We start from the raw sequence: 57,671 nt of genomic DNA, 5'->3' as shown, positions 1-57,671 counted from the left end.
GCACAGAAGAAAATGCATCACAGGCATTTGACGTCTTTTCCTGGCGACATTTTCTTGTCGGCAGAGCTCTGCATTTCTACATAGAGCCGTCGGAAAACAGGGAAAATTCACTGTTTTCCGACGGTTTTTGTCATTGATCATGGTTGAAAAACAAAAAAGATGCTGATATAATGATATTATATTTATGTAAAGGAGTTAACTACTACATGAAAAAAAGAAATACAGCGATACGCGCATTGTCAGTTTTTCTGGCTTATGCAATGGTTTATACATCGGTACCAGCTGCGGGTCAGGAAATGTTTGGATCCGGAGTCAACAGGGAGACAGAAGAAAATACATCAGATCTGAAAGAATTTCAAAGTTCACAGGCAGATGAATTTGGAACAGATACGGGATCGGATGCAGAATTGTTCGGAAGCGATGATGCAAAACAGGAGTTTCAGGATGGAGAAAACTCAGAAGAGGGTACAGACGGAATCAGGTATATTAAGGGCCGTCCGTTGACAGAAGAGGAAAGAAAGGAAGAACTGGAACCCTTTAAAAATTTAAAACCTTTGGATCCGGGAATTGAAGTGGAGAGCAATCTGACATCAGTTTATGCTGCATATGGAAACAGGGAGGCTGCATTTCCATCTTCCTATGATGCCAGAAAGGAAGGATTAGTTACGCCCGTAAAGAATCAGAATCCATTTGGAACCTGCTGGGCTTTTGGTATGGCAGCAATCATGGAGACTTCGCTTCTGGCACAGAACAAAGGAACCTACGATCTGTCAGAAGAACATTTATCATATTTTTTCTCCAACAGACAGAATGATCCTCTTGGAAATACCCCTGATGATAAGAATTATGTACTGGGAAATTATCACGTGATAGGAGGTAATGATCACCTGGCGGCGATTTATCTCAGTACATGGTCGGGAATGACCACAGAGGCCGATGTACCATTTCCTACGGATTCTTCGCATCAGAATGATCTGACTGTACAGATTCCGGAAAGTAAGGCTTATAATTCTGCAGCATATCTGAAAAATGCATCTGTTTCCAAATACAGTGAGGAACGTATGAAAGAAATGCTGCTGAATGACCATGCAGTATCCATTATGCTTTATATGAAGGAAAGTTATGTAAATCCGGACACAGCTGCATATTGTTATCCTGTTGGAAAATCAAATTCGACTGTAATTAATCATATTGTGACAGTGGTCGGATGGGATGATACGTATTCAAAGGATAATTTCCTTCCTGTTTCCAATGTAACATCTGATGGTGCGTGGATCATCAAAAACAGTTGGGGGGAGAAGAAAGGAGACGGAGGATATTACTATCTTTCTTATCAGGATCCCAATATCAGTAAACTTGTAAGTGCAGAGGCAGTGGCTGCTTCGGATCAAAAGTACAGGAATAATTATTTTTATGATGGTTCTTCAGCACTTTCAGTGATTCCGATACAGGCGGGACAGTCAGTAGCAGCAGTTTATGAGACAACTGCAGGAAAGGGAAAAGCAGAAGTCCTGGGGGAGGTTAATCTTGTTACAAACAGTGACAATGCCTGTTACAAAATTCAGATATACACCGATCTGACAGATCCATATGACCCGGAAAGCGGGACCGCTGCATATGCTGCTCCATATGAGTTTGAACAGCCAATCGCAGGTGTACAGACTATCAGTGTACCAGAGGTGGTTTTGAAACAGGGAAGCAGATATTCTGTTGTGATCACAAACAGTGGGATTGAAAAAATCAGCTTTGGAGTGGAAGCAAAGTCCAGTTATGGGAACTGGTTTACCTGTACGGCGGGGATAGAAACAGGGCAGACATTCTATAAGGGTGCATCGGAAACGGCCAGGTGGACAGATGGAAAGACGAAAAACTGGACGGCAAGGATCAAGGCACATACAAGGACCCTGAATCAGTCATGGGTGCCGGATACACCGGTATTTCAGGTGAAGGCATATAATTCCGGATATAACCTTATTTCATGGGAAAAAGTTTCCGGAGCTACAGGATATTATGTGTACAGAAAACCTGCAGCAGGTGGGAAGTGGTCCCAAATTGCAGATGTCGGGACATCGGAATTAAAATATAAAGATAGTAAGGTTACGGCTAATGCATCATACCGTTATACAGTAAAAGCATATTATGAAGCATCCGGAAAAAGATATTCAGGTAAATATAAAACCGGCGATGTGATTAAAGCAGCACCTGCAGTGCAGAAGGTTACTTCTGTGAAATCTGAGAAAAATGGAATCCGCATCCGGTGGAAGCCTCAGAAAAAATGTGACGGCTATTATATTTACAGAAAGAAAAAAGGTGGTTCCTATCAATTGATAAAGAAAATTTCCAATGGAAATAGTTCTTCTTATCTGGACAAAAAAGCACAAAAAGGTGTATCATACTATTATGCGGTAAAAGCATATGTTAAAGAGCCATATGGAAATACATACAGCAAATATAAAAGTTCATCTGCTGTAAAAAGAAAATAGGAAATGAAGGAAAGAGATTATGAAGAGAAGGTTTGGAACAGTAATAGCAATGGTACTGTGCTTTATTCTGACAGTGGTTTCTGTTTATGCGGATGACGGAAAGGGTCAGAATCCGGATTATGTAACAGATTATTATATGATCGTACAGAGTACACAGGGCGGGGTAGATATTTATGATGAAGCAGACACTCAGAGTGTTAAACTGAATGACAGCAAGATCCCAAATGGAACTGCCATTCACGTTCTGGGTGAGAAGAATGGAGCAGACAAAAAAAAATGGGCATATACACATTACCATGGAATGAACGGATATGTTCCTATGGATGATCTGGATCCGGCTTCCAGAGAAGAAGCTGCCAATGAGGAATATCGTACTTTCGGAGGCAAAGATGTGGATTTCGAAGTAAAGGTTCATGGAAACGATGGAAACGTATCGGTTTATAACGGACCTGGAGAGAAATTTGATCAGGTTTCAGAAACAGAGGGAATCGCAGATGGGACAACTGTACATATTTTTCAGTATGTTCAGGGAGAAGACGGAACAAACTGGGGGAAAACAGACACAGATGGTGTGACACAGGGATGGCTGAATCTTGATCGTGATACAGATTACGTAAATGAAAATGTATCCGCAGATGCACCGGAGGCTACAGGCACATCAGGAAATGTTCCGGTGGCTGCTGTTACACCAACACCGGAAGCAACTCCAACTCCGAAAGCCACACCAACACCAGAGGTAACACCTACAGAAAAAGTGACACCGACACCGGAGGCAACACCTACAGAAGAAGCAACACCGACACCGGAGGCAACACCTACAGAAGACGCAACGCCAACACCGGAAGAAACAGAGACGCCTGCTTCGACAGAAGACAAGGAATCTGATGATAAGCAGAGTCAGAAAACATCAGGAAAGAATGTAAAAGCAGATTCAGGAATGAAGAATCCTGTAATCTGGATTAGTGGTATCGGGATTATTGTTATCATAATTTTACTTATTTATTTCCTGAAGAAGAAAAAGTAAGAGTTAAAATCATTAAAGAATGCCGTCGACGGCAGAGAACAGTTACAAAATAAACAGTGGAACTAAAAGAGCAGCGCATCGGATGATGCAGCTGCTCTTTTTAGAAAATGTGTGTGTATAATTGAGACGTTATGAGGAAACCTCAAATCAGTCTTAATTAACAAAAACTAATAATGTGTGTGCATATATAGTCTACAATTTTTTTGCAATTTAATCAAGATGGAATTTTATAGAACGTGATATATTTTGAGGAAAGAGGCTATTTAGACTTTTTACTTGCGTAACTCTGGCGGGAAACGTATAATAGGAAAAAGCAATACTCGAGGGTGAGGAAAAGAGGATGAAGATAACAGAAGAACTGTTAAATGAGATGAAAATTAAGGATGAGAACTTTTCTGACGGTCTGATCAAGCCGGACGGCGATTACGTAAGAATACCCAGAGGACATCTTCATGGAATGATGGAATTGCTTCCATGGACAGAGAACGAAATCTGGAAAATGATCCCGGATGATGATTCTCCGCTGTTCTGGCTGATTGAGAAAACAGGATGCGTTCTTACGGATTATAATAATTCTATTGGCATGAAGATGACACCTGCTCAGCAGACTGTGTTTGATATGATGCGAAAACATGGGGTTCTTACAGATGATTATTACGATCTGACGAAACAGAGGGAGAAAGTAAGAGAAGCCAGAGAACAAAAAGAGAACAGGAAACAATAGTTAAGTGTATATGAATATATGGGAGTGCAGCGATGGAAAAGCATGCTCATTAAAGTCATCCGATGCAGAAAAAACAATATACGATATTAAAAAGCAGCATATCAGAGTTATGGATCATAACCTGATATGCTGCTTTTAACGTGTCTGAAGAAAAATGAAATGTCAATCATAAAAACAAAACAAAAACAACCAGAACGGAAGAAAAAACAAATAAAAAACAACATAAAAGTTCAGGATATATGTGTTGATTTGTGTTGACTTCGCGATAGCCATAAGGTATAATGAATCTATATGAAAACATGGAGGATATTGCTGTCAGAATGATACCGGAATGTATTGGGGTCTGGTATGGGTGCAGCTTTTATTCATGAGAAAGGAGTAACATGGAAAAATTTCAAACATCAGATATTCCCAAGTCTCCCAGAATTCAGAAACTGGTAGATGCATTGTATGAACATATGCCGGTGATCGAATCAGCCAGAGCAAAGCTGATCACAGAATCTTATAAGGAAACAGAAGGAGAACCGATCATCACACGCAGAGCAAAGGCTTTTGCGCATATTCTTCATAATATTCCGATCATTATCCGTGACAATGAACTGATTGTCGGAAGCAGTACGATTGCGCCGAGGGGATGTCAGACATTTCCGGAGTTCTCTTATGAGTGGCTGGAAGCTGAACTGGATACAGTTGCGACCAGAACTGCGGATCCTTTTGAGATTGCTGAGGAGACCAAAGCCGAACTTAAGGAGGCAGATAAGTACTGGAAAGGGAAAACAACCAGTGAACTTGCAACTTCCTATATGGCACCGGAAGCAATCAAGGCAATTGAACACAATATTTTTACACCTGGAAATTATTTTTACAATGGTGTAGGACATGTAACAGTTAAATACTGGGAAGTACTGGAAATCGGTTTTGAGGGAATCATGGAGAAGGCTCAGAAAGAGCTGGATGGATGCAGTGTCGGTGACGGTAATTATGCAAGAAAGTCTCACTTCCTTGAGGCAGTGATTTTAAGCTGTAAGGCGGTGATCGATTATGCAGGCAGATATGCAAAACTTGCGCAGGAAATGGCGGCACAGACAAGTGATCCGGTAAGAAAACAGGAACTTTTTGTTATCGCAGAGAACTGCAGCAGGGTACCGGCAAAGGGTGCACAGAATTTCTATGAGGCATGTCAGTCATTCTGGTTTGTACAGCAGCTTCTTCAGATGGAATCCAGTGGACATTCTATTTCACCGGGGCGCTTTGATCAGTATATGTATCCATATTATAAGAAGGATATGGAAGCAGGAACTATTACCCGAGAGTTCGCACAGGAATTGATGGATTGCATCTGGGTTAAATTAAATGACCTGAATAAATGTCGTGATGCGGCTTCAGCGGAAGGATTTGCAGGATATAGCCTTTTCCAGAATCTGATCGCAGGTGGTCAGAATAAAGAGGGAGAGGATGTAACTAACGATCTTTCTGTTATGTGTATTCAGGCATCCATGCATGTGCATCTTCCGGCTCCATCACTTTCTGTGAGAGTATGGAATGGTTCTCCGCATGAATTCCTGATAAAGGCAGCCGAGCTTACGAGAACAGGAATCGGACTTCCTGCATATTACAATGATGAGGTGATTATTCCGGCACTGCAGAACAGAGGCTTATCTCTGGAGGATGCCAGAGAGTACAATATCATCGGATGTGTAGAACCGCAGAAAGCCGGTAAGACAGAAGGGTGGCATGATGCCGCATTCTTTAATATGTGCAGACCTCTGGAACTTGTTTTTTCGAATGGTATGGATAAAGGTGAGATGGTGGGAATCCCTACCGGCGATGTCACTCAGATGAAGACCTTTGATGAATTCTTTGACGCATATAAGAAACAGATGGAATACTGCATTTCCCTGCTGGTGAATGCAGATAATGCTATTGATGTAGCTCATGCGGAACGCTGTCCGTTACCATTCCTTTCCTGTATGATAGATGACTGTCTGAAAGAAGGCAAGTCTGTCCAGGAAGGTGGAGCTGTTTACAACTTTACAGGTCCTCAGGGATTTGGAATCGCCAATATGGCAGATGGACTTTTTGCAATCCGCAAACTGGTCTATGAGGATAAGAAAGTATCTATGAAAGAACTTAAGGAAGCTCTTGCATGGAACTATGATAAAGGACTGGATGCGCAGTCCGCCGGTGATATGACAGAGATGATCATGAAGGCAATGCAGAAAGCAGGCAGAAATGTGGATGCTTCCACTGCAGAAGGACTTCTGAAAACTTTCATGGGAATGAAACCGGGTGAACAGAAGACACAGAGATTCAAAGAAATCCACGATATGATCGATGAAGTTCCGAAATTTGGAAATGATATTCCGGAAGTTGATTATTTTGCAAGAGAAGTTGCCTATACATATTCCAAACCGCTTCAGAAGTATAACAATCCAAGAGGCGGAAAGTTCCAGGCAGGTCTGTATCCTGTATCTGCAAATGTACCGCTGGGCGGACAGACAGGAGCGACGCCGGATGGAAGATATGCACACACACCTGTTGCAGACGGCGTTTCGCCATCTGCGGGCAAGGATGTAAAGGGACCTACGGCAGCGGCAACTTCCGTATCCAGACTGGATCATTTTATTGTATCCAACGGAACACTCTTTAATCAGAAATTTCACCCATCCGCACTTTCAGGAAGAGAGGGACTGGAGAAATTCGTTGCACTGATCCGCGGATACTTTGACCAGAAGGGAATGCACATGCAGTTTAATGTAGTTGACAGGCAGACACTGCTGGATGCACAGGAACATCCTGAGAAATATAAACATCTGGTAGTACGCGTGGCAGGCTACAGTGCACTGTTTACGACACTTTCCCGTTCCCTTCAGGATGATATCATCCGTCGTACAGAACAGGGCTTCTGATTCAGACGTTTTTTGCAGGAAGTAAAAGTGACAGGCAGAGGATGTATGGATAACAGAATAAGAAAGGAAAAGCATGGACTATTTGGATACAAAGGGCAGAGTGTTTGATGTCCAGAAATATTCTATTCATGATGGACCGGGTATAAGGACGATCGTATTTCTGAAAGGTTGTGTCCTGCGGTGCAAATGGTGCTGCAATCCGGAATCTCAGGAATATAAAATCCAGACAATGAAAGTGCAGGGAGAAGACAAGGTCATCGGACGTGATGTGACAGTCAGGGAGATGATTGAAGAAGTTGAGAAAGACAGGGTATACTATTACCGCTCGGGCGGAGGTATGACTCTTTCCGGCGGAGAATGTCTCTGTCAGCCGGAATTTGCAGGAGCACTTCTGAGAGCTGCCAAAGAGAGAGGGATTTCTACTGCAATCGAGAGTATGGCATGTGCAAAATGGGAGACGATTGAGACAATCTTACCGTATCTGGATACTTATTTAATGGATATTAAACATACAAATCCTGCGAAACATAAAGAATTTACAGGACGTTCCAATGAACTGATGATGGAAAATGCCAGAAAAGTGGCGCTTTCCGGTAAAACCAGGCTGGTAATCCGTGTACCGGTGATACCCACATTTAATGATACAGTGGAGGAAATCCAGGGGATTGCAAGGTTTGCAGACACACTTCCCGGAGTGGACAAGATTCATCTTCTTCCGTATCACAGACTTGGACAGGATAAATATGAGGGACTTGGCAGACCATATCTGATGGGAAATGTGGAACCACCGTCCAAAGAACATATGGAAACATTAAAAAAGGCAGTACATGCGGTCTGCGGTCTGGACTGTCAGATCGGTGGATGAGGTATTTTTTGCATCTGATACGATTATTGGAATAAAAAAAGAAAAAAACAAACAAAAACAACACGATAAAACCCGTAAAAACAACATAAAACAACGGAAATGTATTGACTTTTTATGACCGATAGTGTAAAATCACAGGTAGAAACGTCAAAAACTATATCAATGCCTTAAGGAGGAAAATGAGCATGGTAAACGAATATGAAATCAAAAAACAGATCTGCGACATCGGAAGAAGAATCTACAGCCGCAACATGGTAGCTGCAAACGATGGTAACATCTCTGTAAAACTGAACGACAACGAATTTCTTTGCACACCTACAGGTGTATCCAAAGGTTTTATGACACCGGAGTATATCTGTAAAGTAGACAGAGAAGGAAATGTGATCCAGGCTAACCCGGGATTCAAACCATCCTCTGAAATCAAAATGCATATGAGAGTTTATGAGAAGAGACCGGACGTAGGTTCTGTTGTGCATGCTCATCCGATTTATGCAACATCTTTTGCAATTGCAGGTATTCCGCTGACACAGCCGATCATGCCTGAAGCAGTTATCTCACTTGGATGCGTTCCGATCGCTGAATACGGTACACCATCTACAATGGAGATTCCGGATAATCTTGAGAAATACCTTCCATATTTCGATGCAGTTCTTCTTGAGAACCATGGAGCATTGACATGGAGCACAGACTTAAACGCAGCTTACATGAAGATGGAATCTGTTGAGTTCTACGCACAGCTTCTGTATCAGTCAAAAGTTCTTGGCGGACCTAAGGAATTTGATGAGAAGAACATTGAGAAACTTTATGAAATTCGTCGTAAATTCGGTATGGCTGGTAAACATCCGGCAAACCTCTGCCTGAACAAAGACGGCAAGAACTGTCATAACTGCGGTGGAGCATGTCAAGACGGAGAATTCAAGAAATTCCCTGGATATCAGTATGATTTCGTAGGTGGAGATTCAAAACCGGCAGAGAATAATGCTGCATCTGATGCACAGTTAGTTGCTGAGATTACAAAACAAGTAATGGCTCAGTTAGGAATGAAATAAGAGCATAGATAATCAAGGAGGACAGTCTCATGCCAATTAATGAGAATATGGTACAGGAAATTGTACAGGAAGTTATGGCAAAAATGCAGATAGCAGACGCTCCGACTGGCAAACATGGCATTTTTAAAGAAATGAATGATGCAATTGAAGCTGCCAAGAAATCACAGCTTATTGTAAAGAAAATGTCCATGGATCAGAGAGAAAAAATTATTACCTGCATTCGTAAGAAAATAAAAGAAAATGCAGAAGTAATGGCACGCATGGGTGTGGAAGAGACCGGTATGGGAAATGTAGGAGATAAGATTCTCAAACATCATCTCGTAGCTGATAAGACACCGGGAACAGAAGTTATTACAACAACTGCATGGTCAGGAGACAGAGGATTAACTCTTATTGAAATGGGACCTTTCGGTGTGATCGGTGCTATTACTCCATGTACCAATCCAAGTGAAACAATTTTATGTAATACAATGGGAATGCTTGCAGGAGGAAATACAGTTGTATTTAATCCTCATCCGGCAGCAATCAAGACTTCCATTTATGCGATCAATCTTCTGAATGAAGCATCATTAGAGTCCGGCGGACCGGATAATATTGCGGTTACTGTAGAGAAACCTACTCTTGAAACCAGCAATGTAATGATGAAACATAAAGACATCCCGCTTATTGCAGCAACCGGGGGACCTGGAGTTGTAACTGCAGTTCTTTCTTCCGGCAAACGTGGCATTGGTGCAGGTGCAGGAAACCCTCCGGCACTTGTTGATGAAACAGCTGACATCCGTAAAGCGGCAACAGACATTGTAAACGGATGTACATTTGATAACAATCTTCCATGTATCGCAGAGAAAGAGATCGTAGCAGTTTCTTCTATCGTAGATGAGTTGATGCATTATCTTGTAACTGAGAATGATTGTTATCTTGCATCTAAAGAAGAACAGGATAAACTTACAGAAGTAGTTCTGGCAGGCGGAAAACTGAACCGTAAATGTGTCGGACGTGACGCAAGAACACTTCTTTCCATGATCGGTGTCAATGCACCGGCAAATATCCGCTGTATCGTATTTGAAGGACCGAAGGAACATCCGCTGATCACAACAGAGCTTATGATGCCGATCCTTGGTGTAGTAAGAGCAAGAGATTTTGATGATGCAGTGGAACAGGCAGTATGGTTAGAACACGGAAATCGCCATTCTGCACATATCCATTCAAAGAATATTGATAATATTACAAAATATGCGAAAGCAATTGATACAGCAATCCTTGTAAAGAATGCACCATCCTATGCTGCATTAGGATTTGGCGGTGAAGGCTATTGTACATTTACAATCGCAAGCCGTACAGGTGAAGGTCTTACCTGCGCAAGTACATTTACCAAGAGAAGACGCTGCGTAATGGCAGACAGCCTTTGCATTCGTTAAAGATGATGAGTTAAGGAGAGAAAGAACATGGACATGAATAATGTAAATATAGAAGAAATCGTGAAACAGGTTCTCTCCGGCATGACAGGAAATGCACCGGCAGCAGCAACAGTTTCTGCACCGGCAGCAACAACTGGAATCCCGAAGACAGCCAGAGTAGCTGTATTAACTGAAAAGGAACATTTCGAACTGAAAGAATATCCGATTCCTCCGATTGGAGATGACGATATCCTGGTTAAAGTTGAAGGATGCGGTGTGTGTGGTACAGATGCACATGAATTTAAAAGAGATCCATTTGGCCTGATCCCGGTAGCACTTGGACATGAAGGTACAGGTGAAATCGTGGCTATGGGTAAGAATGTTAAAGTAGATACTGCAGGAAAACCTGTAAAGGTTGGCGATAAAGTCGTTACCTGTATGATCTTTAAAGATGATCCGGAAATCACAATGTTCGACCTGAACAAGAAGAACGTAGGTGGAGCTGACGTATATGGACTTCTTCCGGATGATGATGTACATCTTAACGGATGGTTCTCCGATTACATCTTCTTAAGAGGTGGAAATTTCGGAACTACATTCTTTAATGTAAGTGATCTGGATCTAGATTCCCGAATCCTCATCGAGCCATGTGCAGTACTTGTACATGCAGTTGAGAGAGCAAAAACAACCGGAATCCTTCGTTTCAACAGCAGAGTTGTAGTTCAGGGCTGCGGACCAATCGGACTGATCTGCATTGCAGTACTCCGTACTATGGGGGTTGAACATATCTGCGCAGTAGACGGAAATGAGAAACGTCTTGAATTTGCCAAGAGAATGGGTGCAGACACAAGCGTTAACTTCATGAACTTTAAGGGAATCGAAGCACTGACAGAAGCTGTAAAAGAAGCTCAGGGCGGACATCTTGCAGATTTCGCATTCCAGTGCACAGGAAACCCGAAAGCTCATGCAAACATTTATAAATTTATCCGCAATGGTGGTGGTCTTTGTGAACTTGGCTTCTTCATCAATGGTGGAGATGCTACAATTAATCCGCACTTTGACCTCTGCTCCAAAGAGATCAACCTGGTTGGTTCCTGGGTATATACTCTGAGAGATTATGTAACAACCTTTGATTTCCTTAAGAGAGCAAAAGCAATTGGTCTTCCGATGTCTGAACTGATCACAGATAAGTTCCCGTTAGAGCAGATCAATGAAGCTCTTCAGACAAACCTGGCAATGACAGGACTTAAGATCGCAGTTGTAAACAAATAGTTACTGTTCACCGGTAATATCCCGCAAAGAGTATTGCTGTGAACAGTAGCAACAAATAATAAGCCTGGCAATAGAGGAGAAAAGAAATGGCAGAAGCTGTAGGAATTTTAGAGGTATTCGGGTTGGCGACAGCCTTTGTAGCAGGCGATGCCGGATGTAAGGCAGCAAATGTCCGCCTGGAGGTTTTTGATAAAAACAAACCAGCCAATGCTGACAGCCTGCCGGTACCGCTCCTTGTCTGCATTAAATTCAGAGGAAGTGTAACTGATGTTACAGCGGCTGTGGAAGCAGGCATGGAAGTTGCAAACAGAATGACTGGTGTGGTACAGCATTATGTGATCCCGAACCCGGAAGAGGGAACGGAAAAAATGCTGAAGATCAGCGCCCTGGATAAGGATTAGCAGTTGCATATCCATTGGGCATCAGTTAAAATATAATCAGATATTTATTTGTAGATTCAGGAGGAAGCAGAAATGGCACAGGAAGCATTAGGAATGGTAGAAACCAGAGGACTTACAGCAGCAATTGAAGCAGCTGATGCAATGACAAAAGCAGCTGAAGTAGCATTAGTAGGAACAGAGAAGATTGGATCCGGACTTGTAACAGTTATGGTACGCGGAGACGTAGGAGCTGTTAAGGCAGCAGTAGAAAGCGGAAGCGCAGCAGCATCCAGACTTGGCGAATTAGTTGCTACTCATGTAATTCCGAGACCTCATACAGACGTAGAGAAAATCCTTCCAAGCATCTGACCAGCAGATTGAGAAGTGTAAAAAAGGAGTTCGCTCATGAGTAAATCATATGGATTTATAGAAATCACTGGTGTCGTTGCAGCAATCGATGCACTGGACATCATGTGCAAAACTGCAGACGTTGAGCTGGCGTCATGGGAACGTAAGCTGGGCGGACGACTGGTTACTATTATAGTTGAAGGCGATGTATCTGCCGTTACAGAAGCAGTAAATGCAGCAGCGACAGGTGCGATCAAGAAACCGGTAAGTTATGCAGTAATTGCACGTCCCCATGAAGAAATCGTCAGAATGGTGGAATTAAGTGCAAGTCGCTGGAAGAACAATCAGGGGGATGAATAATGGCTGAAGAGAAGAAACCGGAAGCAGATAAAAATGCCCCTAAAAAGGCAGCCGCTCCAAGAAGAACGAAAGCAAAAATTTCTTCAAAACCGGAAGTAAAAGCTCAGACGGCAGATACGGCGGCAGAAACAGCAAATAAAACAGAATCCCAGAAAGAACAGATAAAGGAAACAGTATCTCATAAGGAGGAAAAAGTTATGACACAGGAAGCATTAGGAATGGTAGAAACCAGAGGACTTACAGCAGCAATCGAAGCAGCAGACCAGATGTGCAAGGCTGCTAACGTAGCATTAGTAGGAACAGAGAAGATCGGATCCGGACTTGTAACAGTTATGGTACGTGGAGATGTAGGAGCTGTTAAATCAGCAGTAGAAAGCGGAAGCGCAGCAGCATCCAGACTTGGTGAATTAGTTGCTACACACGTAATCCCAAGACCACATACAGATGTAGAGAAAATCCTGCCTGTATTAAAATAGTAATCCATCGTAACTGTCCGGTATCTGCACAGCAGACTGCCGGATGGTTATAATCCGTCATATTTGACAGAAAGCAGGTGTATTCTTGGAATCTAATAATATTGAACTGATTACCAGAATGGTCATTCAGGCAATCAATCAGAATGAAAAAAAAGGCGATGGATTCATGGTTCCCATCGGGGTTTCCGCAAGACACATTCACCTGACACAGGAACATGTAGAAGCATTGTTCGGACCCGGATATCAGCTTACGAAGAAGAAAGAGCTGATGGGAGGTCAGTTTGCTTCTAATGAAACAGTTACCATTGTGGGACTGAAACTTCGTGCCATTGAGAATGTAAGAATCCTTGGACCGGTGCGTAAAGCTTCACAGGTTGAGGTATCTGCGACAGATGCCATTAAGCTTGGAATGAATGTTCCGGTTCGCGAATCCGGAGACGTTGCAGGAAGTGCACCAATCGCAATCGTAGGTCCAAAAGGAGCAGTTTATCTGAAAGAGGGATGTATCGTGGCAATGCGCCATATACACATGTCTCCGAAAGATGCACAGGCTGCAGGTGTGAAGGACGGCGATATCGTATCAGTAAAGGCAGATAATGAGAGAGGAACCATCTTCAATCAGGTCAAGATCCGTGTAGACGACAGCTTTACACTGGAAATGCATATTGATACAGATGAAGCAAATGCAGCAAAGATTGCTACAGGCACTACCGTAACAATAATTAAATAATATCGGGGGCCAAAGGTCAAAAAGCCGTTCGTGCCTGCACGATAAGGTTTTTGAACAGAAACCCTTAAGCGTTAATTGGGGGCAGAAGTATTTGCCCCCAATATTATTATCAGAAACAATTTGGAGGCTCATATGATCGTAGGCAAAGTTGTAGGAAGTGTGGTATCCACACGAAAGAGTGAGAAGCTGATTGGAAGTAAATTTATGATTATCGAGCCTGTGCATCATATGAAAGGCGACCTGAGCCAGCTGGTTGCGATCGATATGATCGGAGCCGGAGTTGGTGAATATGTATTGGTGGCACAGGGAAGCGCAGCAAGAATAGGCTGCGGCGTAGAAACAGCACCAGTAGATGCCGCAATTGTCGGTATTATTGATGACGGTGCAGGATTGGAGTAACGCCATGGAAATCAAAGAATTACAGGATATTATACAGCAGAATGGTGTGGTAGGTGCCGGCGGAGCCGGATTCCCTACTTATATGAAGCTTACAGACAAGGCTAATACCATTCTTATGAACTGTGCAGAGTGTGAACCATTACTGAAATTACACAGACAGTTATTGGAAAAACACGCATATGAAATTATGAAAACATTCCATATGATCCAGGAGACGGTTGGTGCTTCTGAAGCAATTATTGGAATTAAGAAGTCTTATGTACAGACAATTCATGCATTAAATCAGCATATTGAAGAATTTCCTGGCATGAGGCTGCATCTTCTGGACGAAGTTTATCCGATGGGAGATGAGGTTGTACTTATTTATGAGGCAACCGGAAGAGTAGTACGGCCGGGAGGACTGCCGATCGAGCAGGGAGTAGCTGTATTTAACGTTGAAACTGTATACAATGTATATCGTGCTGTGGAAGAGAAGCAGCCGGTTACAGACAAATATGTATCTGTTGTTGCAGAAGTAAGTGATCCTGTTACAGTGAGAGTTCCCCTGGGATGTACTCTGGAGGAAGTGGTAGCACAGGCAGGCAGCACAACAGTAAAGGATCCTGTCTATTTCGTAGGCGGCCCGATGATGGGGCGTATCGGAAATGGTTCAGATCCGGTGACAAAGACAACAAATGCGATTTTGGTCCTTCCAAAAGACCATCTTATTGTAGCGAAGAAACAGCGGACTTCTTCTATAGATTTAAAACGTGCAGCATCTATCTGCTGCCAGTGCAATACCTGTACAGATTTATGTCCGAGACATAATCTGGGACATCCGATCGATCCGGCGAAATTTATGAGAGCTGCATCAAATAATGATTTCAGAGACCTGAATCCATATATAGATGCTTCCTTCTGCAGTTCCTGCGGTGTATGTGAGATGTACTCATGTCCGCAGAGTCTTGCACCGAGAAGTCTTCTCGCAGATATGAAGGGCGGTCTGAGAAAAGCAGGTATCCGTCCTCCGCAGGGTGTACAGCCGAAACCGGTACAGGAATCCAGAGAATACCGTAAGGTTCCGGAAGAACGTCTGATGGCGCGACTTGGTCTTACGAGATATGACAAGGATGCTCCTCTGAAAGAAGAACTTGTACAGGTTAAGAAAGTAAGGATATTATTGAGCCAGCACATCGGAGCACCTGCACAGGCAGTGGTCAAAGCCGGTGATGAGGTAACAAGAGGGCAGATGATCGCACAGCCGGCACAGGGCTTAAGCGTTGGTATTCATGCTTCTGTCAGCGGTAAAGTAACAGAAGTAACAGACCGTTACATTATTATTGCAGTAAAGTAGAAAGGACGTGCACAAAATGAGTAAAGCAATCGGAATGATTGAATTTAAAACCACATCTACAGGCGTTACTGCAGCAGATGCTATGGTAAAAACATCTGAGGTAGAGATCGTCGAGGCACAGACCGTATGTCCTGGTAAATATATTGCAATTATTACCGGTGACTTAAGTGCGGTAAAGGCCGCCGTTGATACGGCAGTAACTACATATGAGGATAAATGCATTGACAGCTTTGTGCTGGGCAATCCGCATGAATCCATTTTCCCGGCAATTTACGGAACTACTCAGGTAGAAGATATCAGTGCGCTGGGAATTCTTGAAACTTATGATGCAGCTTCCATTATCGAAGCAGCAGACCAGGCAGCTAAGACTGCGATCGTAGATTTGATAGAACTTCGTATTGCCAAAGGTATGTGCGGAAAATCATATATGATGATCACCGGTGAAGTTTCTGCGGTAGAGGCTTCCATTGACAGGGCAAAAGAACTTGTAGCTGCCAAGGGTATGTACCTGGATTCTTCCGTTATCGCACATCCTGACAGAAGAATGATCGACAGTATTTTATAATATCCGGGGTAAGAAGTTTCTGACCTTGACACTCATAAAAAATTTCTCAAAAAAAGGGGGCAAAGATATGCTTGCGCTGGAGAGAAGAAATCTGATTCTCGAAAAATTACAGGCAGAAAAGCGGGTGGTGGTCAGCGAGCTGAGCCAGCTTTATGACGTCTCTGAAGAGACCATACGCCGTGATCTGGATAAACTTGAAAAGGAAGGACTTGCGATAAAAAGTTATGGCGGTGCTGTGATCAATGAGGATGTAAGCATTGATTTGCCTTTCAATGTACGTAAGAACCAGAATGTTACAGGAAAGCAGAAAATGGCTGAACTTGCAGCTTCCCTTGTGAAAGACGGAGATCATATTTTCCTGGATGCGAGTACTACGGCAGTTTTTGTGGCGAAAGCATTAAAGGAAAAAGAACGTCTTACCGTAATTACCAATTCCATGGAAATACTTCTGGAGTTAGCTGATGTATCCGGGTGGAACATTATCTCCACCGGAGGCGTAATGAAAGAAGGATATCTGGCTTTTCTTGGATCAAAGACAGACGAATCCATACGTTCTTATTATGTAGATAAGGTTATCTTTTCGTGTAAGGCACTGGATCTGGAATGGGGGATTATGGAATCTCAGGAAGCTTTTGGCTCTACCAAGAGAGCGATGATCGGTTCCGGACGAAAGAGAATTCTGGTTGTTGACAGTTCTAAATTTGATCAGACAGCGTTTTCCGTAGCAGGAAGCATGAAAGAAGTAGATATTATAGTGACGGACAAAGAACCGACAGAACGTTGGAAGAAGCACTTTGAGAAATTTAATGTAAAATGCCTATATCCTGTCTGATAAAGAAAATAGGAGTATGATACAATGAATACTTTTGAGATGAAAACCGCGATCCATTTTGGGGATAACGCGTTAGACAGATTAAAAGAGATCCCGTATAAAAGGGTTCTCATTATAACAGATCCATTTGTGGTACAAAGTAAAATGATCAATCTGATCACTGCTCCTTTAAACAGTGCAGGTATTGAATACGATATTTTCCATGATGTTGTGCCGGATGCACCTGTGGACAAGATTGCAGAAGGGGTAAAGAAGTTCCTGGAATATCAGCCGGAAGCAGTTGTTGCAGTCGGTGGTGGTTCTGCGATTGATTCTTCCAAGGCAATCAGAGAATTTGCACTGAAGATCAACAATTACGGAAAAGTAGGTCTGATCGCAATTCCGACGACAAGTGGTACCGGATCAGAAGTTACTTCTTTTGCAGTAGTAAACGATACTGCAGCACATGTAAAATATCCGCTGATCTCAGAGAGCCTTACAGCAGATGAAGCAATTCTGGATGCAGAACTTGTAAGGAGTGTTCCGCCGGCCATCACAGCGGATACTGGTATGGACGTGTTTACACATGCGCTGGAATCATACGTAAGTACTGCACATAATGAATTCTCTTCTGCACTTGCGGAGAAAGCGATTGAAATTTGCGGAGTATTCCTGCTGAGAGCATATCTGGATGGCAGTGATATGCATGCGCGTAAGAAAATGCATGTAGCTTCCTGTCTGGCTGGTTTATCCTTTAATACAGCAGGTCTTGGAATCACTCACAGCATGGCTCATCAGCTGGGAGCAATGTTCCATATTCCGCATGGAAGGGCAAATGCTATGCTGCTTCCGCATATCGTAGAATTTAATTCTGATATTAATAAGCACAGTAAGAGCCAGAAAGAGTATCTTCCGGCTGTAAAGAGATACGCCAATGTTGCGCACATTCTCGGACTGAGCAATTATAATAAAGTAATGACGGTCCGTTCTCTGGTAAACTGGATTCAGTTTATGCAGAAAGAGATGAATATTCCGCTGACGATTCAGGAACTGGGAACAATTGCACCGGAAGAATATTTTGCAGCAATTGACAAGATGGCAGACGCAGCACTTGCAGATGCCTGCACAGTGAATAATCCGAGAGTTCCGACTAAGGAAGATATTATAAAGATTTATACGAAATTATGGTCATTCTGAAAATGAAGACAATAATTTCCGGCAGATGCTGACTGCCGCTGAAATCAGATACAGGAGATGGAGAAGAGATGAGTATTTATACAAAAAGAGGAGACAGAGGAATTACAGATATGGCTCATGTCGGTAATATTTCCAAGTCTGATGACCGTATCCGCCTTATGGGTGAGGCTGATGAACTGAATAGTCATATTGAACTTGTAAAAAGTATGCTCCGTCAGTCAGAAATACTTCAGTTTCTTGAACGTATTCAAAAGAATCTTGATCTGATCGCAGCGGGAGTCAGTAACCCATATGATCGTGACTGTAAAGTCAGTGAAAAGGAAACAGCAGTGTTGGAGGCGGAAACAGATAAACTGGAAGCACTGTGCGAAAAGCCTGTTCCGGAGAAGTTTACAGGAAAGAGCCGACTGGCTGCAGAGATAGATATTGCACGTACTGTTGCCAGAAGAACAGAGCGCTGCCTTGCACAGGTCAGCGTGAAGTTTGGCGCAGATACAGAGAGTAAGAGATTTCTTAACCGCCTTTCGGATTATCTGTATATTTTGGCGAGATATATAGAGTATTACTCTGATCTTTCAGTGGAACTGTCTGATGATCATGCGGGTGCATTGGCGAAAACGTCTGATAATAATACAGATGCATTGCCGGAACCGTCCGACAGTAATACAGATGTATTAAAAAAGACGGCAGATATCAATGAAGCCGTCATCCAGGAGGTTCTTAAACGAATGGGAATTCAGAGCAGGATAACATTGGATACAGCGAAGAAACTGATCGAGAGACTGGAGCAGGAAGCTGTGCGCAGAGGGCAGCGTGCGGTAATCGCGGTCTGCAATCCGGAAGGAAATCCGGTTGCGGTCCATGTGATGGATGGAGCATTCCTTGTAAGCTTCGATGTGGCAATGAAGAAAGCCTATACTGCAGTGGCAGTGAAGATGTCTACAATGGAACTTTCGAAGATCGCACAGCCCGGAGGAACCTTTTATGGCGTTGACAAGCTGGATGGTGGAAAAATCGTTATTTTCGGCGGCGGTATTCCGCTGAAGTCCGGAAATACAATTATCGGTGGACTTGGAATCAGCGGCGGTACAGGAGAAGAAGACCATAGTCTGGCAGAGTATGGTCAGTCTGTGTTAAATGAAATATTGTAAGATGGATGACAACTATTTGGCAGTCCGCTGTTGAAGGCACCAGACAGTTGCGAAGGAGTATTAAAAAGATCAGAACAGTTTTGAAGAGAGCTGTTCTGGTCTTTTTGCGATGTACTGATTTATCTTCGTTTATATTTCCCGGGAGTCATGCCCTTATATTTCTTAAAGGTACGTATAAAATAACTCAGATCATTAAATCCGTTTCTGTAAGCAATTTCTGTGATTGAATCATCAGTAGCCGCCAGTTGTAAACAGGCTTCTTCAATTCTCTGTCTGTTCAGATAATCCACAGGAGTCTGATGGGTCATTTCCGAAAAGAACCTGCAGAAATATTTCGGTGACATAGAGACAGAAGCAGACAGTTCCTGAAGTGTGATAGGATTGGCATAATTTTTTTCGATAAATTCCAGAACCTGCTTCAACTGTAAAATACGTTTATAGTCTCTGCGCGTTCGGGTAGGATTTTCGATAAAGTAATGATTACTGAAAACCAAACCAAAAAAGTGGTAAAATTGTCCAAATACAGTCAGCTCATATCCGGTATCTTTTTCATACATGGCATCAAACAGAACAGAAATACAGTTCAGAATCTGTGGATGCTCATCTGAAAAATGTGGAAAAAGCATTGTTTCCTGATGCAGGATTTTCTGGATATATTCTCCGCATACAGGATTGTTTTTCAAAAAAGTGTTCATATCAAAAACAATGCACTGATATACACAATCATGGGGAATTCCTGAATGAAGGATTCCACTATGTACAAAAATGACATCATTCTTAACTGCTGTAAAACTTTTTTCGTCTAAAGTGACAGTAAGAGAACCTTCCAGAATACGAATTATTTCATATTCCACATGCCAGTGATAAGACATGACATATCTGGGATGTGTATGATCGATGTGATGAAACTCAAATGGAAACTCATAAGTGCCTCTTGGACGGTCTTCATTATGGTCTAAATCATGCAAAAGAACTTTCCTCCTTACAAAATTTACAGAAATTTTATGATTAAAACAGAAAAAGTGAATATTGTACTGTTTTTTGCTATTATAACACAAGTAATTTTCTGAATGCAATTATATAATAGATATCAGTAACAAAGTTGAGCAGTCGGGTTACTGTGAACGGAGTGAACAGTGGTTATCGGGCTACTTGGAACAACAGGTGTAGAGGTTATTATTTTTGTTATATTTGCAGTCAGAAGATGCTGCGAAAAGTGAAAATGTAATCTTGGGGGTTAGAGCGTGTCTGAAAAATCATTCCCGCAATCTGCACGCCCCACTTTGCGGGATATTTCACCCGAATTCAGTTGCCGTAGCCCGCTACGGCGCCCTCATCCGGGCAAAATATCCCACAAATTGTGACGCACATCTTGCAGAAAGCTTTTTTTCAGACACGCTCTAGCAGGAAATGATCCTGCGGAAATATTACAATAATTTATCAGGAGGTATTTTATTATGGCAAAGAGCAGATTAATTGGCAGCTATCCGGTAATTGGTATCAGACCTACTATCGATGGTCGTAGAGGAGCACTGGATGTTCGTGGATCTCTGGAAGATCAGACAATGAATATGGCAAAATCAGCTGCTAAATTATTTGAAGAGAATTTAAGATATTCCAACGGCGAACCGGTTAAAGTTGTAATCGCTGATACAACCATCGGACGTGTTGGCGAGAGCGCTGCATGTGCAGATAAATTCCGTAAAGAAGGCGTAGATATCACTCTTACAGTTACACCATGCTGGTGCTACGGTGCTGAGACAATGGACATGGATCCACAGACGATCAAAGCTGTATGGGGATTCAACGGAACAGAAAGACCTGGTGCTGTATATCTTGCATCTGTACTTGCTACACATGCACAGAAAGGACTTCCGGCATTCGGTATCTATGGACATGATGTTCAGGAAGCTGATGACACATCTATTCCGGAAGACGTTAAAGAAAAACTGTTAAGATTCGGCCGTGCAGCAGTTGCTGCAGCATCTATGAGAGGAAAATCCTATCTGCAGATCGGTTCTGTAACAATGGGTATCGGCGGATCTATCATTGATTCCGATTTTATCGAATCTTATCTTGGAATGAGAGTTGAGTCTGTTGATGAGGTAGAGATCATCCGTCGTATGACAGAAGGTATCTATGATCACGCAGAATTTGAGAAAGCTCTGAAATGGGCAAAAGAAAACTGCAAGATTGGCTGGGACAAGAACCCTGAAGAACTTCAGTTCTCAGCTGAGAAGAAAGAAGAGCAGTTCGAGTTTGTTGTTAAGATGGCAGTTATCATCAAAGAACTGATGAACGGCTGTGACAACCTTGATCCTGCATTCTCAGAAGAAGCAATCGGACACAATGCTCTGGCAGCCGGTTTCCAGGGACAGAGACAGTGGACAGATTTCTATCCGAACGGTGACTTTGCAGAAGCTATGTTGAACACTTCCTTTGACTGGAACGGAGCACGTGAACCATACATCCTGGCTACAGAGAACGATGTCCTTAACGGACTTGGAATGCTGTTCATGAAACTTCTTACAAACAGAGCACAGATTTTCGCTGACGTTCGTACATACTGGAGCCCGGAGGCTGTTAAGAAAGCTACAGGATATGACCTTGAGGGCGTAGCAAAAGAAGCCGGCGGTTTCCTTCACCTGATCAACTCCGGTGCTGCCTGCCTTGATGCTAACGGAGAAGCAAAAGAAGCTGATGGAACAGCTGTTATGAAACAGTGGTGGGATATCACAGAAGAAGACCAGAAAGCAATCATGGAAAACACAGAATGGTGTATGGCTGACAACGGATATTTCCGTGGAGGCGGATACTCCAGCCGTTATGAAACACGTGCCCAGATGCCTGCAACAATGATCCGTCTGAACCTTGTAAAAGGACTTGGACCGGTTCTGCAGATCGCTGAAGGATGGACAGTAGCTCTTCCTGAAGAAGTATCTGACAAGCTGTGGAAACGTACAGACTATACATGGCCATGTACATGGTTTGCTCCAAGATGCGATGGCAAAGAAGGACCGTTCAAGACAGCTTATGATGTAATGAACAACTGGGGTGCAAACCATGGAGCAATCTCCTACGGACACATTGGTGCAGATCTTATCACAATGTGCTCTATGCTGAGAATTCCTGTATCCATGCACAATGTTCCTGAGAAAGATATCTATCGTCCGGCAGCATGGAATGCATTTGGAATGGATAAAGAAGGTGCAGATTTCAGAGCATGCAAGAATTATGGACCTCTTTACAAATAATAAATAAAACCGATATGTAAGAATGTATATCGGCCGCCCGGAGTTGGAGATGATCTGACTTTGGGCGGCTGTTTGTATCAGGGGGAATCAAAAAAAACAAACTGATATCTGTGTGTACAGATACCAGCCTGTTGTATATATATGTATGTGTGATGTGTGTATAATGTGTAAAAATGATATTTGGCATGAATATGCCAAAATCCCGAGACATACAAGTCAAAATTCCATTGCCACAGGCAATCTGGAATGAATTTTGGCTACGTTACTGTGAACAGTAACGAAAAGATAAAGCAAAATCAGTTGTTGATTACAACACCTTTCTGAAGCATTATATTTGCATACAGAGCTTTTTCGCTTGTGGAAATAATGCAATATGCAGTTTTAGCTTCTTCATAGAAAGCGAAACGTTCGATGTTTCCAACCGCTTTATCGCCGCGCTCGTCATATTTGGCAACGATTTCTTTATATGTATCCCATATTGGTGTTTCTACATTATCGCCAGGCATAACTTCCATGAGATTTACAGGATGCTCTACGTAAGTATCCAGTGGAAACAGTTTGAGGATCGCATCCAGGATTTCCGGTACACCATGTCCGTCACAGCGGATAGTGATGGCATTCTTTCCCATAGATTCAACAGGGAAGTTACCGTCTGCGATAACAAGACGATCGCTGTGTCCCATTTCACATAAAACTTTTAATAATTCCGGTGATAAAATTTCAGGAATTCCCTTTAACATAATTTGTATTCTCCTTTCAAAATTCTAAAAATCATTGTAAACAGTTTAATGAAAAAAATCAGATTATTCAAGGCAATATTTTACGCAAAAAGAGTAAATTTTTATAGTTTACAGCGGAGGAAACAGTAACACACAGAGCTGTATGAAATGCACAAAAATATATTGAAAAAATTGAAAAAATAGTATAAATATGCTATTATCATTATAGTGAATCACGCAGATATTCGAAACCTGCTTTACTGTTCGCTTATAACCGAATAGCTGCTTTGCGGAGGTTTTACCTGATTCGGTTAAATAAGTAAAAGGAAGTAGTAATTTTTATTGGGTTATCAGGCAGAGGGATGATGCCTGATCTTATGGGGGATAAAATTTAATATGTACAAAATATTATTGGTAGACGACGAAATTCTGGTCAGGGATGCAATCAGGGAGAACATTGACTGGAAAAGCCTGGACTGTGAGCTTGTGGGGGATTGTGAGAATGGCAGACAGGCAGTGGAATTTGTGCAGAGCCACAAGGTGGATGTTGTATTGACAGATATCTGTATGCCTTATATGGATGGTATGGAACTGAGTGAGTTTCTTCATGATAATTATCCGGATATTCTTATTGTTATATTCAGCGGTTTTGGGGAATTTGAATATGCGAAGAAAGCAATCCGTTATAATGTAAGTGAATATATGCTCAAACCTGTCACAGCAATGGAACTGACAAAAGTGCTCCGGAATATGAAAGAAAAGCTGGATTCCAGAAAAAAAGAACAGAAAAAAATGGAATCCCTGTCGCAGACTTCAAAGGATTATCACAAGAATGTGGATGTCATCCGGTCGAAAGCACTGGAGACTCTTGTAAATTGTACCAGAGATGTACAGGTAAGTCTTCTGGAACTGAAAAAACTGGGGATCTGTTTTGAATGTTCGAGCTACAGAGTAGCTGTTTTTGATATGGACACTTACTCAGAAATGTATCAGGTAGATATGCATAAACAGCAGGAAAGCGCACTGATGTCCTTTGTACTTTTTAACATAGGCAATGAAATTGTGACCAGAGAGAACGCAGGTGTTGCTTATCAGGAAGGCAGTAACCGGGTATGCATTATATTTACAGGATGCAGATCCAGAGAATTCGGAGACAAAATACATAGTATCTGTCAGGAAATCCAGCAGAAAGTAAAAGAAGTGATCGGGATTGAAACTTCTATAGGAATCGGAAGCTGGGTGAGATCACCTCAGGAACTGGTCTATTCCTATAAGCTTGCTGAGAAAGCCATTGGCTATCGGTATCTGCTGGGAGGCAGCCTCCTTTTGGATATGGAAGAAAAGAAAACGGACAACAGTATTAATCTTATAAAATCTCTGGAAACACTGACAGAAGAGATAAAGGTCGGAAACAGGCAGAAAGTGACAGAAATCCTGGAGCAGATCGAGCATGAGATCAAAGGGGCACTGGTGGAGAAAAGTTATGCCTGCATTTATCTTCAGCAGGTGATACGTGCCATCGGAAATACCTGCCAGTCCCTGAGTGATGATCCGGAAAAGATCATTGCTCAGAGAGAGAAGCTTCTGAAAGAAGTTTCTCAGGCAAAAACCTTTGATAAAGCAGTGACATTGGTGAAGGAGTATGCTGAAGGAGTATTTGAATCACTTCAGGATCTGAACAGTTCCAGCGGCCAGAGGCAGGGAATGATGGCTATGGATTATATCCGAAAAAATTATATGGATCCGGATCTGAGTCTGAACAGTATCTGTTCTTATCTGAATATCAGTACCAGCTATTTCAGCACTATTTTTAAGGAGATGACAGGGGAAACATTTATCGAATCACTTACCAGGATCAGAATGGAGAAGGCGAAGGAACTCCTGGAGAATACAACTCTGAAGAATTATGAGATTGCGGAAAAAGTAGGATTTTCAGATCCACACTATTTCGGAATTTCATTTAAGAAGATGACAGGAAAAACACCTACCGAATATGCAAGGGAGAAACGCCGATGAAGATTTCTTCAAAATTTAAGAGTATTCAGAGTTCTATTTTCTGTGCGGTGTCGATCCTGGTATTAAGTGCTGTGCTGGTTGTGACAGTGGTATCTCTGAGATATACGAATTCATCTATTTATGAAAATTCTGTCATGTATACACAGACGATCATCAAACAGCTGAATCAGAATATAGATTCGTATATCAGTTATATGGATAATATTGCGTCAGTGATCGCGCAAAGCGGTGATGCTTATAAATATCTGTACAGTGAAAAAGGATATGGAGCCACAAAGGATGAAAATTACAGTGAATACAGACAGCGCCTTGTGGAACAGTTTAAAACGATCCTGAAGGGCAGGGCGGATATCAGAAATATCGGGATTGTCAGAGAGGATAAGAACTCTCCATCTCTGTTTGACAATGGATTATCTGTGAGAAATACATATGTAGATCTTAATACACAGCCATGGTATGCAGATGCAGTCGGAAAATATGACCGGTATAATCTGACATCTTCTCATGTGCAGAATGTGATAAAGGGAGAAAGACCATGGGTCATCACACTCAGCAGAGGAATCTGCAATTATACAGGAACAGAAGCAGAGGATGGAGTAGTTTTTCTGGATCTGAATTACAGTGCGATCAGTGAACTCTGTGCACAGAGCAGCATGGGAGATAAAGGATATGTTTTTATTCTTGATCAGAATGGAAATATCGTTTATCATCCACAACAGCAGCAGTTATATAATGAACTGCAGACAGAGAACATTTCACTTGTTATGAATGCAAAATCAGATATTGTTACTGTCGGAAAGGGAGATGACGAGAAAATTTATGCACTGTCCCATTCTGATATCACAGGATGGACTATTGTGGGATGCATGAATATGTCTGAACTTTTACGAAACAGCAGACAGACAAGAAGTATTTATGTGCTGGTAGCAGTGGGGCTGATCATAGTTGCTCTTCTGATTTCCAGCCTGATTGCCAGAAATATTACGCTGCCGATCCAGAAGCTTCGCGATTCCATGAAAAGTGTGCAGAAAGGAAATTTTGATATTGAAGATATAGAGGTGATTTCCGACAATGAAATAGGAAGTCTTACCAGATCTTTTAATGTGATGACGCACAGGATACGGGAATTAATGGAGCAGAATGTAAAGGAGCAGGAGCAGAAGAGAAAAATAGAACTGAAAGCCCTGCAGTCGCAGATCAATCCACATTTTCTGTATAATACGCTGGATTCTATTATCTGGATGGCTGAAGGAAAGAAGAATGAGGAAGTGGTGATAATGACGGCTTCTCTGGCGCGACTGCTCAGACAGAGTATCAGCAATGAGGATGAGCTTGTAACAGTCGGACAGGAGATTGAATATGTCAGAAGTTACCTCACGATCCAGAAGATGCGCTACAAGGATAAGCTGGAATTTGAGATAAAGGCAGATCCATCCATTACACAGGTACCTATCATTCGTCTGGTATTGCAGCCGCTCGTGGAGAATGCAATTTATCATGGCTTAAAATATAAAGACAGTAAAGGACTGTTGACAGTACATGGATATATGAAAGGTGAGAATGCAGTAATCGATATTACGGACGATGGTGTGGGAATGGATGAGGAAACTCTGAAACATATTTATGATAAGCATAAGGTGAATTACCGTTCCAATGGAGTTGGGGTGTACAATGTGCAGCAGCGTCTGGTTTTATATTACGGAAAAGATTATGGCATTATCTATCACAGTGAAAAAGGAAAGGGAACCACAGCATCTGTTGTAATTCCCGGAATACAGGAGGAATCCCATGAAAAGTCATAAAAAAGAGATTATAACAGTTGCAATCCTTATGGCGGCAGCAGTGGTGATTTTTGCCGGAATCCTGAAACCGGAGGCGACACAGACGAAAAAATGCTCCCTCATTTATATTCCAAAGATCAGGGATAACACCAATGATTTCTGGACTTCGGTAATATCCGGCTGTAAGATGGCGGCAGAGGAATATGAATCTGACCTTGAAATCCTGGCTCCGGATAAAGAAGAGAATATAGAAGAACAGAATAAACTTCTGAAAAAGGCCATTGAGCAGAAACCGGATGCGATTCTGTTTTCTCCTTCCAGCATGGATGCATCAGATGAACTTCTGAAGGAAGCAAAAGAAAAAGGAATCCGTATTACCTATATTGATTCCTATACAAAAGAAGAATTGCAGGATCTTACAGTTGCCACAGATAATGTGAATGCGGGCAGGATGTTAGGAGAGTATGCCAGAAAATTAATCGATAAAGATTCAAAGATAGCCATTGTCAGCCATGTAAAAGGTGTTTCCACGGCTGTGGAGAGAGAACAGGGATTCAGGGAAGGTCTTGGTGACTATGCTGATAACATAGTAGATATTGTCTACTGTAACTCACTCTATGAGAAATCCTATGAACTGGCGCAGGAACTGATGAGGAAATATCCGGATCTGGAACTGATTGCAGGAATGAACGAATATTCTGCAGTTGGTGTGGGAAGAGCAGTCAGTGATGCAGGAGCGAAAGATAAGATCGCAGTAGTTGGTGTGGACTGTTCTCAGGAGGCCATCAATCTTATGGAAATGGGCGTTTATAAGGGAATTATTGTGCAGAAAGCATTCCGGATGGGGTATATCGGAGTGGAAGAAACCATTCATATGCTTAACGGGGATGCAGTAGAGAAGAATATTGATTCAGGATGCGAGCTGGTTACGCCGGAGAATATGTATAACAGTGATATTGAACGGCTGATCTTCCCGTTTAGCTGACTGACGCGTTGAAACGACTGCGTAATATAAGGATAAAAGAAGCAAAAAGGTTAAATATTTCCGGATGAAAAAAAGGAAATATTTAACCTTTTTTTGGAAGATATTTCATTACAATTATCCGACAGGTAAGGTAAGATATAGAAAACAAAGAGATACGAAATAACGTAAGGAGGGTGAAAAACTTGGAAAAGTTGAAACAAAATCCAATTGTGAAGAAACTCGGTCTGAACAGAATCCTGTTAGCATGTATTCTGGTTCTTATGTTCGTAGTCTTCAAAGTAGTTCTGGGAAGTAAGTTCCCTGTAGGTGACAGTATCAAATCTACTTTGAACTATGTATACTTCCTGGGCTTTCTGTCACTTGGAGTAACATTTGTAATTGCCACTGGAGGAATCGATTTCTCCATTGGACCTGTAATGTTCTGCTGTGCCCTGATCTCAGGTTACTGCATGACATCTTATCATGTACCTTGTGCAGCAGCAATGGTGATCTGTATCCTGATCGGATTTGCATTTGGCGTGTTTAATGGCTGGATGGTATCTTATATGTCAGTTCCGCCATTTATCATTTCCATGGCATCTATGAACATTGCAAAAGGTATTGCATCTGTATTTACAAAGACACAGTCCGTCAGCTGGCCACTGGGAAGTGATCCTGTAAACGGATGGTTCAGAAATCTTATCTCCTATAAGGGATTCCCTGTAGGACTTGTGATTTTCCTGGCAGCAGCAGTGATCTGTGGAATTATTCTTTATAACACAAAACCGGGACGTTATATCCTTTGTCTTGGTTCTAACAGCGAAGCAGTAAGACTCAGCGGTGTTAATACAAAAAAATGGAGAATGCTTGCTTATGTGATCTGCGGTGTTCTTGTAGGAATCGGAGCAATTTTCTTTGTTGGTGCTTATACAACTGTTCAGCCTGGATACGGCGATCAGTACAACAATGAAGCGATTGCAGGCTGTGTAATGGGTGGTACATCCATGGTTGGCGGACTTGCTTCTATCGGCGGTACAGTCATCGGTGTATTTATCATTTCTCTTCTTCAGCAGGGTATCATGGCATTTGGTCTTGGTAAAGGTCAGCAGATGATCATCACAGGACTTATCGTAATTGTAGCAGTTTATGTCGACGTTTCTGCAAGACGCAGAAAGAACTGATCGGAAGGGAGGATGTAACAATGGGTGAAGTTATTTTGACTATGAAGGACATTGATAAGTCCTTTCCTGGAGTTCATGCTCTGGATCACGTTAATTTTGAAGTGAAACGCGGCGAAGTACATGCTCTTATGGGAGAAAACGGTGCCGGAAAGTCTACATTGATGAAAGTTCTTACCGGTATTTATCAGAAAGATTCAGGATCCATTACCTATAAAGGAAAGGAAACTGAATTCCATAACACAAGAGAAGCGCAGGATGCAGGTGTTGTAATCGTGCATCAGGAGCTGAACATGGTAGGTGATCTTACCGTAGCTCAGAATATTTTTATCGGACGTGAACCAAAGAAAGGGTTCAGCATTGATGATAAGAAAATGATCGAAGATTCCAAAAAACTCTTTCAGGAACTGAACATTGAAATCAATCCAAAAGAAAAGATGAACAATCTTACCGTCGGAAAACAGCAGATGTGTGAGATCGCAAAGGCTATTTCCCACAAAGCAGAGGTTATTATCTTTGATGAGCCGTCAGCAGCACTGACAGAGAAAGAAATTGCAGACTTATTCGAGATTATCCGTGATCTTCGTAAGAAAGGTCTTGGAATCGTTTATATTTCCCACCGTATGGATGAGATCAAAACGATCACTGACAGAGTAACAGTCATGCGAGATGGTGGTTATGTAGGAACGCTGATCACAGCAGACAGTACAAAAGAAGACATCATCAACATGATGGTTGGACGTGTCATTTATGAAGATCCTAAGGAACACAGCATGGTTGCACCGGATGCACCTGTTGTTCTTAAGGTAGAGAACCTGAATGCAGGTAAGATGGTTCAGAATGTAAGCTTTGAACTTCGCAAAGGTGAGATTCTTGGTTTCTCAGGACTGATGGGAGCCGGACGTACTGAGACAGCAAGAGCACTGTTTGGTGCTGACCCGAAACAGAGTGGAAAGATCTCTATAAGGGGAAAAGACGGACAGCTTCGCGAGGTAACTATCAACAGTCCTCAGGATGCAGTTAAATATGGTATTGGTTATCTGTCAGAGGACAGAAGAAGATATGGTTGTGTCGTACAGAAATCTGTAACAGAGAATACTACGCTGGCAACCATGGAAGAATTTACCAGTGGTATCTTCATTAATAAATCAAAAGAAAAAGAAGTTTCAGAGAAATACGTTAAAGAGCTGGCAACCAAAACTCCAAACTGCGAGCAGCTGGTAGTCAATCTTTCCGGTGGTAACCAGCAGAAGGTCGTTATCGCAAAATGGCTGACACGAGACAGTGAGATTCTTATTTTTGATGAGCCGACCAGAGGTATTGATGTTGGTGCCAAGAATGAAATTTACAAGTTAATGAACAGACTGGCTGCAGAAGGTAAATCTATTATCATGATTTCTTCTGAAATGACAGAAGTTCTCCGTATGAGTGACCGTATTATCGTTATGTGTGAAGGTAAGATTACAGGAAATATTGATATTTCCGAAGCTACACAGGAACACATTATGAATCATGCAACACGGAACATCAATTAAGGAGGAAAGTCATGACTAAGAAGAAAAAAAGTATTTTAAGTGATCAGAGATTTATTGTATTACTGGTTATTATTGTACTGTTTGCAATTTTCTCCTTTAAGAGCAGGGAGTTCAGACAGTATACCACAATCCTGAGTATGCTGGATTTCTCATATTATGATCTTCTGATGGCAATCGGTGTTACATTCCCTCTTATTACAGGAGGTGTAGACCTGTCAATCGGAACAGGTATGGTATGTTACGCATTGATCGCAGGATCTCTGGTAAGAAATAATAATCTTCCGGTTGTACTTGCAATGTTACTTTGCATTGTACTTGGAATTATTGTAGGAGCAGCAAATGGTGTGCTGATCGGTATTATGAACCTGCCGCCATTCCTTGCAACACTTTGTACATGTATGATTACCCGAGGTGCAGGATCCCTGTGCAGTGCCACTCCCTGGCCGGGACTTACACAGGAGGGCGGATGGTTCCATTCAATCTTTAAGATTACAGTTGGAACAGGAAGAAGTGCTTCCCGTTATCCTATCGGTTTCTTATGGATGATTATTCTGGTCCTTGTAATGGAATATGTTCTGAATCATACAAAATTCGGTCGTTATACGATCGCGATCGGTTCCAATAAAGAAGCAGCAGCTCTTTCGGGAATCAACGTTAAATTCTATCATGTTATGGTATATGTAGTATGCGGACTCTTCACAGGTCTTGCAGCTATCGCATATGCGGCAGTTACACCAACTGTACAGCCTGGTACCGGTGCAGGACTTGAAATGGATGCCATCGGTGGAGTATTCGTAGGTGGTGTTGCAGCAACAGGTGGTTATGGATCAGTAATCGGTACTTTAGCCGGTATCTTCGTTATCATGCTTCTGAAAACCGGTCTTCCATATATCGGACTTCAGGCAAACTGGCAGCAGATCATTACAGGTGCAGTTCTTATCATTGCAGTACTGATCGATATCATGAAAGAAAAGAAAGCAGCAGCAAAATAATTTTCAAAACTGAATAAAGAAAAATGCATCTTACGACAGATGCAAAACAGCAGGATATGAAACAACGGAGGGCTTCCAGGGGATGTTCGGCGACAGTATTGTCATATGTGTATTTTGGGGAAGGCGGAACGAGAGAGGAAGCCTCCGGGGTATCATTTATAAAAAAACTATATTAAAAATGTATATTTAAAAGGAGGAAATTTTAAATGAAAGCAAAAAAAGTGATCGCATTAGTTATGTGTGCAGCAATGGTAGCAGGAATGTCCGCATCAAGCGTTATGGCAGCCGATATGCCGGAACAGTTCAAAGATCTGAAAGCTAATGAAGCTTATGATTTCCCGATGATGGTTAAATCTTTCCAGTCTACATACTGGGATGCAGCTCAGGAAGGTATGAAGAAAGCTGCTGATGAACTTGGTGTTACATACAAGGCACAGGGACCAAACAGTGAATCTGATATCGCTGACCAGGTTAACATGATCAACACAGCAATCGCTGCAAATCCGGCAGGTTTAGGTCTTGCTGCATGCGATACTTCTTCCGTTCTTGCTGCACTTCAGGAATGCGTTGACAAAGGAATCCCGGTAGTAACATTTGATACAGGTATCGCTGACGCTCCGGAAGGCTCTGTAGTATGTGAAGTTTGTACAGACAACACACAGGCTGGTTCTGTTGCAGCTGAAAACATGTATAATTCAATCAAAGATGTTATAGCTAATGCAGATGGACAGGTTATCATCGGTGAAGTTAACCAAGATGCCACAGGTCAGAACATCCAGCAGCGTGGTGGCGGATTCATTGACAAAATGATCGAACTTATTCAGGCTGACGGAAAAACAGTTGCAGTTAAAGGTAACGAGTTCTATGTAAACGCAGCTAAAGGTGCAGATGCAAAAGAAGCAGACGCAGACGTTGTTATCCAGGTCGCTGTTCCTGCACAGACAACTGTAGAGCTTTGCTCAACAGAGGCTCAGGCAATCCTTTCTCAGGAAAACTGCATCGCTATCTTCGGTTCCAACCAGACAGCAGCAGAAGGTGTTCTTGCAGCTAATGCTAACCTGAACGTTCTTGGTTCTGACGCAGGAGCAGGCGATGTTATCGGTGTTGGTTTCGATGCTGGTTCTATCATTAAAGCCGCTGTACAGGATGGAACATTCATCGGTGCTGTTACACAGTCTCCTCTGATGATGGGTTACTATGCAATCTACGCTCTGACAGCAGCAGCTAACGGACAGGAACTTGAAGATGTTCCTACAGATGGATACTGGTATGATTCCACAAACATGGACAGCGAAGAAATCGCTCCTAACCTTTATGACTAATCGATAAGTAAATATCGAGAGGAAATGAATCCTTAGAATTAAGTATTAATTATTAATACAAATACAGACGCCGCACTGCCGTATGGCAAGTGCGGCGTTGTTGTTCAAACAATAAAACAATGATTGGAAATGATGATTTTATTAAGTTGTAAAGATACTTATTTCGACGATAGATTTCAAAATAGCAAATAAGGACACTTTTTCAGACAAACAAGGTTCTTATTTTGGGGAGTAAGTTGAGATAAAATAAAATCATCAGATATGAAGAGCGTATAAATTCATATATTGAGGAGGTTTTGCAATGGCAGCATATTATTTAGCAGTAGATATCGGAGCATCCAGCGGACGTCATATCCTTGGACATATGGAAAACGGAAAAATGGTTCTGGAAGAAATTTATCGTTTTGAGAATGGAATGGTAAAGAAAGACGGAGAACTCTGCTGGGAATTTGACCGTCTTTTCAAAGAGGTAGTAAATGGTCTGAAGAAATGTAAAGAAATCGGCAAGATTCCGGTAAGTATGGGCGTGGACACATGGGGCGTTGACTTCGTACTTCTGGACAAAAATGACAATGTTCTTGGAAATACAGTAGGATATCGTGACCACCGTACAGAGGGAATGGATAAAGAAGTTTATAAGGCAATTTCCCTGAAAGATCTCTATGCAAGAACAGGTATCCAGAAAGCTGATTATAATACGATCTATCAGCTGATGGCAGTGAAAAAGAAACATCCGGAATATCTGGAACAGGCGGAGACACTTCTTCATGTGCCGGATTATTTCCATTTCCTTCTTACAGGACAGAAAACCTGTGAGTACACAGAAGCTACGACAGGACAGCTTGTAAGCCCGATCACTAAGGACTGGGATTATGAACTGATCGATATGCTCGGTTATCCGAGAAAAATGTTTCAGAAGCTGATCATGCCCGGAACAGGCATCGGACATTTGTCAGATAAGATCAGAGAAGAAGTGGGCTTTGATCTGGAAGTGGTTGCACCTGCAACACATGATACAGGATCCGCTGTACTGGCAGTTCCTGCAAATGACGATGACTTTATCTACATCAGCTCCGGAACATGGTCACTGATGGGAATTGAGAGAAAAGAAGCTGACTGCTCTGAGAAGAGCTGTGAGATGAACTTCACAAATGAAGGCGGTTATGCAGGCCGTTTCCGTTACCTGAAGAATATCATGGGACTCTGGATGATCCAGTCTGTGCGTCATGAAGTAAATGATGCATACAGCTTTGCAGAAATCTGCGCAATGGCAGAGGAAGCAAAGGATTTCCCGTCAAGAGTAGACGCAAATGATGAGTGTTTCCTTTCTCCTGACAATATGACAGAGGAAGTTAAGGATTACTGCCGCAGAACAGGACAGAAGGTTCCGGAAACTCTGGGAGAGATTGCAACAGTTATCTACACAAGTCTTGCGGAATGCTATGCAAAGACAGCAAAAGAGCTGGAAGAGATGACAGGCAGGACTTACAGCCGTATTCATATCGTGGGCGGCGGTTCCAACGCAGGATATCTCAATGAGCTGACTGCAAAGGCAACAAAGAAAGAAATCCATGCAGGTCCAGGAGAGGCAACTGCAATCGGAAATATCACAGCACAGATGCTGAAAGCAGAAGAGTTTAAAACCATTGAAGAGGCTCGTACTATCATTCATGAATCCTTTGGTGTAAAAGTTTATAAATAATAAAAAGGGAACAGGGCATTGGCTCTGTTCCTTTTGTGTTACTGTTCACTCCGTTCACACAGTAACGAAACAGGGACTGTTACGAGTCAATGGCGAGGGAATATGTTGACTATCATGGGGTTTCAAAGTATAATGATGGCTGGTGAATTGGGCGGAAATACAGGGTGATTCATCAGATGTAGGCGATTGATTTTTAAGAGATAAAGGCAGGTTATATATGAATACAATTAGTGTGGAAGAGTTGGAGAAGATTGATGCTTCTGAGATTACGATCGTGGATGTGCGGCCGGCGGATCAGTATAGTAGGGGGTCTTTTCCTGGGGCGGTGAATATTCCGCTGGATGAGTTTGATGAGAAGATGGAGGCTGTTGATAAAGATAAAACAGTATATGTTCTCTGCCATACGGGGGACAGAAGCCGGGATTGTGTGGAGAAGCTGAGTGATGCAGGGTATGAGGCTGTGAATATAGAAGGTGGATATCGCGCGTATCTGAGACTTTCTCTGAGTCGTTTTATGGAGAATGATGCTAAGGAGCAGAAGGAACTGAAGACGAAAGAGATTGAGCACAGTATTATCAAGACTTTCAGAAAGACTGTCTGGAGACCGTTTACCAAGGCTTTGAATGAGTATCAGCTGATCCAGGAGGGGGATAAGATTGCTGTCTGTATTTCAGGTGGTAAGGACTCTATGCTGATGGCGAAGCTGCTTCAGGAGCTGAAGCGTCATGGGAAGATCCATTTTGAACTGGTGTTTCTGGTAATGAATCCGGGCTATAATGCGGATAACTGGAAGATTATTCAGGATAATGCAGAGCTTCTGGGAATTCCTCTTACGGTTTTTGAAAGTGATATTTTTGATACAGTGGCAGAAATTGAGAATAATCCCTGTTATCTTTGTGCGAGAATGAGACGTGGTTATCTGTATTCTCATGCCAAGGAGCTGGGATGTAATAAGATTGCGCTGGGACATCATTTTGATGATGTGATCGAGACGATCCTCATGGGTATGCTGTACAGCGGTAAGGTGGAGACTATGATGCCGAAGTTGCATAGTCAGAACTTTGAGGGGATGGAATTGATCCGCCCTATGTATCTGATCAAGGAATCTGCAATCAAGGCATGGAGAGATACCAATGGACTGCATTTCATTCAGTGTGCATGTCGTTTTACTGAGAACTGTGTAAGCTGTGGGGGCGGACGTGGTTCCAAGCGTGATGAGATGAAAGAGCTGGTTGCGCAGTTTAGAAATACAAGCAGTGTGATCGAGACGAATATCTTTAACAGTGTGCGGGATATTAATCTTCGTACTGTTATGGGATATCATAAAGATGGAGAATACTACAATTTCCTGGATGACTACGATCAGCGTGGAAATAAGGGCGCTGATAAGGAAAAAGAATGATAACAGCAAAATCTTCATTTGTGGAAGAGAAATACACTGCTCAGTATTATAGTGGGAACGGTTGTCTGTATGTTTCTGGTGCAGGTGGTGTTCTAAAAGGAGGGGTCCATGACCTTACAGGAGATTCTTGAAAGTGTAAAAAGTGGTTCTGTATCTGTGGAAGAGGCAGAGAGAATCCTTAAGAAAGAAAGTTATGAAGAAATGGGATATGCGAAGCTGGATACAAGCCGCAAGGCAAGAACCGGTTTCGCAGAAGTAATCTACTGCAGTAATAAGGCAGATGAACATCTTCTGAATATTTTTGAAAGATTATACAGAGAAGACGGTGAGGTATTCGGAACCAGAGCTTCCCAACATCAGTATGAACTGGTGAAGGAGAAGTTTCCGGAAACAGAATATGATCCGATCTCGCGCATCTTAAAAGTTGAGAAGAAAGATAAGAAGCGTATTGGTAAGATTGCGGTGTGTTCAGCAGGAACTGCAGATATTCCGGTTGCTGAGGAAGCTGCACAGACAGCGGAATATTTTGGCACAAATGTTGAACGTATTTATGATGTGGGAGTCAGCGGAATGCATCGTTTATTCTCCAGACTGGAGACGATCCAGAGTGCGAACTGTGTAATTGCAGTTGCGGGAATGGAGGGAGCTCTTGCCAGTGTGATGGGCGGTCTGGTGAGCAGACCTGTGATCGCAGTACCGACTTCTGTGGGTTATGGTGCAAGTATGCATGGTCTTTCGGCACTTCTTACTATGATCAATTCCTGTGCGAACGGGATTGCTGTGGTGAATATCGATAATGGTTACGGGGCCGGCTATCTGGCAACGCAGATCAACCGTCTGGCAGCAGGTACAGATGAGAAAGGAAATTGATTATGGGAAAAACATTATATCTGGAATGTTATTCAGGGATAAGTGGTGATATGACGGTTGCGGCTCTTCTTGATCTGGAAGCTGACCGCTCAGTGCTGGACAGGGTGCTGAAGAGTCTTAAGGTATCAGGATTTGAGACAAAGATCAGCAGAGTTGTGAAGTCCGGAATAGATGCATGTGATTTTGATGTTGTGCTGGATAAAGAGCATGAAAATCATGACCATGATATGGAATATCTGCATGGACATCATCATGAAGGCCATGAGAGCAATCACGCCCATGGCACAGGAACAGCGCAAGACCATCACCATCACGAACACCGTGGAATAAAAGAAATTACCTATATTATAGAGCATAGTGCAATGACTGAGAATGCAAAGAAGATTGCATTGCGTATATTTGAAATTCTTGCAGAGGCAGAGAGTAAAGCACACAATGTGCCTGTGAATCAGGTGCATTTTCATGAAGTGGGAGCAGTGGACTCTATTGTGGATATTGTGTCTGTGGCAGTCTGCCTGGATAATCTGGATGTTACAGAGGTGATCGTTCCTGTTCTCTGTGAGGGACGGGGAACTGTCCGTTGTCAGCATGGTATCCTGCCAATCCCGGTTCCGGCAGTTGCAAATATAGTAAGTGCCAACCATTTACATCTGAAAATGACAGAGGTAGAGGGTGAGCTTGTAACGCCTACAGGTGCAGCGATAGTGGCAGCAGTGAAAACAAAAGATAAACTTCCGGAAACATTTGAAATCCAGAAGATTGGAATCGGCGCAGGTAAACGCCAGTATGAGTGTCCGGGAATCCTAAGGGCAATGATTATCTCACAGAGCGCAGAAACAGATGAAGCAAAGGCTCAGACAGAAGAATTCAAACACCCGGAAATCGGAAATAATCCGAAAGCTGAAAATCAGGAAACCAAAGATACGATTATCAAGATGGAGACAAACATTGATGACTGCAGTGGAGAAGTTCTGGGATTTGTCATGGAACGTCTGATGAAAGCCGGTGCCAGAGATGTACATTATGTGCCTGTTTTTATGAAAAAGAACAGACCTGCATGGGTTCTGAATGTGATCTGTAAGGAAGAAGATATGGAAATGCTTCAGAATATTATTTTTGAAGAAACTACTACGATTGGAATTCGTTATAGCAGAATGGAACGTACGATTCTTCCCAGAGAAACGAGAACTCTTCCGACTCCATGGGGAGAAGTTCTGGCAAAGGTATGCACTTTGAATGGAAAAGAGCAGCTTTATCCGGAATATGAGAGCGTTGCACAGCTGAGCAGAGAAAAAGAGATCCCGTTTACAGAAATTTACCGTTATATTGTTTTGGCAAATAAAGAAAAATAATAACTTTCATATGTGAACCCTTTGGTTTCCCTGAGAGTACTCCACGCGAAATCAAAGGGTACTTTTGTCTTGAAGTAGAGTTGTAAGAGCTGTATACTGCATGTAGTATGAAAGGAGAAAAGAAATGTTTTGTATTGGCATTTGCGATGATGATGAAGGACTCTGCGGGGAACTGGAAAAAATGCTTTATGATTATGGAAAAGAGAATAAACTTCAGATGAATATTGATATCTGGTATCAGGGAGAAAGCCTGTGCCGGTTCTTGAGAGAAAACAAGAAGATTCTTGATGTGTTATTTCTGGATATAGAATTACTGACAACAAATGGAATTGAGGTGGGACGTTTTATAAGAGAAGAACAGGAAAACATGGAAACTGCAATTGTTTACATTTCAGCGAACAGCAGTTATGCGATGGATTTATTCCGTGTACAGCCTACAGATTTTCTGATCAAACCTTTAGACAAAATAAAAGTTGGGAATGTCATGAACAGGATTCAGAAAATTTCGGAAGTCAGAAAAGGTATTTTCGAGTACTTTGGCAGTGGATATTATTTCAAGGTGCTGTATAAAGATATTCTGTATTTCAGCAGTCAGAATAAAAAAGTGCATCTGGTTTTAAAAGACGGACAGAAAGAATTTAATGGCAAACTGAAAGAAATAGCAAAGAAAATTCCGGGAAATTTCATTCAGATTCATCAGTCGTATCTGATCAATTTTGATTATATCGAAGAATGTTCTTATGAATCTGTGAAAATGAAAAACGGAGATACAATTCCACTCAGCCAGCCATATCGGAAATCAGTACGAAAGCAACTGGCAGAGCGTGTGTGGAGGGAAAGAGAGTAAATGTTTGCGTTGATAACTACATTAAGCACGAATCTTTTGCGTACATATATAATCTATCGCTTTATGAGGTTGTTCTTTTGGACAGATATTGAGGAAAAGAAAAAAGAAAGAGCCTGTTATGTATTGTTTTTTATTTTGACAGCAGGAGTGCATCTGATATTTTGTTCGCCAGGTATGAGTGTGATAACAAATATAGTGCTGATTTTTTTGATTACAGTGTGTTATGAAGGAGCATTGAAAAAGAAAATATTTGTGACACTACTTGTATATGGAACTAATATGGGATGTGATTTAGTATCTGTTCATTTACTGACAGATTATTCAATAACAGGGAAAGTCGGTGAATGTGCTGCGTATATAACTGTACTATTATTGCTGATTTGCGATGTTATTTCAGAAAAAATCTTGATTAAGAATAAAGGAGAAGATAAAACTCCGCATGGGATGATACTGGCGGTTATTTCAGCACTTTGTCTGGCAGAATTGCTTATTGTTGAACAGGAACTAAAAAATCGTATCCTGCTGGTGTTATTTGGATGTTGTGTTTTGGCAGTTGTATTATTGATTTTCTATTTATATGATGTTCTGATAAGTGCGTATAAGAAACTGGAAGAACAATCTCTTATGGAAAAACAAATGCTCATTTATTCTCACCAGTTGGATGTGTTGATGCAATCGGAAGAGAAAGTAAAAGCTCTACGCCATGATATGAAAAATCATCTGGGAGAACTTGCACTTATGGCTGGAAATCAGAATAATGAAGAAATTCGGAAATATATACAGGACATGGGGGAGTATATGCAGAACCAGTCTGAACTGGTCAGCTGTGGGAATAAGAATCTTGACAGTCTGCTGAATTATCTTCTGGGACAGGCAAAAAAGAAACTGAATCATGTAGAGTATGAGGTACGGGTACCATCTGATTTGTGTATATCAGCATTTGATCTGAATGTGATTTTGGGAAACCTGACAGAGAACGCAATAGAAGCAGCAGAACAGACGAAAGATAAATGGATGTCAGTGGATATATACTATGAAAAGGGCATGCTTTCCATGGAAATAAAAAACAGCTTTCAACATGAATTGGCTGTAGAGAAAAATAAATTATTGTCAACGAAGGAAGAAAAAGGACATGGCATTGGTCTTGCAAATGTCAGGAAGATGGTAGAGAAATATCAGGGATTTATGGATGTTTCGAATACAAATCAGATTTTTATTGTAAAGGTAATGCTGTACTTATAAATTATGTAGAATCTATGAAAGATAGTGTAGTGGTAGGACTGCGCTGTCTTTTATTTTGCAGAAAATTAGTCAAGAGGGAAAATATTGTGACAGAAAACCTTATAAAAAACCACAATATATTCTGAAAAAACGAATTTCGCCAATTTATATATGAATTTCGCCGTTTCAGAAAATTTTGCAATAAATATGCTATTATTTAAATACAAACTATAAATGAGCAAGTTCGTGATTTTGCATAAAAAAAAAGACACCTTAAATCCAGTGTTGATTTTGAAGCGTTTATGAAATTAGCAGGATAGTTTTGTACATTTTTTCAAATTTGCTCATTTATAGCTATAATAACACTTGTCGTTGGTTTACTGCAAATTACGCGCGTGGTTAAAATGACAAAAAATAAACAGGAGGTCAAATGTATGCTAAGCAAGAAATTAAAAAAGGTTATTTTGGGATTTGTAACTGCATTATGCCTGACTGGGTCTGCAATGCCCGTAATGGCTGATACTGTCCGGTTTAATGTGACAGTTCCGGGAGATCCTAAATCAAAGAGAATACCAAAGTCAGATGATGAACAAAAATTTTATGTGACTGGTACATATTTCAGCAGTTATGGAACATTGTCGTGTCGATCATATCAGTTGGAGAATCAGCATGTCTTTTCCGAGACGAAGGATATTAGCCGTACTGCACCAAGCAATAAGGGAAAATATAAAAGCTGGGCAAAACCTCATGTATATTATTTCATGTCATCACATTCGAGTTTGAATGGCATGAATGTTGAAGGAAGATACACACCGTAATATTCATATTAAAAAGAAAAAGGCAGGATGGAAATCTTGCCTTTTTCGCTAAGGGAGAGAAAAACAATGAAGATTAAAGCGATGGCAGTTATAAAAATCACAATTAGTTGTTTGATATTTTTCAATAGTATTAACACTTGCTTTGCAGCGGATTTTCCTTCTACCTATGAAAAAAGCAGTGAAAAAGTGAAGTTTGATTGTGAGTTAGAAATTCCAAAGGATTTTTCAGAAACTGAGATGTACTCAGAAAAAACAAAAGGCCGAATTTATCCGGATATGGACAAAACGATTTCAATCTACACGCAGGGAAAAGAAGTAAAAGAAAATGGGACAATACCGGCAGCGTCTTCAGAAGATCCTGAAGGAGTTTATTATGTCTTTACAGATGGCTCTACATTATCCGTTGACAGCTCTTTTACATATGGTTCAGATACCGCAAAGTATTATGGATATATTGGAGTACGTGATCCTCAATATAAAGAACGGTTTGAACAACAGACAGTTTCTTTTATGGATAAGAATACAGTAATTGAAAAAGTATCTTCAGATTTGGAAAACATTGGCATTGATACGACTGATATATCCTGGGATGCTTATCCTTTAAATCATGAAGCTATGAGTCAATTGGAAAATGAACAGATTTCTGATGGGCTGGATATGGAAGAACACCGAAAGGAGTCATGGACAGAAGAAGATGATGCATATTTTGTCTATGGCGTACAAATGAGCCAAAAATTGCCAGTATTTCATGAATTGATGAACACTAGCAGACAGTTGGCTTATGATACACCAGACAGTTCTGTTATTCAAGCGATTTATTCAAAGAGAGGCGTAGAAATTCTTTCTTACTCAGGATATATGTATAAATTTGATGTATCAGACCAAAAAATAAATTTTCTCGCATTTGACGATATTGCTTCAGTCGTTTTTGATAAGTTTAATAACCTGTTAAATGAATCAACCTACAAAATAACCAGAGCAAAATTGTATGAGAGAGTTTTTCTGAATGAAGCGCAGCAGATGGAAGTTAGCCCTGTTTGGTATTTTGAGATTCTTCAGGATGATGATACGACATCCATTACCTTAGTAGATGCTGTTTCGGGGGAAGAAATATATCTCGAATAGGAAAGGCTGGAGAAAAAGTTGAACTACAAAAGCAAAGGTTTACTCATAAAATCTGATTTAAGCAGACTTTTAAAATGCTATAAGATATATGCGGCAATTATCGGAGTAAGTATTGCAATATTATTTTCTACAGAACAGATAGGATTGATCAATGGAAATATTTTGGATACATATATTCAGGGATCAGAGCTTTCGGGAATCATGATTGCATATGTGTTTTGTGCATTTCCATTTGCTACTGTATTTTGTGAAGATCTTGATAATAAATATATACGATATGAATTGATCAGGAGTAATTTAAAAAGATATGTAGTTACCAAAATTGCTTTCATCTATTTAACTGCAATTTTGGTTATGGTTTTAGGAACGATACTTTTTTTATTATCGGGACGTATAGCTGGTGGAGATTGGGTAAATGAGTCTGTGGGATGTATGAATGTTTTGCTGAATGGAAGTTATTCCATATTACTGAAAAAAGAGCATTATTTTTTATATTGCGTAATGTACTCTTTGCAGCTTGGATTGTTATCCGGATTACTATCTGTATTAGCTGGTTATTTTTCTTTATATATTCATAATCGTGTCACTGTATTAGCATTACCGATTATAATATATCAAATTCTGATAGAATGCTCTGGAAATACTATTTATACTGTATTTATTTTCAGAGCCTATAATAGACCAATGAATAAAGACTGGGAAAGCTTTAGTTTGATTCTTTTAATAAGTATTATCCCAACAATTCTATTAGGCTGTTTGATATACAAGAAGATTCAAAAGAGGTTATAAAATATGTTTAAGATTATGAAATATATTTTGAAAAATACTTTACTGAAAATAAGAAATATAAAGACTATCACATTTGCAATTATTATCGCCGTAACGATATGGAGTTACAATCATCCTCTGCGAGAATTGACTTACTCGATCAAATATCCGGTAACATGGTGCGTATTTCCTTTTATGATTTCAAATTTGTCTTTTTTGATACTTTTTTGGTTCGGAATAATCTATATAAATTCAGATATTCCATATATGCAGCACAGTAATATGTACCAGATTATCAGAACAGGACGTATAAGTTGGGCTCTGGGACAATTAGGTGGAACGTTTTTTCGGTCCTTTATTCTTGTAGTTTTTACAGCATTTTGCTCAATTGTTTCATTACTTCCACAGATAGAATGGAGCCTTCAATGGGGGAAGCTTATCCATACGATTGCTATGACAAATGCAGCAATACAGTATAATCTGAAGTATGTGTTTTATTATCAGATTTTAGGAAAATATTCACCATTACAATTAATGATCATTACAATAGTCATATGCACATTTATTTCCATGTTTTTAAGTTCCTTAATGTTTATGATAAGCTTATATTTCAACCACATTTTGGCAGTCTCAATTACAGCAGCATTAACGATAATGCTATTTTTTGTGGTAAATATCCATCCTAAAATACGATATATTCTTGCGAAATTTATCCCTACTGTATGGGCAAAGGTAGTGCAGGTTAACTCTCCTGTGCTTGGATACTATTGGGTACCATCTATAAAGTATATGTTTGCATTTTTGTTAATAGGAAACATTATTTTAATAATTTTGATTCTTATAAAAGTAAAGAAGTGTGAGTTCAACTGGGAAAACGAGGATATATAGGAGGAATAACTGCTGTGAATGAAAAAAAGTATATCATAGAGGTATCACATGTCAATAAGAGTTTTAAGAACAATAAAGTCTTAAAGGATGTCACGCTCAGATGTGAAAGTGGCCGGATATATGGGCTGGTCGGACATAATGGCTCTGGGAAAACGGTTTTGTTTAAAACAATTTGTGGCTTTCTGGCCTGTGATGAAGGAACGGTTTCTGTAAATGGAAAAGTAATGGGGAAAGATAAGGACATGCTTACAGAGGCAGGGATCATTATCGAAGATCCTGGGTTCTTACGAAACTGGAGTGCTTACCATAACCTTGAATTTCTGTACACGATACGAAATAGACCAGATAAATCATATCTGCATTCAGTGTTAAACACAGTTGGACTTGATCCGAAATTGAAACGCCCGGTTGGAAAATTCTCGCTTGGTATGCGGCAGAGGCTGGCACTTGCCCAGGCTATTATGGAAGATCCACCAATCCTGATCTTGGATGAGCCAATGAATGGTCTTGATAAAAATGGTGTAGCAGAAATCCGGGAGCTTTTGCTGAAGATGAAGAATGAAAATAAGCTGATTATACTGGCAAGTCATAATCGGGAGGATATAGAGATTCTATGTGATGAAGTATATGAGATGGAAGATGGAATACTTCGAAAAATAGTCAAAGAGTAAGAAAAAATATTTCGTATAGTTTATATTTCATTTTATCTATAGCACAACAAGTTAAATTATATTGACAGAAAAATTCTCACCACTCTGACGCGGGATTTCACACTCTGATGGGCTGGATTAAGATGCATTATTTACGAGGATTGCTATAGTTTCCAGAGCTTTGGGAGTGTGATTATTTTTATATTGAAAAAGAATGCCAATGGTTATATACTTCTGGTAGTATGAAAGGAGTAGAAAATGTTATATATTGGCATTTGTGATGACGATGAGGGCGTTTGTGCTGAATTGGAAAGAATGCTTTATGATTATGCGGAACAAAATAAAATTCAGATGGATATTGATATTTGGCACAGAGGAGAGAGTCTGTGCAGATTTCTGAGAGAGAAAGAGCAGATTTCGGATGTGTTGTTTCTGGATATAGAATTACTGACAACAAATGGAATTGAAGTGGGACGGTTTATAAGAGAAGAGCAGGAAAACATGGAAACTGCAATTGTTTACATTTCAGCGAACAGCAGTTATGCGATGGATTTATTTCGTGTACAGCCGACAGATTTTCTGATCAAACCTTTAGACAAAATAAAAGTTGGGAATGTCATGGACAGGATTCAGAAAATTTCAGAAGTCAGAAAAGGTATTTTCGAGTACTTTGTCAGTGGATATTATTTCAAGGTGCTGTATAAAGATATTCTGTATTTCAGCAGTCAGAATAAAAAAGTGCATCTGGTTTTAAAAGACGGACAGAAAGAATTTAATGGCAAACTGAAAGAAATAGCAAAGAAAATTCCGGGAAATTTCATTCAGATTCATCAGTCGTACCTGATCAATTTTGATTATATCGAAGAATGTTCTTATGAATCTGTGAAAATGAAAAACGGAGATACAATTCCGATCAGCCAGCCATATCGGAAATCAGTGAGAAAGCAACTGGCGGAACGTGTGTGGAGGGACAGAGAGTAAATGTTTGCGTTGATAACTAGATTTTCTATTTATATGATGTTCTGATAAGTGCGTATAAGAAACTGGAAGAACAATCTCTTATGGAAAAACAAATGCTCATTTATTCTCACCAGTTGGATGTGTTGATGCAATCGGAAGAGAAAGTAAAAGCTCTACGCCATGACCTGGAAAATCATCTGGGAGAACTTGCATTTATGGCTGGAAATCAGAATAATGAAGAAATTCAGAAATATATACAGGACATGGGGGAGTATATGCAGAACCAGTCTGAACTGGTCAGTTGTGGGAACAAGAATCTTGACAGTCTGCTAAATTATCTTCTGGGACAGGCAAAAAAGAAACTGAATCATGTAGAGTATGAGGTGCAGGTACCATCTGATTTGTGCATATCAGCATTTGATCTGAATGTGATTTTGGGAAACTGAATAGAGAACGCAATAGAAGCAGCAAAACAGACGAAAGATAAATGGATGTCAGTGGATATATACTATGAAAAGGGTATGCTTTCCATGGAAATTAAAAACAGTTTTCAACATGAATTGGATGTAGAGAAAAATAAATTATTGTCAACGAAGGAAGAAAAAGGACATGGCATTGGTCTTGCAAATGTCAGGAAGATGGTAGAGAAATATCAGGGATTTATGGATGTTTCGAATACAAATCAGATTTTTACTGTAAAGGTAATGCTGTACTTATAAATTATGTAGAATCTATGAAAGATAGTGTAGTGGTAGGACTGCGCTGTCTTTTATTTTGCAGAAAATTAGTCAAGAGGGAAAATATTGTGACAGAAAACCTTATAAAAAACCACAATATGTTTTCGAAAAACGAATTTCGCCAATTTATATATGAATTTCGCCATTTTAGAAAATTTTGCAATAAATATGATATTATTCAAATACAAAGTAAGAAGAAATGAAATATATGTGAAAGGAGAATAAGAAAATGAGAAAAGAATTAAAAAAAGTCATTGAAAAAATTGCGATTAAAGCTGCTTCTTCGAATGTAAATGAAACATGTTCATGGATTACATATCAACCCAAAGTACCAGAATCGGTAAAAAAATTAAAAAAACATTGATATGGAAATACAGACCTTTTCAGAAGAAGAAAAAGAAGAAATCATTCGATATGGACTTGATAAAATAAAAAATTCCTGCATGATGAGTGCTGTTACACTGCTGATGGGATATGCCTTTCATGTGTTTTTACAAAGTATAGTTTTTCTTATATGTTTTATTGCTTTAAGAAAATACGCAGGGGGTTATCATGCTGATACACAAAAGCGGTGTTATGTAATTTCTGTATTGATTATTGCGGTTGCATTATGGGCAACCAGATATAAGTCTGATAATAGTGTGTGTTTTGTTTTTATACAAAGTTTAAATTTTATAATTCTGTGTTTTCTTGTTCCTGTGGATAGTAAGAATCGACGTCTGGAACAGTGGGAAAAAGAAAGATATGGAAAAAAAGCAAAAGTACAAATATTTTGTATGTATATGTTGTGTTTGATTTTGTATTTGGATAAGAAACAAAGTATAGCTGTTGCTATTGGCGTGGCAAACCTGACAGTTGGAGGATGCGTATGTGCAGGAAAAATGAAAAATATTTTACTGAAACATAAAGAATAATTTAGAAAGGGGGAAGTAAACTGGATAAAAAAACGAGATATTATCAATGTAGTAGATGCACTGCTATAAAAAAAGCTTGAAAGAATTGACACTGTTTGTGTGTATATATGTTTCCGGGTCATGAGATTTCAAGAGATGAAGATATCAAAATTTTGAAAAATACTGTGAGGATTTATGTAATTGATATAAATTTTATATCTTAAAAAGCAGTTTGAGAATATCATGGACGGTTATATACAATTAAAAGATGATATAGTACACAAAAAAGTCTGGTAAAAACAGACTTTTTTGTGTACTATAAAATAAGCAGTTTTATTGATGCAAAAAAAGACATAGAGATATTGTAGCTTATATGATGAAGTGACTGGTATATTTTTTGCTTAATTATATAAAAAAATCATGGAGAAATATATTATTATGAAAAAAGTAAATAAATTTAAGTTGCTGGCAGCAGGGCTATTGATAGGAGTTGCTTTTTGGCTGTTAGGATCCGATTTCTTTACATTCATGATATGGTGGGAAATTTTATGGATTCTTGGATTGGTATTTATGCCGATAACGGCTCAGATATTCAAAGGTTTTGATGATAATGGATGGATGAATTCAAAGGTTATAGCAATAGTGATATGCGGATATGGAGTATGGATTTTGACTTCTATAAAAGTGGTTCACTTTACCACATTGAGTTCTGTCGTAATTACTACCTTATGTGGGGGGAGCAGTATTGCTTATGGAATATATGGAAAACAAAGAAAGGTTTTTCCGTGGAAACATATGGAACTTGTTTATTGGGAAGAAGTGATTTTCTTTGTTGTATTTCTTTTGTGGACATATATGGCAGGATTTCATCCGGCAGCTCATGGAACTGAAAAATATATGGATTTTGGTTTTATGAAGTCTATGATGCATAGCACAACACTTCCGTCAGAAGATATGTGGTATGCTGGCAAAGCTTTTAACTACTATTATGGTGGTCAATATTTTGCGGTGTTTCTTACGAAACTTACAGGAACAAAGGTAGAGATTACATACAATCTTATGCGTACCATGATAGCTGCATTTGCGTTTGTATTGCCATTTAGTCTTGTGCGCCAGATGCTTAAGGATAAATTAGGTAAAAGGGGAAGAGCATGGATAACAGATTTTGGAGGTATTTTAGCAGGTTTATCTGTATCCATGAGTGGAAACCTTCATTATATTATATATGGAAAAATTTTTACATTACTGGGGATAAGAGAAGATTACTGGTTTCCAAGCACAACACGATTTATAGGATTTGATCCACCTGTGACAGGGGACGAGACAATTCATGAATTTCCTTCATATTCTTTTGTTCTTGGGGATTTACATGCGCATGTGATTAATGTGTTTTTTGTTTTGGCAGTATTGGGGATTTTATATGCATGGATAAAAAGAAATTCCGGTAAAAGCTGGAAACAGAAAGAGATATTTCTGCTGGGACTGTTCCTTGGAATTTTCCTGTTTTCAAATACATGGGATTTTATGATTTATTATGTTGTAATATGTGGAACACTGTTTTTTGGAAATTTGAAGAGATATCTTAATTCTACAGATATGAAACCTTCAGATATGAGAACCGGTATAAAATGGAGCGTTGTGCAATGGATAGAACTTCTGCTGACTGCTGTGTTGATTTCGTTACCATTCCATTTACAGTTTAAAAGTGTTATGGTACAGGGAATCGGAATAGTGAAAATTCATACGGCGTTTTATCAGTTTTGTGTATTATGGGCTTTTCCATTGCTTATATGTGGATTATTTGTCGTATCTACGCTGATAAAAAATAGAAATTTTACAAATAAAAAAACCAGGAATTTATTTTACAAAATTAATGTTTCTGATTTATACGGAGTTGTACTTTCTCTTTGTGCAATGGGACTAATATTGATTCCGGAAATCGTTTATGTAAGAGATATCTATGAAAAAACAGCACCAAGAGCAAATACTATGTTTAAGCTGACTTATCAGGCATATATACTTTTTGCACTTATGATGTCGTATATTTTGGTATTTTTTGTGGCAGACAGAATAAAAATTTTGCAAGAAACTAAATTGGATAATAGATATGAGAAAAAGGTAAGATTATCAAAAGTGCAGATAACCGTTGGGGGAATGGCAATAATACTTCTTATATCTACCTGTGGATATTTCATAAATGCTACAACAAATTGGTTTACAGGTTTTCCTCTGAAAAATAAATACCAAACTCTCAATGCAACTGCTTATCTAGAAAATGCCATTCCTGAAGATGCGGCAGCAATACGATGGCTGAATAAAAATATAACAGGTCAGCCAACTGTTCTTGAAGCTTGCGGCGACAGTTATAAAGACTATGACAACCGGGTTTCTGCTATGACAGGATTGCCGACGGTATTAGGATGGTATGTTCATGAATGGTTATGGCGAAATAATCTTGATGAAGAAAACAAAAGAAGAACAGACGTGGAAACTATTTATACTTCAACAGATAAAAAAGAAGTACAGGAACTGCTTGATAAATATGAGGTGAATTATATTTTTATTGGAAGCTGTGAATATCAAAAATATGAAGGGGTTAATGTAGCACTTTTAAGTTCATTGGGAGAAATAGTTTTTAAAGAGGAAAATACAATGATTGTGAAGCTGTAATAAAACAGATTTCCCAAAGAAAACAGCCACATAACCGAGAGAATATATTGATATTCATTGGATATATGTGACTGTTTCTTTTTATTTTTTATGAGGTGACTTCTCGTTCAATTCTAACTGCTGTCTGGTAATTCCTGTAATTGAGGCAGATAAATCTGATTGATTTGGTTAAATTACAGAGCACTTACTCCGTCATCATCATAACGGTCATATTCAGCTCCCTCATATCCGATCATGCGGATCGTAGCCGGATTGATATCCTTTACTGTCTGCGCAACATCAGCAACCGGGATTGCTTTTCCTTTGCGAATAAACAGTGGAACTTCATTCAGGGCAACTTCTACATAGTGATGTCCTTTTTCAAGAATCTCCTGAGAAATTGTTCCATCCGGCAGGAATTTTACGAACATCATTTCTTCCGGCAGATATACATAGCGGCCTTTTGCATTCTGTGTGTAAACAGGTGCGATCATGATTTCGTTTCCGAGGAGAAGCTGATCTTCTACCTGAGTTGCGAATGCATCGTCTGTGTAGTCAAATGCCAGCGGACGGAACATCATGTCGTCGTTTAATGCTGCTTTCATGTATTCACTGTACAGATATGGAACAAGGCGATATCTGACACCGATCACATGACGGAAGTCTTCGATATTTTCAAACTGGTAAGCTTCCTGTTCTCTGGTTCCCAGAGCGGAGTGGTTTCTCATAAGAGGTGTGAATACACCAAGTGCCAGCCAGCGCAGTACCAGGTCACGTGTGGTATCTGCACCGAAACCGCCCAGATCTGCACCTGTGTAAAGGAAACCGCACATATTCAGGGATGGAAGCATCTTTAAGTTCAGAAGGATGTGTGACCACCAGGATTTGTTGTCTCCCATCCAGATTCCGCCGTATCTGTGCATTCCCACATAGGAGGAACGGGAGAACATCAGAAAACGTTTGCCAGGTGCGATTTTTTCAAATGCTTCACCTGCTGCACGGGTCATGTTATAGCCAAACAGGTTATGTACTTTGTCGTGGCGGATTTTCTGACCGTTTACATTGTGATAGAAGCGTTTGTAATCTTCCGGATTGTTTGCAAGGGCGTTTACTTTATCACCGAGTGTAAATCCAGGTGCTTCTTCCTTGTCCATGAAGTTGTCTTTGATGTATTCTTTTAATTCAGCAACGCCTTCCGGTGTGCAGAACATTGCAGGCTCGTTCATGTCATTCCAGAAACCGTCGATTCCTTTGGAAATGAGACGTTCGTATTTCTGTCCGAACCATGCTCTGGCATCTGCATTCAGGACATCAGGGAAATGAGTCCAGCCCGGCCATACAGCGGAAACGAAATCACTTCCGTCTTCACGTTTGCAGAAGTAGTTCTTCTCAACGCCTTCTTCATAAACATCATAGCCAGCCGCTACCTTAACACCTGCATCGATGATCGGGACAAGGTGGATGCCTTTTTCTTTCATTTCATTGACATAGGCCTCAAAGTCAGGAAAGTTTTCCTGATTGACTGTGAAATCTTTGTAGTCTTCCATATAATCGATATCCATGTATACCATATCGATCGGAATATTGTTTTCACGATATCCGTCAGCGGCTTTTCTGAAGTCGTCAGCAGTTGTATATCCCCAGCGGCTCTGACCGAAACCAAATGCGAATTTAGGCGGGATATAGCTTCTTCCGATGATTTTGCGGAACTGTTTTACGATATCGTAAGGGGTTTCACCCTCGATCACATACAGATAAAGATTTGCATCCTCACAGGTGATCTTTAACTGGGAAGAGAGTGTGTAACCGATATCAAACTTCAGTTTTCCGGGATAATCAACGAAGAGACCGAAAGTCTGTTTTCCGGAGATTACGATGAAGTTATGTGCTCCGTAGAGGGAGATTTTATCTTCTGTATGGTTTGGCTGGTCGGAACAGTTGCTTTCATAAACGTATCCACGTTTGTTGATTCCGCGGTTTGATTCGCCCAGACCATAGACAACATCGTTGTCATCCATGTCATAAGTAAAAGAGAAGCCGTTCTCTGTGGAGATAGTTCCGTATGCAGGAGTTCCCTCAGAAGCCGGGATGGAAGTTACGATGGCATCGGTTTCAAATGGGGTTCCGTAAGTATATTTCTGAATCATTTTGTCATGTCCTCCTTAGGTTGAAAATGGTCAAGCGGATAAAATCATCCGCTTTGCTACGCGGCGCTACACCGAATAACTGAAACGCTTAAGTACTGTTAGAAAATACACAGGTGTGTTCCTTGATTTCATATTTACAATAATAGAGGTTTGGGTGAGGAAATGCTACTGAAATTATGACAAATTTATACGTTATTTTGACTTTTGCTCAAACTGTGAAGCAGTGATATGGGTATGGCAAGCAGTGGAGCGGCTGATCGTATCTGTTTGCGCTGTTAACTTATTGTGCTTTAATGCTTTATCTTAATAGAATTTTTCTGTACATACGGTGAAAAAAGTGCTAAACTGTTATTATTACACGAAAGAAAGGTTTATTTAACATGCTTCAGACAATTGAATCCATCAATAACGTCGTAAATAATTTTATCTGGGGTGTCCCGGCTATGATCTGTATTATCGGCGTAGGGCTTTACCTGAGCCTGCGGACCGGTTTTGTCCAGATCCGCAAATTCCCGTATGCGCTTAAAACCACACTGGGAAGAATTTTTAAGAAGAAAGAGGCCTCTGACGGTTCCATGACACCTTTTCAGGCAGTCTGTACTGCGTTGGCAGGTACGGTAGGTACCGGAAATATTGCCGGTGTTGCCGGAGCTATCGCCATCGGCGGACCGGGAGCTGTATTCTGGATGTGGGTTTCCGCACTCCTTGGAATGTGCACGAAATTTACAGAGGTTACTCTGGCAGTACATTTCCGTGAGAGAAACAGACATGGGGATTATGTAGGCGGACCTATGTATTATATTAAGAATGGTCTGGGAAAGAACTGGAGATTTCTTGCAGTTCTTTATTCTGCATTTGGTGTACTGACTGTATTTGGAACAGGTAATGCTACTCAGGTAAATACCATTACAACAGCAATTGATACAGCTCTTATTAACTTTAATGTGATCTCAGAGTCTTCCACAGGCAGACTGAATCTGATCCTTGGAATTGTGATCACGCTGCTGGTTGGTATGGTACTGCTGGGCGGTATCAAGCGAATCGGAAGTGTTTCCGAGAAGCTGGTGCCGTTTATGGCATTGTTTTATATTGCACTTGCATTGGGCGTTGTGATCTTAAATATCGGAAGAGTTCCGGCAGTTTTCCATGATATTGTTTATGGAGCCTTTAATCCGTCAGCAGTGACAGGTGGTGTGATCGGAAGCTTTTTCCTCAGTATGAAAAAGGGTGTTTCCAGAGGTATTTTCTCCAATGAAGCCGGACTTGGTACAGGGTCTATCGCTCATGCCTGTGCGGATACAAGCAAACCTGTAAAACAGGGTATGTTTGGTATTTTTGAGGTATTTGCAGATACGATCGTGATCTGTACTCTGACAGCACTTGTAATCCTTGTAAGCGGCGTGCCGGTAAATTACGGTGCAGCGGCAGGTGCAGAACTTACAATTTCCGGATTTACTGCTACATACGGAGGCTGGGTTTCCATCTTTACGGCAGTTGCCATGTGCTGTTTTGCATTCTCAACGATTATCGGATGGGGACTTTACGGAGCACGCTGCATTGAATTCTTATTCTCTGCAAAAGTTATCCGCCCATTTATGATTGCCTATTCATTAGTGGCAATCCTTGGCGCAACTGTAGATCTGGGGCTTCTCTGGAGCATTGCTGAGACATTCAACGGTCTCATGGCAATCCCCAACTTAATTGGTGTATTCCTGCTTTCAGGAACCGCCATTACACTTACAAAAGAGTATTTCGCACAGAAATGATAAAAACAGTCTGGAGAGTTTTCTTCAGGCTGTTTATTAGTTTACCTGATGCTTGATGTTAGGTTATTGTTCAGACCCTTGCATAGGGCATTAGTAAAAATGACGAATTTTAAATTTTTTTATTGATGTTATGTACTGTTTTTTATCCGTCATTTTTACTTTATCCACAACCACCCGGATTCGCTTTTTTGCGGCTTTTCCCTTATAATGTGTATATAGATTTCAACGATTTCAGGAGGGAAGTGAGTGGACATTGAACTTATTCTATTCACTTCCCTTTTGTATTTCATCAGGAGAAAGCAGGCATAGAATATTTTTACCATAAAAATGTGATGATCCAACTATGATCTGACAGAAAAATAACAGATTAAAATATAAATCAGCTGTTCTTTAAGTGAAAATGTTTTCAGTACTTCGTTCTTCCATACATCTTCAGGATAAACATCGCCCAGATAAGTATCCCGTCCACAGTACAGTCCATAAAGAAGCAGCCTTTTTCCCTCTCGGACAGCCTCCGGTTCCATGATTAGTCCCCAGCGAAGCTGATCCATCAGATGAAGATAAAGAGACACACATAAAACCAGATTGCTGTTTCTGTTTCGCGATAGAAGTATTCCTTCCAGCTCAGAAGCTTTCTTAAAACTAATATTGTATGCATGAAAAAGAATCTCATGCTCTGTATAAAAATCCCACAGAGTTCCCGGGGTGATTCCATATCTGCCAGTACGAACAAGAACCTGAAACTGTCTCGGACCACAGGCAGCTGTCTGTTTCATCAGGGCATGTTTTACTGCCATACGGACTGCCCTGCCAATCAGCTCTCCAAGCTTGGAATGTCCGGAGGCATCGGTAAGTGTCAGCTCTCCCTCCATAGCCGAGGCAATCACCATTCCGTCAGTACCAGAACCTGTCGCGATTTCTTCTGAATAACAGCTTCCAAGTAAGAGATGTGAAACGGCCGCTGCTTTTGCCTCCGAAGCAATCATCATTGAGCGGACCATGGCTGCCTCTGTAACATTCTGATTGATATAGATAAAAACATTGATCGTACCGGGTGGCAGCATCTCGTAAGCGCCGTTTCTTTCATAGTAAGAAGAAGGATCTCCCGGACACATTCCGTTTGAATCAATTCCCCCTGTAACAGCAGCAGTCACGGATAACTCCTGATAACAGATTTTCTCAACAGCACACAGTTCAGTCCATGCCGCTGTGCTGAGTGCGGTTGCTGTCTGCGGATCAATTCCCAGCTCTTTTGTATGAATGTTCAGGTCTTCCTCATAGGTGTTTCCAAGCATTTCACATTCATAGGCACCATTCATGCAGTTGATATTTAAAGCATGCGTGAGATGAGCAGTGATCCCGCCATTAAGAGGACTGGTGCTAAGAACCCTTGTTTTTCCCGGAAAAGAAAAAACAGTACATCCCTTCTTTTGAAAATAAGTAAAAGTATCATTCATAAACATTCCTCTTTTTTGTCTGTTCAATACAGATTTTGTTGTTATTAGGAAAAGTATTCTACTTTGAATCCTGACTGCTGGCAGTATCTGTCTACTTTAGAACCTTTATAACAGCGGATCGTAGCCGCTTTGTTGATGATCCATTCCCCGATAAATTCAGGATCATGGCGAATCTCCAGATACTGCAGGCGGTTACATCCATGAAAGATCCATTTTCCAAGGTATCTGACATTGGGCGGAATCACCACAGAGGTCAGATTACAGCACTTAAAAAAAGCACTCTCATCAAGGACTTCCAGCGAATCAGGCAGCTGCAGCGAATCCATTCCGCAGAAATAGAAAGCCTGCTTTCCGATAACCCTTAAATCCCCCCCCGGAAAAGAAATACAACTCAGTTTCTTACATTTATAAAAAGCCCTGTCATCGATTTCTTCCAGAGAGGCAGGGAAAACAACTTCCGTAAGAGTAGCGCATTCTGAAAAGGCATTCGGACCGATAAATGTCAGTTTGCTGTTCGGGGCGAACTCCAGACTGTTCAGTTTTCGGCCATTGTTAAATGCATTTTTTGGAATACTGGTAAGGCTGGCGGGAATTTTGACTTTTTTCAGAGAAATGCAGTCTGAAAATACCCCTATGCCAAGTTTTTGCAGATGTTCAGGAAGCTCTATTCTGCTTAACCGGGAACATCCCTGAAAGGCTTTGTTTCCAATCTGTTCCATTTCATAGGGAAATACCACAGAACGAATATCAGGTCTGTTAAAAAAGGTTTCTGCTGAGATAGAGCGGCAGTTTTGTGGAAGTTCCATATTCTTCTCAATATACTGTCCGCAGTTACGACGCGTAAGTGTCAGAGAATTTGACATAAAAAAATACTCCTTTGCTGATAGACAATGTTGTTTTCTCTGCATGGGAGTAGTATGGACTATGATAAAAATAACAAGGTACCAATAACTGCCGGTGTTCTATATTCCTTAAAAGGAACAGAGAAAACATATGTAAGGATGATACTTCTGTAAAAAAGAGAACACTAAAGAAGATCACCCTTCCATTTCCTATTGCGTGTAGTTAATGGCGGCAGTTTATAGCAGGTATTCTGACTCACGCAGTAACGCCATGTCTCTCCTTCTCGCATAACGATGCAATGGATATGAGATATGGCTGCACGTATACAGCAGCACGACTGTTCAGGATTCTGACCTGATTCCCTCTTAGCTGAAAGTCCGACATTTCTATACCGTGACTGACAGAACTAAAAACCGGTAATTGTCAATGAATGTTCGATTAAATTGTATTATACGTATTATACACTTTTTTGGAGAAAAGACAACAAATTTTTTGAGGGGGAGACAAAATCAGGGAGGGGACGCGCAGGGAAAGTGTTTCTTTTCTGTGCGGTTTCGGCATCTAAGAGCTTCTAAGGCGAAAAAAATCTGCTAAAAGCATGAGCCGTCTTGTCAAACTCGCTCCGCTGCAGGCTTCGCTCAGACACGTGAAGCAGCCGGCTCATAACGCAGATTTTTTTCGCCTAAGAATCTCTAAGATGCCTGCAAATGCACAGAAAAGAAACACTTTCCCTGCGCTGGTTATTGGATGTGTGGGGATTTGATTTTACAGGTAATGTTTTTTGTTTTGGAACAGTAATTGAACAGTAACGTGTGAAATAGTACTTGTTTTTTTGAACAGCATATTTTAAACTATAGACTATAGTGAAAATCTTATATCACCCGTGCCAGGTCTGGCGGTTCATAACGGGTTTCTCTGGCGTTCGCCGACATTTTCACAAAGATAATTTAAATTTTATAATGGTAAAGCAAACATTCCTGAATATTATAACATTCTGCCCGTTGGCTTTGCCTGAACGGGAGGTGGGAATAAAACAGTTCATGGTTGATTAAGGGTTGTTTTGGAGGTTCTCAAAGCTCTGGGAAAATGTTATAATAAGGAGGAATTAAATGAACAATACGATTTTTGATGATGTGTTCCGCACAATGGTTGAATAACTGCGCGTCGCATTCTCGTTACTTTCAGTGATGAGTTAGACGCGCAAATTTTTTTACTAAACAACAGAACAAATGTTTACATAAACCAATACATATGGTATAATATTTATATGGAAAAAGATATATTTAATATAGATAAAAACAAACTTTCATATGGTAGGGGATATGTCTATTCCTTGCAGTAT

The 57,671-nt window shown here is 40.7% G+C and carries 50 protein-coding genes, 3 pseudogenes and 1 riboswitch; of the genes and pseudogenes, 47 read left to right on the top strand and 6 right to left on the bottom strand.

The genetic code is table 11. The annotated features are described in order from the left end of the window. Nucleotides 1-206: 206 nt before the first annotated feature. The 19 genes from LI074_RS07200 (at nt 207) to LI074_RS07110 (ending at nt 19,473) form a co-directional block, all read left to right on the top strand. A complete protein-coding gene (locus tag LI074_RS07200) occupies nt 207-2,483 on the top strand; it encodes a C1 family peptidase (RefSeq protein ID WP_243097768.1) in 2,277 nt (758 codons plus the stop codon). 19 nt (nt 2,484-2,502) lie between these two features. Continuing rightward, on the top strand, nt 2,503-3,507 hold the full coding sequence (locus LI074_RS07195) for a hypothetical protein (RefSeq protein WP_173698056.1): 1,005 nt from the start codon (nt 2,503-2,505) through the stop codon (nt 3,505-3,507). A 340-nt stretch (nt 3,508-3,847) separates the two neighbouring features. Further along, nucleotides 3,848-4,231 (top strand): hypothetical protein, encoded by a 384-nt coding sequence (locus LI074_RS07190; protein ID WP_008705589.1) that lies wholly within the window; start codon nt 3,848-3,850, stop codon nt 4,229-4,231. A gap of 383 nt (nt 4,232-4,614) precedes the next feature. Further along, nucleotides 4,615-7,140 carry a glycyl radical protein gene (locus LI074_RS07185; RefSeq protein ID WP_055053733.1) on the top strand — a complete coding sequence of 842 codons (2,526 nt, stop codon included), beginning with the start codon at nt 4,615-4,617 and terminating at the stop codon, nt 7,138-7,140. Nucleotides 7,141-7,213: 73 nt separating this feature from the next. Further along, nucleotides 7,214-8,005, top strand: coding sequence for a glycyl-radical enzyme activating protein (locus LI074_RS07180; protein WP_008705586.1), 792 nt, complete (start codon nt 7,214-7,216; stop codon nt 8,003-8,005). A gap of 185 nt (nt 8,006-8,190) precedes the next feature. Then, nucleotides 8,191-9,054 (top strand): class II aldolase/adducin family protein, encoded by an 864-nt coding sequence (locus LI074_RS07175; protein ID WP_008705585.1) that lies wholly within the window; start codon nt 8,191-8,193, stop codon nt 9,052-9,054. Nucleotides 9,055-9,083: 29 nt separating this feature from the next. Next, the gene (locus tag LI074_RS07170; RefSeq protein WP_008705584.1) at nt 9,084-10,472 is read left to right on the top strand and encodes an aldehyde dehydrogenase family protein; all 1,389 of its coding nucleotides are present in this window, start codon (nt 9,084-9,086) and stop codon (nt 10,470-10,472) included. Between the two features lie 27 nt (nt 10,473-10,499). Continuing rightward, nucleotides 10,500-11,723 carry a zinc-binding dehydrogenase gene (locus LI074_RS07165; protein ID WP_173698055.1) on the top strand — a complete coding sequence of 408 codons (1,224 nt, stop codon included), beginning with the start codon at nt 10,500-10,502 and terminating at the stop codon, nt 11,721-11,723. 86 nt (nt 11,724-11,809) lie between these two features. Further along, the gene (locus LI074_RS07160) at nt 11,810-12,124 is read left to right on the top strand and encodes a BMC domain-containing protein (RefSeq protein WP_008705582.1); all 315 of its coding nucleotides are present in this window, start codon (nt 11,810-11,812) and stop codon (nt 12,122-12,124) included. A 72-nt stretch (nt 12,125-12,196) separates the two neighbouring features. Then, nucleotides 12,197-12,472 carry a BMC domain-containing protein gene (locus tag LI074_RS07155; RefSeq protein ID WP_008705581.1) on the top strand — a complete coding sequence of 92 codons (276 nt, stop codon included), beginning with the start codon at nt 12,197-12,199 and terminating at the stop codon, nt 12,470-12,472. A 36-nt stretch (nt 12,473-12,508) separates the two neighbouring features. Further along, the gene (locus LI074_RS07150) at nt 12,509-12,811 is read left to right on the top strand and encodes a BMC domain-containing protein (protein WP_008705580.1); all 303 of its coding nucleotides are present in this window, start codon (nt 12,509-12,511) and stop codon (nt 12,809-12,811) included. Between the two features lie 197 nt (nt 12,812-13,008). Continuing rightward, complete coding sequence (locus tag LI074_RS07145) at nt 13,009-13,287, top strand: BMC domain-containing protein (RefSeq protein ID WP_005427721.1); 279 nt, start codon at nt 13,009-13,011, stop codon at nt 13,285-13,287. Between the two features lie 118 nt (nt 13,288-13,405). Next, nucleotides 13,406-14,017, top strand: a complete 612-nt coding sequence (locus LI074_RS07140; protein WP_370792859.1) for a phosphate propanoyltransferase — start codon at nt 13,406-13,408, stop codon at nt 14,015-14,017. A gap of 132 nt (nt 14,018-14,149) precedes the next feature. Then, nucleotides 14,150-14,416, top strand: a complete 267-nt coding sequence (locus tag LI074_RS07135; protein WP_008705576.1) for a EutN/CcmL family microcompartment protein — start codon at nt 14,150-14,152, stop codon at nt 14,414-14,416. A gap of 4 nt (nt 14,417-14,420) precedes the next feature. Continuing rightward, nucleotides 14,421-15,749: a 4Fe-4S dicluster domain-containing protein gene (locus LI074_RS07130; protein ID WP_022381347.1), complete on the top strand. Its 1,329-nt coding sequence runs from the start codon at nt 14,421-14,423 to the stop codon at nt 15,747-15,749. 16 nt (nt 15,750-15,765) lie between these two features. Next, the gene (locus LI074_RS07125; RefSeq protein ID WP_008705571.1) at nt 15,766-16,314 is read left to right on the top strand and encodes a BMC domain-containing protein; all 549 of its coding nucleotides are present in this window, start codon (nt 15,766-15,768) and stop codon (nt 16,312-16,314) included. A 67-nt stretch (nt 16,315-16,381) separates the two neighbouring features. Further along, the gene (locus tag LI074_RS07120) at nt 16,382-17,146 is read left to right on the top strand and encodes a DeoR/GlpR family DNA-binding transcription regulator (RefSeq protein WP_008705569.1); all 765 of its coding nucleotides are present in this window, start codon (nt 16,382-16,384) and stop codon (nt 17,144-17,146) included. Between the two features lie 24 nt (nt 17,147-17,170). Further along, nucleotides 17,171-18,322 (top strand): 1-propanol dehydrogenase PduQ, encoded by a 1,152-nt coding sequence (locus LI074_RS07115; protein ID WP_008705567.1) that lies wholly within the window; start codon nt 17,171-17,173, stop codon nt 18,320-18,322. A 68-nt stretch (nt 18,323-18,390) separates the two neighbouring features. After that, nucleotides 18,391-19,473, top strand: a complete 1,083-nt coding sequence (locus LI074_RS07110) for a cob(I)yrinic acid a,c-diamide adenosyltransferase (RefSeq protein WP_008705565.1) — start codon at nt 18,391-18,393, stop codon at nt 19,471-19,473. A 119-nt stretch (nt 19,474-19,592) separates the two neighbouring features. Here the strand turns inward: LI074_RS07110 and LI074_RS07105 are convergent, their stop codons facing one another. Both LI074_RS07105 and LI074_RS17810 read right to left on the bottom strand, forming a co-directional pair. Further along, nucleotides 19,593-20,441 carry an AraC family transcriptional regulator gene (locus tag LI074_RS07105; protein ID WP_118409550.1) on the bottom strand — a complete coding sequence of 283 codons (849 nt, stop codon included), beginning with the start codon at nt 20,439-20,441 and terminating at the stop codon, nt 19,593-19,595. Between the two features lie 229 nt (nt 20,442-20,670). Next, nucleotides 20,671-20,823 (bottom strand): annotated as a pseudogene (locus LI074_RS17810) (DUF6783 domain-containing protein). Here LI074_RS17810 and LI074_RS17805 point away from each other — a divergent pair. Both LI074_RS17805 and LI074_RS07100 read left to right on the top strand, forming a co-directional pair. Beyond that, nucleotides 20,782-20,877, top strand: a pseudogene (locus tag LI074_RS17805) (DUF6783 domain-containing protein); the annotation flags it as partial. The pseudogenes LI074_RS17810 and LI074_RS17805 overlap by 42 nt on opposite strands. Before the next feature lie 53 nt (nt 20,878-20,930). Next, the gene (locus tag LI074_RS07100) at nt 20,931-22,727 is read left to right on the top strand and encodes an L-fucose isomerase (RefSeq protein ID WP_173698054.1); all 1,797 of its coding nucleotides are present in this window, start codon (nt 20,931-20,933) and stop codon (nt 22,725-22,727) included. A 296-nt stretch (nt 22,728-23,023) separates the two neighbouring features. Here LI074_RS07100 and LI074_RS07095 read toward each other — a convergent pair whose 3' ends face one another. Next, nucleotides 23,024-23,467 carry an RbsD/FucU family protein gene (locus LI074_RS07095; RefSeq protein ID WP_008708382.1) on the bottom strand — a complete coding sequence of 148 codons (444 nt, stop codon included), beginning with the start codon at nt 23,465-23,467 and terminating at the stop codon, nt 23,024-23,026. 375 nt (nt 23,468-23,842) lie between these two features. Here LI074_RS07095 and LI074_RS07090 point away from each other — a divergent pair, with 375 nt between their 5' ends. From LI074_RS07090 to LI074_RS06970, 24 genes are all read left to right on the top strand, one after another. Continuing rightward, nucleotides 23,843-25,462 carry a response regulator gene (locus LI074_RS07090; RefSeq protein ID WP_173698053.1) on the top strand — a complete coding sequence of 540 codons (1,620 nt, stop codon included), beginning with the start codon at nt 23,843-23,845 and terminating at the stop codon, nt 25,460-25,462. Continuing rightward, the gene (locus tag LI074_RS07085) at nt 25,459-27,264 is read left to right on the top strand and encodes a sensor histidine kinase (RefSeq protein ID WP_022380184.1); all 1,806 of its coding nucleotides are present in this window, start codon (nt 25,459-25,461) and stop codon (nt 27,262-27,264) included. The genes LI074_RS07090 and LI074_RS07085 overlap by 4 nt, the downstream gene beginning before the upstream one ends. After that, the gene (locus tag LI074_RS07080; RefSeq protein WP_022380185.1) at nt 27,251-28,228 is read left to right on the top strand and encodes a substrate-binding domain-containing protein; all 978 of its coding nucleotides are present in this window, start codon (nt 27,251-27,253) and stop codon (nt 28,226-28,228) included. The genes LI074_RS07085 and LI074_RS07080 overlap by 14 nt, the downstream gene beginning before the upstream one ends. Nucleotides 28,229-28,410: 182 nt before the next feature. Next, on the top strand, nt 28,411-29,388 hold the full coding sequence (locus LI074_RS07075) for an ABC transporter permease (protein ID WP_008705559.1): 978 nt from the start codon (nt 28,411-28,413) through the stop codon (nt 29,386-29,388). Nucleotides 29,389-29,408: 20 nt separating this feature from the next. Further along, on the top strand, nt 29,409-30,920 hold the full coding sequence (locus LI074_RS07070; RefSeq protein WP_008705558.1) for a sugar ABC transporter ATP-binding protein: 1,512 nt from the start codon (nt 29,409-29,411) through the stop codon (nt 30,918-30,920). Nucleotides 30,921-30,931: 11 nt separating this feature from the next. Then, nucleotides 30,932-31,912, top strand: a complete 981-nt coding sequence (locus LI074_RS07065; RefSeq protein ID WP_008705556.1) for an ABC transporter permease — start codon at nt 30,932-30,934, stop codon at nt 31,910-31,912. A gap of 206 nt (nt 31,913-32,118) precedes the next feature. After that, a complete protein-coding gene (locus LI074_RS07060) occupies nt 32,119-33,234 on the top strand; it encodes a substrate-binding domain-containing protein (protein WP_173698052.1) in 1,116 nt (371 codons plus the stop codon). Nucleotides 33,235-33,535: 301 nt separating this feature from the next. Beyond that, nucleotides 33,536-34,936 carry a rhamnulokinase gene (gene rhaB / locus LI074_RS07055; RefSeq protein WP_025580508.1) on the top strand — a complete coding sequence of 467 codons (1,401 nt, stop codon included), beginning with the start codon at nt 33,536-33,538 and terminating at the stop codon, nt 34,934-34,936. A gap of 217 nt (nt 34,937-35,153) precedes the next feature. Continuing rightward, nucleotides 35,154-36,338 (top strand): ATP-binding protein, encoded by a 1,185-nt coding sequence (locus tag LI074_RS07050; protein ID WP_154780868.1) that lies wholly within the window; start codon nt 35,154-35,156, stop codon nt 36,336-36,338. Nucleotides 36,339-36,446: 108 nt separating this feature from the next. Further along, nucleotides 36,447-37,208 carry a nickel pincer cofactor biosynthesis protein LarB gene (gene larB / locus LI074_RS07040; RefSeq protein WP_020993373.1) on the top strand — a complete coding sequence of 254 codons (762 nt, stop codon included), beginning with the start codon at nt 36,447-36,449 and terminating at the stop codon, nt 37,206-37,208. A gap of 2 nt (nt 37,209-37,210) precedes the next feature. Further along, nucleotides 37,211-38,560 carry a nickel pincer cofactor biosynthesis protein LarC gene (gene larC, locus LI074_RS07035; RefSeq protein WP_173698051.1) on the top strand — a complete coding sequence of 450 codons (1,350 nt, stop codon included), beginning with the start codon at nt 37,211-37,213 and terminating at the stop codon, nt 38,558-38,560. 124 nt (nt 38,561-38,684) lie between these two features. Beyond that, nucleotides 38,685-39,407, top strand: a complete 723-nt coding sequence (locus LI074_RS07030) for a LytR/AlgR family response regulator transcription factor (RefSeq protein ID WP_265107658.1) — start codon at nt 38,685-38,687, stop codon at nt 39,405-39,407. Nucleotides 39,408-39,812: 405 nt separating this feature from the next. Beyond that, nucleotides 39,813-40,649, top strand: coding sequence for a sensor histidine kinase (locus LI074_RS07025; protein WP_173698049.1), 837 nt, complete (start codon nt 39,813-39,815; stop codon nt 40,647-40,649). Between the two features lie 413 nt (nt 40,650-41,062). Further along, nucleotides 41,063-41,446, top strand: a complete 384-nt coding sequence (locus tag LI074_RS07020; RefSeq protein ID WP_118521259.1) for a hypothetical protein — start codon at nt 41,063-41,065, stop codon at nt 41,444-41,446. 66 nt (nt 41,447-41,512) lie between these two features. Further along, nucleotides 41,513-42,571: a hypothetical protein gene (locus LI074_RS07015; protein ID WP_118521258.1), complete on the top strand. Its 1,059-nt coding sequence runs from the start codon at nt 41,513-41,515 to the stop codon at nt 42,569-42,571. A gap of 18 nt (nt 42,572-42,589) precedes the next feature. Then, nucleotides 42,590-43,360, top strand: coding sequence for a hypothetical protein (locus LI074_RS07010; protein WP_118521257.1), 771 nt, complete (start codon nt 42,590-42,592; stop codon nt 43,358-43,360). A gap of 261 nt (nt 43,361-43,621) precedes the next feature. Next, nucleotides 43,622-44,227, top strand: coding sequence for a hypothetical protein (locus tag LI074_RS07005; RefSeq protein ID WP_147413766.1), 606 nt, complete (start codon nt 43,622-43,624; stop codon nt 44,225-44,227). Nucleotides 44,228-44,241: 14 nt separating this feature from the next. Further along, nucleotides 44,242-44,898 carry an ABC transporter ATP-binding protein gene (locus LI074_RS07000; protein WP_118633617.1) on the top strand — a complete coding sequence of 219 codons (657 nt, stop codon included), beginning with the start codon at nt 44,242-44,244 and terminating at the stop codon, nt 44,896-44,898. Between the two features lie 237 nt (nt 44,899-45,135). Next, on the top strand, nt 45,136-45,858 hold the full coding sequence (locus LI074_RS06995) for a LytR/AlgR family response regulator transcription factor (protein ID WP_161234335.1): 723 nt from the start codon (nt 45,136-45,138) through the stop codon (nt 45,856-45,858). 80 nt (nt 45,859-45,938) lie between these two features. Next, nucleotides 45,939-46,283 carry a hypothetical protein gene (locus LI074_RS06990; protein ID WP_161234336.1) on the top strand — a complete coding sequence of 115 codons (345 nt, stop codon included), beginning with the start codon at nt 45,939-45,941 and terminating at the stop codon, nt 46,281-46,283. Beyond that, entirely contained in the window at nt 46,284-46,556 is a 273-nt protein-coding gene (locus tag LI074_RS06985; RefSeq protein WP_320443418.1) for a GHKL domain-containing protein, read from the top strand. A gap of 247 nt (nt 46,557-46,803) precedes the next feature. After that, the gene (locus tag LI074_RS06980; RefSeq protein ID WP_118521605.1) at nt 46,804-46,938 is read left to right on the top strand and encodes a cyclic lactone autoinducer peptide; all 135 of its coding nucleotides are present in this window, start codon (nt 46,804-46,806) and stop codon (nt 46,936-46,938) included. 1 nt (nt 46,939) lies between these two features. Then, on the top strand, nt 46,940-47,488 hold the full coding sequence (locus LI074_RS06975; RefSeq protein ID WP_161234337.1) for an accessory gene regulator B family protein: 549 nt from the start codon (nt 46,940-46,942) through the stop codon (nt 47,486-47,488). Nucleotides 47,489-47,905: 417 nt separating this feature from the next. Then, a complete protein-coding gene (locus tag LI074_RS06970; protein ID WP_173698048.1) occupies nt 47,906-50,137 on the top strand; it encodes a DUF2298 domain-containing protein in 2,232 nt (743 codons plus the stop codon). Between the two features lie 173 nt (nt 50,138-50,310). On the opposite strand, the gene LI074_RS06965 is transcribed toward LI074_RS06970, so the two are convergent. Then, the gene (locus LI074_RS06965) at nt 50,311-52,263 is read right to left on the bottom strand and encodes a glycoside hydrolase family 31 protein (protein WP_173698047.1); all 1,953 of its coding nucleotides are present in this window, start codon (nt 52,261-52,263) and stop codon (nt 50,311-50,313) included. A 380-nt stretch (nt 52,264-52,643) separates the two neighbouring features. Between LI074_RS06965 and LI074_RS06960 the strand changes: the two genes are divergently transcribed. Next, the gene (locus tag LI074_RS06960; protein ID WP_119245420.1) at nt 52,644-54,029 is read left to right on the top strand and encodes an alanine/glycine:cation symporter family protein; all 1,386 of its coding nucleotides are present in this window, start codon (nt 52,644-52,646) and stop codon (nt 54,027-54,029) included. A gap of 341 nt (nt 54,030-54,370) precedes the next feature. On the opposite strand, the gene LI074_RS06955 is transcribed toward LI074_RS06960, so the two are convergent. Then, entirely contained in the window at nt 54,371-55,486 is a 1,116-nt protein-coding gene (locus LI074_RS06955; protein ID WP_025580994.1) for an adenosylcobinamide amidohydrolase, read from the bottom strand. A gap of 44 nt (nt 55,487-55,530) precedes the next feature. After that, entirely contained in the window at nt 55,531-56,349 is an 819-nt protein-coding gene (locus LI074_RS06950; protein ID WP_161324057.1) for a leucine-rich repeat domain-containing protein, read from the bottom strand. 203 nt (nt 56,350-56,552) lie between these two features. After that, nucleotides 56,553-56,755, bottom strand: a riboswitch (cobalamin riboswitch). An 841-nt stretch (nt 56,756-57,596) separates the two neighbouring features. On the opposite strand from LI074_RS06950, the pseudogene LI074_RS18145 reads away from it, so the two are divergent. Beyond that, nucleotides 57,597-57,671 (top strand): annotated as a pseudogene (locus LI074_RS18145) (IS200/IS605 family transposase); the annotation flags it as partial.

Origin of the sequence: Blautia sp. MSK18_10 (assembly GCF_020553185.1) — a bacterium.
Classification (GTDB): domain Bacteria; phylum Bacillota; class Clostridia; order Lachnospirales; family Lachnospiraceae; genus Blautia_A; species Blautia_A wexlerae.
The sequence above is the reverse complement of the archived record's forward strand: the minus strand, read 5'-3'. Positions and strand labels throughout refer to the sequence as shown.

Coding starts and splice junctions, on each gene's coding strand:
- LI074_RS07200 (WP_243097768.1), top strand. CDS start 207: ATGAAAAAAAGAAATACAGCGATACGCGCATTGTCAGTTTTTCTGGCT.
- LI074_RS07195 (WP_173698056.1), top strand. CDS start 2,503: ATGAAGAGAAGGTTTGGAACAGTAATAGCAATGGTACTGTGCTTTATT.
- LI074_RS07190 (WP_008705589.1), top strand. CDS start 3,848: ATGAAGATAACAGAAGAACTGTTAAATGAGATGAAAATTAAGGATGAG.
- LI074_RS07185 (WP_055053733.1), top strand. CDS start 4,615: ATGGAAAAATTTCAAACATCAGATATTCCCAAGTCTCCCAGAATTCAG.
- LI074_RS07180 (WP_008705586.1), top strand. CDS start 7,214: ATGGACTATTTGGATACAAAGGGCAGAGTGTTTGATGTCCAGAAATAT.
- LI074_RS07175 (WP_008705585.1), top strand. CDS start 8,191: ATGGTAAACGAATATGAAATCAAAAAACAGATCTGCGACATCGGAAGA.
- LI074_RS07170 (WP_008705584.1), top strand. CDS start 9,084: ATGCCAATTAATGAGAATATGGTACAGGAAATTGTACAGGAAGTTATG.
- LI074_RS07165 (WP_173698055.1), top strand. CDS start 10,500: ATGGACATGAATAATGTAAATATAGAAGAAATCGTGAAACAGGTTCTC.
- LI074_RS07160 (WP_008705582.1), top strand. CDS start 11,810: ATGGCAGAAGCTGTAGGAATTTTAGAGGTATTCGGGTTGGCGACAGCC.
- LI074_RS07155 (WP_008705581.1), top strand. CDS start 12,197: ATGGCACAGGAAGCATTAGGAATGGTAGAAACCAGAGGACTTACAGCA.
- LI074_RS07150 (WP_008705580.1), top strand. CDS start 12,509: ATGAGTAAATCATATGGATTTATAGAAATCACTGGTGTCGTTGCAGCA.
- LI074_RS07145 (WP_005427721.1), top strand. CDS start 13,009: ATGACACAGGAAGCATTAGGAATGGTAGAAACCAGAGGACTTACAGCA.
- LI074_RS07140 (WP_370792859.1), top strand. CDS start 13,406: ATGGTCATTCAGGCAATCAATCAGAATGAAAAAAAAGGCGATGGATTC.
- LI074_RS07135 (WP_008705576.1), top strand. CDS start 14,150: ATGATCGTAGGCAAAGTTGTAGGAAGTGTGGTATCCACACGAAAGAGT.
- LI074_RS07130 (WP_022381347.1), top strand. CDS start 14,421: ATGGAAATCAAAGAATTACAGGATATTATACAGCAGAATGGTGTGGTA.
- LI074_RS07125 (WP_008705571.1), top strand. CDS start 15,766: ATGAGTAAAGCAATCGGAATGATTGAATTTAAAACCACATCTACAGGC.
- LI074_RS07120 (WP_008705569.1), top strand. CDS start 16,382: ATGCTTGCGCTGGAGAGAAGAAATCTGATTCTCGAAAAATTACAGGCA.
- LI074_RS07115 (WP_008705567.1), top strand. CDS start 17,171: ATGAATACTTTTGAGATGAAAACCGCGATCCATTTTGGGGATAACGCG.
- LI074_RS07110 (WP_008705565.1), top strand. CDS start 18,391: ATGAGTATTTATACAAAAAGAGGAGACAGAGGAATTACAGATATGGCT.
- LI074_RS07100 (WP_173698054.1), top strand. CDS start 20,931: ATGGCAAAGAGCAGATTAATTGGCAGCTATCCGGTAATTGGTATCAGA.
- LI074_RS07095 (WP_008708382.1), bottom strand. CDS start 23,467: ATGTTAAAGGGAATTCCTGAAATTTTATCACCGGAATTATTAAAAGTT.
- LI074_RS07090 (WP_173698053.1), top strand. CDS start 23,843: ATGTACAAAATATTATTGGTAGACGACGAAATTCTGGTCAGGGATGCA.
- LI074_RS07085 (WP_022380184.1), top strand. CDS start 25,459: ATGAAGATTTCTTCAAAATTTAAGAGTATTCAGAGTTCTATTTTCTGT.
- LI074_RS07080 (WP_022380185.1), top strand. CDS start 27,251: ATGAAAAGTCATAAAAAAGAGATTATAACAGTTGCAATCCTTATGGCG.
- LI074_RS07070 (WP_008705558.1), top strand. CDS start 29,409: ATGGGTGAAGTTATTTTGACTATGAAGGACATTGATAAGTCCTTTCCT.
- LI074_RS07065 (WP_008705556.1), top strand. CDS start 30,932: ATGACTAAGAAGAAAAAAAGTATTTTAAGTGATCAGAGATTTATTGTA.
- LI074_RS07060 (WP_173698052.1), top strand. CDS start 32,119: ATGAAAGCAAAAAAAGTGATCGCATTAGTTATGTGTGCAGCAATGGTA.
- rhaB (WP_025580508.1), top strand. CDS start 33,536: ATGGCAGCATATTATTTAGCAGTAGATATCGGAGCATCCAGCGGACGT.
- LI074_RS07050 (WP_154780868.1), top strand. CDS start 35,154: ATGAATACAATTAGTGTGGAAGAGTTGGAGAAGATTGATGCTTCTGAG.
- larB (WP_020993373.1), top strand. CDS start 36,447: ATGACCTTACAGGAGATTCTTGAAAGTGTAAAAAGTGGTTCTGTATCT.
- larC (WP_173698051.1), top strand. CDS start 37,211: ATGGGAAAAACATTATATCTGGAATGTTATTCAGGGATAAGTGGTGAT.
- LI074_RS07030 (WP_265107658.1), top strand. CDS start 38,685: ATGTTTTGTATTGGCATTTGCGATGATGATGAAGGACTCTGCGGGGAA.
- LI074_RS07020 (WP_118521259.1), top strand. CDS start 41,063: ATGCTAAGCAAGAAATTAAAAAAGGTTATTTTGGGATTTGTAACTGCA.
- LI074_RS07015 (WP_118521258.1), top strand. CDS start 41,513: ATGAAGATTAAAGCGATGGCAGTTATAAAAATCACAATTAGTTGTTTG.
- LI074_RS07005 (WP_147413766.1), top strand. CDS start 43,622: ATGTACCAGATTATCAGAACAGGACGTATAAGTTGGGCTCTGGGACAA.
- LI074_RS06995 (WP_161234335.1), top strand. CDS start 45,136: ATGTTATATATTGGCATTTGTGATGACGATGAGGGCGTTTGTGCTGAA.
- LI074_RS06990 (WP_161234336.1), top strand. CDS start 45,939: ATGGAAAAACAAATGCTCATTTATTCTCACCAGTTGGATGTGTTGATG.
- LI074_RS06980 (WP_118521605.1), top strand. CDS start 46,804: ATGAGAAAAGAATTAAAAAAAGTCATTGAAAAAATTGCGATTAAAGCT.
- LI074_RS06975 (WP_161234337.1), top strand. CDS start 46,940: ATGGAAATACAGACCTTTTCAGAAGAAGAAAAAGAAGAAATCATTCGA.
- LI074_RS06970 (WP_173698048.1), top strand. CDS start 47,906: ATGAAAAAAGTAAATAAATTTAAGTTGCTGGCAGCAGGGCTATTGATA.
- LI074_RS06965 (WP_173698047.1), bottom strand. CDS start 52,263: ATGATTCAGAAATATACTTACGGAACCCCATTTGAAACCGATGCCATC.
- LI074_RS06960 (WP_119245420.1), top strand. CDS start 52,644: ATGCTTCAGACAATTGAATCCATCAATAACGTCGTAAATAATTTTATC.
- LI074_RS06955 (WP_025580994.1), bottom strand. CDS start 55,486: ATGAATGATACTTTTACTTATTTTCAAAAGAAGGGATGTACTGTTTTT.
- LI074_RS06950 (WP_161324057.1), bottom strand. CDS start 56,349: ATGTCAAATTCTCTGACACTTACGCGTCGTAACTGCGGACAGTATATT.